The organism is Pseudomonas sp. ABFPK, from assembly GCF_001586765.1.
In the GTDB taxonomy this organism is placed as follows: domain Bacteria; phylum Pseudomonadota; class Gammaproteobacteria; order Pseudomonadales; family Pseudomonadaceae; genus Aquipseudomonas; species Aquipseudomonas asiatica.
Genome location: NZ_LQXW01000045.1, coordinates 112,827 through 170,497, shown reverse-complemented (window position 1 = coordinate 170,497; position 57,671 = coordinate 112,827). Strand labels below are relative to the sequence as shown.

The 57,671-nt window shown below is 57.3% G+C and carries 47 protein-coding genes and 5 pseudogenes (2 of these 52 cut by a window edge); 25 read left to right on the top strand and 27 right to left on the bottom strand.

Going from position 1 to position 57,671, the window contains the following annotated elements:
* The 7 genes from WM94_RS29595 to WM94_RS22770 all read right to left on the bottom strand — a co-directional run.
* Positions 1-573 carry the 5' portion of an ABC transporter ATP-binding protein gene (locus WM94_RS29595; protein WP_080563775.1) on the bottom strand. Its footprint begins 513 nt before the window's first position, so the window shows 573 of its 1,086 coding nt (coding positions 1-573); the start codon lies at positions 571-573; the stop codon falls past the left edge of the window.
* Between the two features lie 95 nt (positions 574-668).
* Positions 669-1,847 carry an acyl-CoA dehydrogenase family protein gene (locus tag WM94_RS22795; RefSeq protein WP_013972341.1) on the bottom strand — a complete coding sequence of 393 codons (1,179 nt, stop codon included), beginning with the start codon at positions 1,845-1,847 and terminating at the stop codon, positions 669-671.
* A 62-nt stretch (positions 1,848-1,909) separates the two neighbouring features.
* The gene (locus WM94_RS22790; protein ID WP_038409449.1) at positions 1,910-3,247 is read right to left on the bottom strand and encodes a phenylacetate--CoA ligase family protein; all 1,338 of its coding nucleotides are present in this window, start codon (positions 3,245-3,247) and stop codon (positions 1,910-1,912) included.
* A 13-nt stretch (positions 3,248-3,260) separates the two neighbouring features.
* Complete coding sequence (locus WM94_RS22785) at positions 3,261-4,253, bottom strand: MDR family oxidoreductase (RefSeq protein WP_013972339.1); 993 nt, start codon at positions 4,251-4,253, stop codon at positions 3,261-3,263.
* Between the two features lie 12 nt (positions 4,254-4,265).
* Entirely contained in the window at positions 4,266-5,051 is a 786-nt protein-coding gene (locus WM94_RS22780; RefSeq protein WP_049798445.1) for an enoyl-CoA hydratase/isomerase family protein, read from the bottom strand.
* A gap of 20 nt (positions 5,052-5,071) precedes the next feature.
* A complete protein-coding gene (locus WM94_RS22775) occupies positions 5,072-5,920 on the bottom strand; it encodes an amidohydrolase family protein (protein ID WP_049798444.1) in 849 nt (282 codons plus the stop codon).
* Between the two features lie 59 nt (positions 5,921-5,979).
* Positions 5,980-6,714: an SDR family NAD(P)-dependent oxidoreductase gene (locus WM94_RS22770; protein ID WP_013972337.1), complete on the bottom strand. Its 735-nt coding sequence runs from the start codon at positions 6,712-6,714 to the stop codon at positions 5,980-5,982.
* A gap of 461 nt (positions 6,715-7,175) precedes the next feature.
* Here WM94_RS22770 and WM94_RS22765 point away from each other — a divergent pair, with 461 nt between their 5' ends.
* Complete coding sequence (locus tag WM94_RS22765; protein WP_013972336.1) at positions 7,176-7,649, top strand: thioesterase family protein; 474 nt, start codon at positions 7,176-7,178, stop codon at positions 7,647-7,649.
* A 403-nt stretch (positions 7,650-8,052) separates the two neighbouring features.
* Here the strand turns inward: WM94_RS22765 and acnB are convergent, their stop codons facing one another.
* From acnB to prpB, 4 genes are all read right to left on the bottom strand, one after another.
* The gene (acnB, locus tag WM94_RS22760) at positions 8,053-10,653 is read right to left on the bottom strand and encodes a bifunctional aconitate hydratase 2/2-methylisocitrate dehydratase (RefSeq protein WP_038410410.1); all 2,601 of its coding nucleotides are present in this window, start codon (positions 10,651-10,653) and stop codon (positions 8,053-8,055) included.
* 133 nt (positions 10,654-10,786) lie between these two features.
* Positions 10,787-13,381: a Fe/S-dependent 2-methylisocitrate dehydratase AcnD gene (acnD, locus tag WM94_RS22755; protein WP_061552158.1), complete on the bottom strand. Its 2,595-nt coding sequence runs from the start codon at positions 13,379-13,381 to the stop codon at positions 10,787-10,789.
* 168 nt (positions 13,382-13,549) lie between these two features.
* The gene (gene prpC, locus WM94_RS22750) at positions 13,550-14,677 is read right to left on the bottom strand and encodes a 2-methylcitrate synthase (protein ID WP_060483892.1); all 1,128 of its coding nucleotides are present in this window, start codon (positions 14,675-14,677) and stop codon (positions 13,550-13,552) included.
* A gap of 56 nt (positions 14,678-14,733) precedes the next feature.
* Entirely contained in the window at positions 14,734-15,621 is an 888-nt protein-coding gene (prpB, locus tag WM94_RS22745) for a methylisocitrate lyase (RefSeq protein WP_044046998.1), read from the bottom strand.
* A 1,097-nt stretch (positions 15,622-16,718) separates the two neighbouring features.
* Here prpB and WM94_RS22740 point away from each other — a divergent pair.
* The 5 genes from WM94_RS22740 to WM94_RS22720 all read left to right on the top strand — a co-directional run bounded on the left by WM94_RS22740 (position 16,719) and on the right by WM94_RS22720 (position 22,994).
* Positions 16,719-18,662, top strand: a complete 1,944-nt coding sequence (locus WM94_RS22740; RefSeq protein ID WP_013972331.1) for a methyl-accepting chemotaxis protein — start codon at positions 16,719-16,721, stop codon at positions 18,660-18,662.
* Between the two features lie 911 nt (positions 18,663-19,573).
* A complete protein-coding gene (locus WM94_RS22735) occupies positions 19,574-20,641 on the top strand; it encodes an LLM class flavin-dependent oxidoreductase (RefSeq protein ID WP_013972330.1) in 1,068 nt (355 codons plus the stop codon).
* Positions 20,638-21,168: a flavin reductase family protein gene (locus WM94_RS22730; protein ID WP_013972329.1), complete on the top strand. Its 531-nt coding sequence runs from the start codon at positions 20,638-20,640 to the stop codon at positions 21,166-21,168. The genes WM94_RS22735 and WM94_RS22730 overlap by 4 nt, the downstream gene beginning before the upstream one ends.
* Positions 21,165-21,467, top strand: a complete 303-nt coding sequence (locus WM94_RS22725; RefSeq protein ID WP_013972328.1) for an EthD family reductase — start codon at positions 21,165-21,167, stop codon at positions 21,465-21,467. Before WM94_RS22730 ends, WM94_RS22725 begins: the two co-directional genes overlap by 4 nt.
* Before the next feature lie 24 nt (positions 21,468-21,491).
* Positions 21,492-22,994 carry an aldehyde dehydrogenase family protein gene (locus tag WM94_RS22720; protein ID WP_013972327.1) on the top strand — a complete coding sequence of 501 codons (1,503 nt, stop codon included), beginning with the start codon at positions 21,492-21,494 and terminating at the stop codon, positions 22,992-22,994.
* Between the two features lie 92 nt (positions 22,995-23,086).
* Here the strand turns inward: WM94_RS22720 and WM94_RS22715 are convergent, their stop codons facing one another.
* The 3 genes from WM94_RS22715 to WM94_RS22705 all read right to left on the bottom strand — a co-directional run bounded on the left by WM94_RS22715 (position 23,087) and on the right by WM94_RS22705 (position 26,270).
* Positions 23,087-24,016, bottom strand: coding sequence for an Lrp/AsnC family transcriptional regulator (locus tag WM94_RS22715; protein ID WP_177342424.1), 930 nt, complete (start codon positions 24,014-24,016; stop codon positions 23,087-23,089).
* Positions 24,017-24,159: 143 nt separating this feature from the next.
* Positions 24,160-25,275, bottom strand: coding sequence for a bifunctional 3,4-dihydroxy-2-butanone-4-phosphate synthase/GTP cyclohydrolase II (gene ribBA / locus WM94_RS22710; RefSeq protein ID WP_013972325.1), 1,116 nt, complete (start codon positions 25,273-25,275; stop codon positions 24,160-24,162).
* A gap of 41 nt (positions 25,276-25,316) precedes the next feature.
* Complete coding sequence (locus WM94_RS22705; protein WP_013972324.1) at positions 25,317-26,270, bottom strand: GTP-binding protein; 954 nt, start codon at positions 26,268-26,270, stop codon at positions 25,317-25,319.
* A gap of 239 nt (positions 26,271-26,509) precedes the next feature.
* On the opposite strand from WM94_RS22705, the gene WM94_RS22700 reads away from it, so the two are divergent.
* From WM94_RS22700 to WM94_RS22690, 5 genes are all read left to right on the top strand, one after another.
* On the top strand, positions 26,510-28,168 hold the full coding sequence (locus tag WM94_RS22700; protein ID WP_013972323.1) for an amidohydrolase: 1,659 nt from the start codon (positions 26,510-26,512) through the stop codon (positions 28,166-28,168).
* A gap of 63 nt (positions 28,169-28,231) precedes the next feature.
* The gene (locus WM94_RS30260) at positions 28,232-28,384 is read left to right on the top strand and encodes a hypothetical protein (protein WP_152953874.1); all 153 of its coding nucleotides are present in this window, start codon (positions 28,232-28,234) and stop codon (positions 28,382-28,384) included.
* Positions 28,381-29,817: a cytosine permease gene (locus tag WM94_RS22695; protein ID WP_013972322.1), complete on the top strand. Its 1,437-nt coding sequence runs from the start codon at positions 28,381-28,383 to the stop codon at positions 29,815-29,817. The genes WM94_RS30260 and WM94_RS22695 overlap by 4 nt, the downstream gene beginning before the upstream one ends.
* Positions 29,818-29,871: 54 nt before the next feature.
* Positions 29,872-30,240, top strand: coding sequence for a nuclear transport factor 2 family protein (locus WM94_RS29590; RefSeq protein ID WP_080708157.1), 369 nt, complete (start codon positions 29,872-29,874; stop codon positions 30,238-30,240).
* Positions 30,241-30,303: 63 nt separating this feature from the next.
* Complete coding sequence (locus WM94_RS22690) at positions 30,304-30,930, top strand: NAD(P)H-dependent oxidoreductase (RefSeq protein ID WP_256207038.1); 627 nt, start codon at positions 30,304-30,306, stop codon at positions 30,928-30,930.
* Between the two features lie 496 nt (positions 30,931-31,426).
* On the opposite strand, the gene WM94_RS29585 is transcribed toward WM94_RS22690, so the two are convergent.
* The 3 genes and pseudogenes from WM94_RS29585 to WM94_RS31220 form a co-directional block, all read right to left on the bottom strand.
* Entirely contained in the window at positions 31,427-32,056 is a 630-nt protein-coding gene (locus WM94_RS29585; RefSeq protein WP_158308188.1) for a TetR/AcrR family transcriptional regulator, read from the bottom strand.
* Between the two features lie 720 nt (positions 32,057-32,776).
* Positions 32,777-33,688: a LysR substrate-binding domain-containing protein gene (locus WM94_RS29580; protein WP_080563770.1), complete on the bottom strand. Its 912-nt coding sequence runs from the start codon at positions 33,686-33,688 to the stop codon at positions 32,777-32,779.
* A gap of 407 nt (positions 33,689-34,095) precedes the next feature.
* A pseudogene (locus WM94_RS31220) lies at positions 34,096-34,230 on the bottom strand (IS5/IS1182 family transposase); the annotation flags it as partial.
* An 836-nt stretch (positions 34,231-35,066) separates the two neighbouring features.
* On the opposite strand from WM94_RS31220, the gene WM94_RS22675 reads away from it, so the two are divergent.
* A complete protein-coding gene (locus tag WM94_RS22675; protein WP_049870809.1) occupies positions 35,067-35,942 on the top strand; it encodes an alpha/beta fold hydrolase in 876 nt (291 codons plus the stop codon).
* Positions 35,943-36,072: 130 nt separating this feature from the next.
* On the opposite strand, the gene WM94_RS22670 is transcribed toward WM94_RS22675, so the two are convergent.
* Positions 36,073-36,450, bottom strand: coding sequence for a hypothetical protein (locus WM94_RS22670; RefSeq protein ID WP_038410406.1), 378 nt, complete (start codon positions 36,448-36,450; stop codon positions 36,073-36,075).
* A 384-nt stretch (positions 36,451-36,834) separates the two neighbouring features.
* Between WM94_RS22670 and WM94_RS22665 the strand changes: the two genes are divergently transcribed.
* The 5 genes and pseudogenes from WM94_RS22665 to WM94_RS31215 all read left to right on the top strand — a co-directional run.
* Positions 36,835-37,572, top strand: coding sequence for a hypothetical protein (locus WM94_RS22665; RefSeq protein WP_038409445.1), 738 nt, complete (start codon positions 36,835-36,837; stop codon positions 37,570-37,572).
* A 113-nt stretch (positions 37,573-37,685) separates the two neighbouring features.
* The gene (locus WM94_RS22660) at positions 37,686-37,901 is read left to right on the top strand and encodes an AlpA family transcriptional regulator (RefSeq protein ID WP_061552156.1); all 216 of its coding nucleotides are present in this window, start codon (positions 37,686-37,688) and stop codon (positions 37,899-37,901) included.
* 4 nt (positions 37,902-37,905) lie between these two features.
* Positions 37,906-38,544 (top strand): annotated as a pseudogene (locus WM94_RS30255) (ParA family protein); the annotation flags it as partial.
* Positions 38,534-39,724 (top strand): annotated as a pseudogene (traD, locus tag WM94_RS22650) (type IV conjugative transfer system coupling protein TraD); the annotation flags it as partial. The pseudogenes WM94_RS30255 and traD, both read left to right, overlap by 11 nt.
* Positions 39,723-40,121: pseudogene (locus WM94_RS31215) on the top strand (DUF4400 domain-containing protein); the annotation flags it as partial. The pseudogenes traD and WM94_RS31215, both read left to right, overlap by 2 nt.
* Here the strand turns inward: WM94_RS31215 and WM94_RS22645 are convergent.
* Positions 40,122-40,937, bottom strand: a pseudogene (locus tag WM94_RS22645) (beta-ketoacyl synthase N-terminal-like domain-containing protein); the annotation flags it as partial.
* An 11-nt stretch (positions 40,938-40,948) separates the two neighbouring features.
* Positions 40,949-41,518, bottom strand: coding sequence for an acyl carrier protein (locus WM94_RS22640; RefSeq protein WP_061552155.1), 570 nt, complete (start codon positions 41,516-41,518; stop codon positions 40,949-40,951).
* 794 nt (positions 41,519-42,312) lie between these two features.
* Here WM94_RS22640 and msuE (WM94_RS22635) point away from each other — a divergent pair.
* The 5 genes from msuE (WM94_RS22635) (at position 42,313) to WM94_RS22615 (ending at position 47,255) form a co-directional block, all read left to right on the top strand.
* Positions 42,313-42,876, top strand: coding sequence for an FMN reductase (msuE, locus tag WM94_RS22635; protein WP_061552154.1), 564 nt, complete (start codon positions 42,313-42,315; stop codon positions 42,874-42,876).
* Positions 42,877-42,889: 13 nt separating this feature from the next.
* The gene (locus tag WM94_RS22630) at positions 42,890-44,077 is read left to right on the top strand and encodes an acyl-CoA dehydrogenase family protein (protein WP_061552153.1); all 1,188 of its coding nucleotides are present in this window, start codon (positions 42,890-42,892) and stop codon (positions 44,075-44,077) included.
* 8 nt (positions 44,078-44,085) lie between these two features.
* A complete protein-coding gene (locus tag WM94_RS22625; RefSeq protein ID WP_061552152.1) occupies positions 44,086-45,189 on the top strand; it encodes a sigma-54-dependent Fis family transcriptional regulator in 1,104 nt (367 codons plus the stop codon).
* A 90-nt stretch (positions 45,190-45,279) separates the two neighbouring features.
* Positions 45,280-46,410 (top strand): FMNH2-dependent alkanesulfonate monooxygenase, encoded by a 1,131-nt coding sequence (gene ssuD / locus WM94_RS22620; protein WP_061552151.1) that lies wholly within the window; start codon positions 45,280-45,282, stop codon positions 46,408-46,410.
* Positions 46,407-47,255: an amidohydrolase family protein gene (locus WM94_RS22615; protein WP_061552150.1), complete on the top strand. Its 849-nt coding sequence runs from the start codon at positions 46,407-46,409 to the stop codon at positions 47,253-47,255. The genes ssuD and WM94_RS22615 overlap by 4 nt, the downstream gene beginning before the upstream one ends.
* Before the next feature lie 67 nt (positions 47,256-47,322).
* Here the strand turns inward: WM94_RS22615 and WM94_RS22610 are convergent, their stop codons facing one another.
* The 7 genes from WM94_RS22610 to msuE (WM94_RS22580) all read right to left on the bottom strand — a co-directional run bounded on the left by WM94_RS22610 (position 47,323) and on the right by msuE (WM94_RS22580) (position 54,310).
* Positions 47,323-48,648 (bottom strand): ABC transporter substrate-binding protein, encoded by a 1,326-nt coding sequence (locus WM94_RS22610; protein WP_061552149.1) that lies wholly within the window; start codon positions 48,646-48,648, stop codon positions 47,323-47,325.
* Between the two features lie 73 nt (positions 48,649-48,721).
* Positions 48,722-49,789, bottom strand: coding sequence for a branched-chain amino acid ABC transporter permease (locus WM94_RS22605; protein ID WP_061552148.1), 1,068 nt, complete (start codon positions 49,787-49,789; stop codon positions 48,722-48,724).
* 12 nt (positions 49,790-49,801) lie between these two features.
* Entirely contained in the window at positions 49,802-50,683 is an 882-nt protein-coding gene (locus tag WM94_RS22600; protein ID WP_061552147.1) for a branched-chain amino acid ABC transporter permease, read from the bottom strand.
* 20 nt (positions 50,684-50,703) lie between these two features.
* On the bottom strand, positions 50,704-51,486 hold the full coding sequence (locus WM94_RS22595) for an ABC transporter ATP-binding protein (RefSeq protein WP_061552146.1): 783 nt from the start codon (positions 51,484-51,486) through the stop codon (positions 50,704-50,706).
* 9 nt (positions 51,487-51,495) lie between these two features.
* Positions 51,496-52,620 (bottom strand): AMP-binding protein, encoded by a 1,125-nt coding sequence (locus WM94_RS22590; RefSeq protein ID WP_061552145.1) that lies wholly within the window; start codon positions 52,618-52,620, stop codon positions 51,496-51,498.
* Positions 52,621-52,631: 11 nt separating this feature from the next.
* Positions 52,632-53,723, bottom strand: coding sequence for a dimethylsulfone monooxygenase SfnG (gene sfnG / locus WM94_RS22585; protein WP_061552144.1), 1,092 nt, complete (start codon positions 53,721-53,723; stop codon positions 52,632-52,634).
* 26 nt (positions 53,724-53,749) lie between these two features.
* Positions 53,750-54,310, bottom strand: coding sequence for an FMN reductase (gene msuE / locus WM94_RS22580; protein ID WP_061552143.1), 561 nt, complete (start codon positions 54,308-54,310; stop codon positions 53,750-53,752).
* Positions 54,311-54,650: 340 nt separating this feature from the next.
* Here msuE (WM94_RS22580) and WM94_RS22575 point away from each other — a divergent pair, with 340 nt between their 5' ends.
* The 3 genes from WM94_RS22575 to WM94_RS22565 form a co-directional block, all read left to right on the top strand.
* Positions 54,651-55,889 (top strand): acyl-CoA dehydrogenase family protein, encoded by a 1,239-nt coding sequence (locus tag WM94_RS22575; RefSeq protein ID WP_061552142.1) that lies wholly within the window; start codon positions 54,651-54,653, stop codon positions 55,887-55,889.
* Between the two features lie 283 nt (positions 55,890-56,172).
* Positions 56,173-56,784, top strand: coding sequence for an OmpW family protein (locus tag WM94_RS22570; protein WP_082810616.1), 612 nt, complete (start codon positions 56,173-56,175; stop codon positions 56,782-56,784).
* 12 nt (positions 56,785-56,796) lie between these two features.
* Positions 56,797-57,671, top strand: the 5' portion of a protein-coding gene (locus WM94_RS22565; RefSeq protein WP_061552141.1) for an SfnB family sulfur acquisition oxidoreductase. The gene runs 364 nt beyond the window's last position; only the first 875 of its 1,239 coding nucleotides appear in the window; the start codon lies at positions 56,797-56,799; the stop codon falls past the right edge of the window.

Below are 57,671 nucleotides of genomic sequence, written 5' to 3'. Positions count from 1 at the left end.
AATCGTTACTCCCAAGCGTGCATGCAATTGCTTGATCTCGACCTGCATGTGCTCACGCAACTGCTTATCCAGCGCCCCCAAGGGCTCGTCCATCAAGACCAATTGTGGTTCGAAAACAAGTGCTCGAGCGAGCGCCACACGCTGTTGCTGGCCACCCGAGAGCTGAGATGGCATACGATCGATCAGGTCGCCCAGGCGAACGTTTTCTAGTGCTTTCTTAGCCGCGCTCAATGCATCACGAGAATTAACACCGCGCATCTTCAAGGGGAAAGCAATATTCTCGCCTATCGACATGTGTGGGAAAAGTGCGTAGTTCTGAAATACCACTCCAATTCCACGACGATGAGGCGACATCTTATCGATGCGTTTTCCATCTAGATAAATAGCCCCACTGGTTGGGTTTTCAAAACCAGCGAGCATCATGAGTGATGTAGTCTTTCCTGAGCCAGAAGGCCCGAGCAAGGTGAGGAATTCACCCTTTTGAACGCTCAAGTTTAGATCACGAACCACGAAATTCTGGCCGTCGTATGTTTTCTTGACCGACTCGAATTCAATAAAGCTTCTACTCTCCATTTCTAACTCCGCATTCTTTTTATAGATGTGTTCTGTGAACACATCAACGAGCTACCACGGTAAGCTTCGCGCAATTTGGATCATGAACACGCTAGTCAGTCGTTGCTAATTGGCGAAGCAAGATTGAGACCGCGCTTCTGCAAATCACGCGCGATCAGCCACTTTTGAATTTCGTTGGTGCCCTCGAAGATCTGAAGTGCCTTGCTATCTCGAATAAGCCGCTCGATCGGATAACTTTTGGTAAGACCGTAGCCACCGAGGACTTGAGCGGCATCAATTGCTGCTCGCATTGAAAGATCAGAACATTTGACCTTTGCAATGGCAGCGTAAACGCTGCACTTTTCGAGATCACCACTTTCGAGCAACTCTACTGACTTGGCCACAACCTCTTGCGCGCAGGCCAGTTCGATCAGCAATTCTGAAAGCAGGAAGCCAAGGCCCTGATGCTCAATGATTGGCTTACCAAACTGAATTCGCTCTCTAGCATAATTTACCGCAATTTCAATCGACTTGTTTGCCGCACCCAAGGCTACAGCTGCGATCTGGATACGGGACTCATCCAGTGTCGACATGGCAAGCTTGAACCCCTCTCCTTCTTGTCCCAGCAGAGCGCTTGCTGGTACACGCACTCCGCTGAAGGAAACCTCGGCAGTTGGGCTGGCCCGGGTACCCAGGAGCTCTTCTGCCTTGCCAACTTCAAGCCCAGGCGTATTGCGAGGCACCAGGAAAGCACTAATCCCTCGATGGCCTGCAGTGAAGTCTGTTTTTGCAAAAACCACAAAGAGATCCGCGACGGTGGCGCTGGTAATCCACATTTTGCGACCGGTGATCACATACTCATCACCATCCCGCACTGCTTTAGTCCGAATGGCGGCAACGTCCGAGCCACCAGAAGGTTCAGAGAGACAGAACGCCGGAACGATTTCCCCAGATATAATCTGGGGAACGTACTCTCTTTTCTGCGCCTCTGACCCTTTGGCCAGAATCGGTGCGGCACAATCGCTGCAGTTAGCAATGCTCACCGCAAACGAAACACTCTCTGCGGCAATCGCTTGAAGCAACTGCACCATCGTTACCGCGCCATCATCGAATCCGCCGTATTCCTCTGGGCAACACAGGCCCAGGGCTCCCAGCTCTGCAATTTCTCGATAGAGCGCTAATGGAAACTCACCCTTCTCATCGATCTCGTCCGCGATAGGCGCGAGTCGATCAGCAATAAAACGAGCTACAGGGCCTTCTAAGAAGGCTTTTCGATCAGCGCTGCTGAGAGCCATGACAAATTCCTTAGATATTTATAATACTTAGTAACCGGCGCGGTAACACTTCAGGGAGCAAACTAATCGCGATTACGCAGGTCTTTCCAGCGGCGAGCCTTGTAATCGCTTACCTCGATAAAGTCTACGAAAGCCACATTAAAGTTTATCCCCAGCCGCTCCTTGAAGAGTGACCTGATGCGGGCTCCGCCATCAGAGGGCATGACAGCAACCGAGTCCCGACATTGAATATTTACAAGCACCTGATCCGTAAAATCTGCGGTCGAACTCAAGATCACTTCATACTGCTCAACTTCAGGAAGCGAGAACAAAATGTCATCTACTGCCTGGGGATACACATTGATCCCTTTGATTTTCTTTACATCGTCAATGCGAGTAATCGATCCCACTTGGATGCCACTGAATTGGCGCTGAACCCCACCCATACCGCCTTTGCGGAAGATGCCGCCATCCTTAAGCCTATTCCGTATGACCGGGTTATCAAAGTGATAGAGGCTCGTAACCACCAGTTCACCAAACTCGCCATCCGCAACGGGCAGGCCGGTGTTGACATCAAGCACTTCCAAATAAACAAACGGATCCGTATTAACCAAAACGCCTGGATCAGACGGAGTGCCTACACCGCGCTCATCGGTGAACATGAAGTCCGCCCGCATCTGAGCGCAACCGAAACGATCTGCCGCTCGGGCGCCCCACTGATCCTGCAGACGTTCAAAGAATGAAGGACCAACACCTTCAAGACCTGTCAGCAGAACCTCAACACCACATTTCTTGGCATCTTCACCCAACTGAGTAGCAAGGTGTGCAAAGTAGGAGGTGCTCCCGAACAGCGACTTAGGCTTGAATCGCTTGATCAGATCGACCTTCTGTTGTGATGCGTAATTGCCGATCGGATAGGTGGTGAGACCATGTGCCACCGCGCCTTGATACTCGGCACGCCCCCCTGCCAGCATCGTGATAGGCAGTGTCAGCATCGTTGAGTCACCAGGTTTCAAGCCTGCCCAGGTCAGATAGTAGCCATACAGCTGCTCCATCACGGCCAATTCACGCATGCTCTGGATATGGACTTCTACGCCTTGGCCGCTAGTGCCACTGGTGGTGTAGATCTCCACACGATCGCCCTCGAAGGACGAGCTGGCCATCCGCTTGCCAAAAGGCGGGAAGCTTAGCTGATCTTCTAGGAAATCGGATTTTTCAACAGTTGGTACATACTTGCGAAAATCCTCAAAACTTTGGATTTTCTGAACATCCACCCCCGCAGCTTCCCACTTTGAACGGTAGAACTCGTTTGTTTCATTCACGTGGATCAACATTGCTTTCAGCTTTTCCAGCTGCAGCTTGTCGAGTTCCGAGCGAGAGAGCGATTCTGTGTTACGGTCGTAAAATCTGGCTGCGCTCATTTCCAATTCACCCTCAGGAGAGATCGTCAGATACAGTCACAACTGACCGACCGCGAACCTTTCCTTCTAGAATGTCTTCACAAACACTGAAAACGTCCGACAGGGAGTAGGTGTTGGTCAGGCTGAGCAGCAGTTCTTTATCCAAAGAACGAAGCAGTTTCCAAGCTTCGATTCGCTTCGCATTGGGAGCATTTACCGAATCAACGCCCAGCAACGCTACACCACGAAGAATAAACGGAGCCACAGTGGCCGGCAGAGGCATACCACCCGCCATGCCGCAAGCAGCGACCGCCCCGCCATACTTGATAGAAGCGAGAACGTTGGCCAGGGTCTGCCCACCAACCACATCAATCGCAGCTGCCCAACGCTCCTTACCGAGAGCCTTGCCAGGGGCTGCGAGTTCGTCGCGGCTAATGATTTCAGCGGCACCCAGTTCGCGCAGATAGCTTTCTTCTTCGGCGCGACCAGTTGATGCGACAACCCGCCAGCCAGCCTTCGCCAGGAGGCTTACAGCAATCGATCCAACTCCGCCGGCAGCGCCAGTAACCAGTACATCACCGGATTCAGGACGAATACCCGCTTGGTTGAGCGCATTTACACAGAGGGCAGCGGTATAACCAGCTGTACCAATCGCCATTGCTTCCCAAGCATTGAAACCTTCAGGCAGTGGAAGTAGCCATTCACCACGAACACGTGCTTTTTCAGCAAACGCACCATGATGAACCTCACCCACACCCCAGCCGTTCAGAATGACTTGCTGCCCCTTGTGCAGGCCTGGGTGAGTGGTCTCCTCGATCACGCCGGCCATGTCGATACCGGGAATGAGAGGGAATCGGCGAACCACAGGGCCCTTACCGGTTACGGCCAAACCATCTTTGTAGTTGATGCTGGAGTGTGACACTCGAATCAGAGTGTCACCTTCCATCAAATCAGCTTCATCAAAGCTGGCGAGACTTGCTTTGTAACCTGCTTCGGATTTATTAACTACTACTGCTTTAAACGCCATGATCAAGTTCCTTTATGCCTTAGGAGATGTCGAGGCTTGAGGCGTTTCGCCAAAACTCGACACGCCTTGTTTGAACGATTCGGAGCGAACTAGTGAAACGTCGGCTAGGTAGGCCATGAGATGGCCGGCTTTCGCGGAAACTCCTGCGCCTCCAACAAGAATGGCCTTCAACAACTTCACGCTGTCTCGGTTGGTTTTACTCGCAAGTTCCTTAGCCCGCTCCAGAGCGATACTCCGGGTCTCACCAGGTGGTGCGAGAGAGCTAATGAGCCCAATCGACTCTGCACGCTCGGCAGGGATTCGATCACCGAACAACATGAGTTCACGAGAGCGGCTCAGACCAATTGCACGAGGAGCCCTGACGGTGCCGCCACCAGTGGGTAGCGCGCCAACGGTGATTTCAGGGAAGCCGAAGGTTGCATTGCTAGCAGCAATTCGATAATCGCACGCAAGTGCGATTTCCAGACCGCCTCCGAGACACGCCCCCTCGATCGCCGCGATTGTTGCACACGGCATCTCATCCAACGTCTCAGCGAGCTTCTGGAACAGGTACGTATGGTATTCCGCATCCGCGGCCGAATAAGAAGCAAGCGCTTTAATATCGGAGCCGGCGCAGAATGCTCGATCACCCTCGCCAGTCACAACTAAGCAAACGGTCTCAGAGCGCCGAACCTCTTCCAAAAGTCGGAGGAACTCGATGATTGTGGCATTATCAAGTGAATTGCGTCGGCTCTCTCTATTGATTCTTATATAGGCAATTGCGCCTTTCCACGTCAATTCTACTTGTGTAGACGACATACGAATTCCTCCAACAAACATCACGAGTACTTAAAGATTTTTTCAGCGTTTTTCCAAAGAAGCTTCTCTTTTGCAGCTTCCTTGAGCCCAAGCTCTTCTACTTGCTGAAGTGCCTCATCATGTTTGACCAGCGGGAAGTCCGAGCCCCACAGGACTTTATCTTGGCCCCACGAGTTGATGAATTTCACCATCTCAGGCTTCCAGTACTTCGGCGCGTAAGCCGAGGTGCCGAGATAGACATTCGGGTGCTTCGAAGCAAGCGCAATTGCCTCTTCCACCCAAGGCCAGCCAGTATGAGTACAAACGATGGTCAGTTCAGGGAAGTAGAGAGCAATCTTATCGAGCCGTGCCGGACGACCATTTTCGATAGGCATGAAGTCAAGTGTATGACCCATCGAGAACACTGCAGGGATCCCCAGTTCCACGCACTTGGCATAGTAGGGGAAATAGAACGCGTGATCAGGGCCGAGATCGAAGCCATGCGGGTGCACATGGATACCGATGAACCCATACTCACGGACTGCCTTCTCCAGGTGACGAACACCGTCCAGCATATCGAAGGGGTTAACACCGAAGAGGCCATATGCAACGCCAGGGAGTTGCTTAGTAACTTCGTATACTTCTTCAGGGGTTACGTGCAAATACGGATGTTGCTTACGGTAGCTCCAACCGTAGAACGATGCGATATGAGTACGACCCAAACCAACCCGCTCCGCGTAGGCTTTGAACTCTTCTACGGTGATCCCCTTCAGAGAAGATGCCCTACCGACGTTCTCAAAGACTGCACGTTCCTCCTCATCCTCCAGAAAGTGCTTCTGGATTGATTCAGGCGTAAACAGATGCCCCAGAATATCAATTGGCTTACTCATTATTTGACTCCTAATTACTAATTCTGAATGTACGACCACTAACCAAGCTTGTTAGGTGCTCAGGACATCGTCAGACCGCCACTCACACTCAGGACCTGGCCAGTGATATAATCCGAGCTATCGGACGCAAAGAAAGAAACTGCAGCTGCTTGTTCTTCTGGCTTGGCCCAGCGACGGAACGGGATAATTTTAATCCTGCGAGCTACTACTTCCGGATCTTGATCATGCTCAAGTGGGGTATCGGTAGGGCCAGGCGCAGTGCAGTTAACATTAATATTGTAGCGGGCAAATTCACGCGCCACGCTTTTCGCAAATGCCACAACACCGCCCTTGAGGCCTGCATATACAGCTTCACCGCCCGAGCCTACTTTTGCCGCATCGGAAGTGACGAAGATGATTTTTCCACCGCCGTTCTCAATCATGATTGGAGCCACGGCATGCGTCATGAACAGCACAGGGAAGAAGTTAATCCCGACAAGCTTCTCCCAGTAGTCCCGCTTCTCTTCGAGGAATTTAGACGTCAACGTCCAGCCAACCAGATTGACCAGCACGTCAATTTTTCCAAAGTCACGAACAACTTGCTCGACGACCTGATTGCAGTTTTCTTGCTTGCTGGCATCGATACGATATGCCTTCCCATCGATACCAGCCTCAGCAATCAGCTCCTCCACTGCGGCAGTATTCAGATCAAGCGCTGCAATCTTGAAGCCGTCAGCCGCCAGTCGCTTTACTGTTGCAAGGCCCATACCGCCTGCCGCTCCAACGAGTACAGCTACTTTTTTTTGTTCGCTCATTTCAAACCCTCACTCGTTTGCTCTTACTTGAATTCACGGTTCGCTACCGCGTCTCTGTGTCAAACGTATCGAGTGGGTGCTGACATGACACACTATATTTTTTGCGCCACCGATTAGATTTTTTGCAGCACCAGACTAATACCCCATGCATCTACCCGTTCAAGCGTGCTACTGCAGCCCGGAAACCGTGGCCTTGAGCCTTCTAACGTGGTGGCCGTGGTGCTCATAAGTTGTCTCGAAAGGCAGGTTTTCGGCCTTGATAAACCCAATAATCCGGCAAGGATTGACTGATTCGTTAACCCCAACATGTCGTTCGAGTGCTAATTCCATGTTCGAACAGAGCGGCAGCATTCGCCCTTAATGAAAACTAATAGGCTCATTAGTTATATTCGCTTGTGCCTTTTCCTTTGTACCCACATCGTGACACGATCCGCATAGTAACCGATCGAGGACGGATCAATATGAGCAACCTTTTAGAGTTTCGTTTTTTTGTCGAACCCAGCTGGATGGATAATTACGGCCACATGACTGCCACACGTTATGTGACAGTGTTTGATGACTGCTCAATTAAACTACTTAAGTTTTACGGCCTAGGCAAAGACTACCAACAAAAGTCCAACTGTGGTTTTTTCACGGTAGACCTCAGAACTCAATTTCTTCGAGAACTTAAAGAAGGTGAACCGCTGGTCGTGACCGCAAGGATAGTCGAGGTGGGACATAAAAAAGTGATCACATACTACGAAATGATCCGCCAGAGCGACAATACCCTAGCGGCTACCCATGCCCAAATTACGGTTCACGTTGACCTTCAAACACGAAGATCGATCCCAATGCCAGAAACAGCGCGAGTAACACTCGAGGAGGCGCTCCAGGAGCATTCTGAGTCACCATTGCCCGGCGATATTTTCTCATCAATGCTTTCAGAAAAATCCTGATACTTCCTACATCCCACCTTATAAGGGGCTTAACTAGATCTCAGTTTGATTTTTATAATCAAGGCTATTTAACCCCTGTTTCATACCTGCTTTAGCTTTCAACGCGGATCATCCCCGAGGCGCAGATGAGATGGCGCTTAGTGACCGCGACCAAAACCTCGCATGCATTCACTGATTTCTGATGCTCATTACGACTATCCTGCCGTGCGCTACAGAACAATCCCCTCCACGACTGCAGTTCTATTTCATTGCGCCGGGACACAGCACGTAGCCCCGGAGTCGCTGTCAGTTCATCCATCTGCACCAACGCAAAGGACGTCGCCCCTATCACCACGTAGCGCGTAATAAAGCGGCACTGCTTCAGGCCCCCCTTCTGCGGTGCCGCTTGCGTCCTTTTCCAGAGCTAGACCGAAACGGCTGCGATACGCGCCCTTTCAGCGGCGATTTTAAAGCTCGCTATCTGATCGAAGCTGAGATATTTGTAGATGTCACCAGACATTTTTTCGATCATTTCTGCGTAATGCATGTATTCATCCAAGCTGGGTAGCTTGCCAAGAATAGCGGCAACGGAGGCTAACTCCGCTGAAGCCAGATATACGTTTGCCCCATCGCCGAGGCGGTTCGGGAAGTTGCGCGTTGAGGTCGACACCACAGTGGAGTTCGACGCAACTCGAGCCTGGTTCCCCATGCAAAGCGAGCAGCCAGGGATCTCAGTGCGCGCGCCGACACGCTTGAACACCCCATAAAAACCCTCTTGAATCAGTTGATGCTGATCCATTTTGGTCGGCGGCGACAGCCAAAGTCGAGTCGGAATTGAGCCAACCACCCTATCCAATAGACGACCTGCGGCACGGAAGTGACCGATATTAGTCATACACGAACCAATAAACACTTCATCAACTCTGCCACCAAATACATCTGACAGCAGCCTGGCATCGTCTGGGTCGTTTGGGGCACAAAGGATGGGTTCTCGAATAGCGTTCAGATCGATCTCGAGGACAGCTGCGTATTCGGCATCGGCGTCAGCTGACATCAGAGCAGGCGCACGCAACCACTCCTCCATAGCTTTTGCCCGGCGCTCCAGTGAACGGGCATCACCGTAACCTTCAGTGATCATCCACCGCAGCAGGGTGATGTTTGAGCTCAGGTATTCCGAAATAGCCTTCTCGGGGAGCTTGATCGTACAGCCGGCAGCAGAGCGCTCCGCGGAGGCATCAGACAACTCGAATGCCTGCTCGACGGTCAGGTGGTCTAGCCCTTCGATCTCTAGAATGCGTCCCGAGAAGACGTTCTTCTTGCCTTTCTTCTCGACGGTCAACAGCCCTTCCTTGATTGCGTAGTACGGAATGGCATGGACGAGGTCACGCAAGGTGATCCCGGGCTGAAGCTTACCGGAGAAACGCACCAGGACGGACTCAGGCATGTCCAGTGGCATCACTCCGGTAGCCGCTGCAAACGCTACAAGGCCGGAACCTGCTGGGAATGAAATGCCCAGGGGGAAGCGGGTATGCGAGTCACCGCCCGTGCCCACAGTGTCGGGCAGGAGCATCCGGTTCAACCAGCTATGGATGATGCCGTCACCAGGCTGCAATGATACGCCGCCTCGGTTCTTCATGAAGTCCGGGAGCGTGTGGTGAGTCACCACATCCACAGGCTTGGGGTACGCTGCGGTATGGCAAAAGGACTGCATCACGAGATCTGCTGAGAAGCCTAGGCAGGCTAGATCTTTCAGCTCGTCACGCGTCATCGGGCCAGTGGTATCCTGCGACCCAACCGTCGTCATCTTAGGTTCACAATACGTGCCTGGCCGTATGCCTACAACACCACAAGCACGTCCCACCATTTTCTGTGCGAGAGTGAAACCCCTCCCCGTATCAGCAGGGTGCTCTGGCATATGAAACAGCGTCGATGGATCCAGACCCAACTCCACGCGCGCTTTCTCAGTCAATCCTCGACCAATGATCAACGGAATGCGGCCTCCAGCGCGCACCTCATCCAGCAGAACTGGGGTCTTCAGGCTAAACTTTGCCAATACTTCATCGGAACCATGCTGGCAGACTTTGCCCGCCAGCGGGTACACGTCGATGATATCTCCCATGTTGAGACCCGATACATCAAACTCGATCGGCAACGCCCCAGCATCCTCCATGGTGTTGTAGAAAATTGGAGCGATCTTGTTGCCGAAGCAGAACCCACCTGCCCGCTTGTTAGGCACGTACGGAATGTCATCGCCGAAGAACCAAAGAACAGAGTTTGTGGCGGACTTACGAGAGGACCCCGTACCTACTACATCCCCCACGTAAGCAACCGGATATCCTTTGGCTCGAATTCTCTCAATTTGCTGCAGAGGGCCGACTTCGCCGGGTAGTTCAGGCTCAATACCGTCTCTACTCATCTTGAGCATTGCCCGGGCATGCAACGGGATGTCAGGACGCGACCAAGCATCAGGGGCCGGAGACAAATCATCGGTGTTAGTTTCACCAGGTACCTTGAACACCGTCAGCGTGTACTTTTCCGCGATAGAAGGACGTTTGGTAAACCACTCGCCATCGGCCCAAGATTGAAGCACCTCCTGCGCAGCACGGTTGCCTGCCTTCGCGCGTTCGGCGACATCATGAAATGCGTCAAACATGAGCAAGGTGTGCTTCAGCTGCCCAGCAGCGGTCTCTGCCAGGTCTCCATCATCTAGAAGCTCAACGAGCGTTTCGATGTTGTAGCCACCTTGCATGGTACCCAAGAGCTCTACTGCTCGCTTTGGCTCAATGAGCGGCGAGTTCGCTTTGCCTTTCGCAATGGCCGAGAGGAAGCCAGCTTTTACATAGGCGGCCTCATCGACTCCTGGTGGCACTCGATGAGTGATCAGATCCAGTAGCTGTTGCTCCAGACCTTTAGGGGGTGATTTCAACAACTCTACCAGGTCTGAGGTTTGCATCGGGTTCAGCGCCAATGGAGGCAAACCGTCTACAGCTCGTTCACGCACATGATTCAGGTATTGTTCTAACACGGTCAGTTTCCTGATGAGGATCGCTGGGTCATCAAACGCCAAAGGTCAAGTCAAGACTGCCGAGGCGTTCAGTACGGGCATCAACAATTTTTAAGCAGCATTTCACGAGCTCTCATGACGCTACTCACTCAATTTACGAGGCCGTCGCGGCCTCAAGGAAATCCTGGGCAAAGCGCTGCAGCACCCCACCCGCCTCATAGATCGACACTTCTTCGGCAGTGTCCAGGCGGCAGGTCACTGGCACTTCGACACGCTCGCCATTACGCCGCGTGACCACCAGGGTCAGCGTCGCCCGCGGCTTGCGCTCGCCGAGCACGTCGTAGGTCTCGCTGCCATCCAGGCCCAGGGTCTTGCGGTCGGTGCCCGGCTTGAACTCCAGCGGCAACACGCCCATGCCCACCAGGTTGGTGCGGTGAATGCGCTCAAAGCCCTCGGCGACGATCGCTTCGACACCGGCCAGGCGCACGCCCTTGGCCGCCCAGTCGCGGGACGAGCCCTGGCCATAATCGCCACCGGCAATGATGATCAGCGGCTGCTTGCGCTCCATGTAGGTCTCGATGGCCTCCCACATGCGCGTCACCTTGCCTTCCGGCTCGATGCGCGCCAGCGAACCCTGCTTCACGCTACCGTCTTCCTTGCGCACCATTTCGTTGAAGAGCTTGGGGTTGGCGAAGGTGGCGCGCTGGGCGGTGAGGTGGTCACCGCGGTGGGTGGCATAGGAGTTGAAGTCCTCTTCCGGCAGGCCCATCTTGGCCAGGTATTCGCCGGCGGCGCTGTCGAGCAGGATGGCGTTGGACGGCGACAGGTGGTCGGTGGTGATGTTGTCCGGCAGCACCGCCAGCGGGCGCATGCCACGCAGGGTGCGTTCGCCGGCCAGGGCACCTTCCCAGTAAGGCGGGCGGCGGATATAGGTACTCATCGGGCGCCAGTCGTACAGCGGCGCGACTTTCGGCCCGCGGTCTTCCTCGATGGCGAACATCGGGATATAGACCTTGCGGAACTGCTCCGGCTTGACCGCCGCACGCACCACCGCGTCGATTTCCTCATCGCTCGGCCAGATGTCCTTGAGGCGGATTTCCTTGCCATCGACCACGCCCAGCACATCTTTTTCGATGTCGAAGCGAATGGTGCCGGCAATCGCGTAGGCCACCACCAGCGGCGGCGACGCGAGGAACGCCTGCTTGGCGTACGGGTGGATACGCCCGTCGAAGTTGCGGTTACCCGACAGCACGGCGGTGGCGTACAGGTCGCGGTCGATGATTTCCTGCTGGATCACCGGGTCCAGTGCACCGGACATGCCGTTGCAGGTGGTGCAGGCGAAGGCGACGATGCCGAAGCCCAGCTGCTCCAGTTCCTTTTCCAGCCCCGCCTCTTCCAGGTACAGCTGCACGGCCTTGGAGCCTGGTGCCAGCGACGACTTGACCCACGGCTTGCGGCTGAGGCCGAGCTTGTTGGCATTGCGCGCCAGGAGGCCGGCGGCAATCACGTTACGCGGGTTGCTGGTGTTGGTGCAGCTGGTGATGGCAGCGATGATCACCGCGCCGTCGGGCATCTGCCCCGGCACTTCCTCCCAGGCACCGGCAATGCCCTTGGCCGCCAGGTCGCTGGTGGCGACGCGGGCGTGGGGGTTGGACGGGCCGGCCATGTTGCGCACCACGCTCGACAGGTCGAAGCTCAGGGTACGCTCGTATTCGGCCTTGGCCAGGCTGTCGACCCACAGGCCGGCGACCTTGGCGTAGGTCTCCACCAACTGCACCTGCTGGTCATCGCGGCCGGTCAGCTTGAGGTAGTCGATGGTCTGCTGGTCGATGGCGAACATCGCGGCGGTGGCGCCGTATTCCGGGGCCATGTTGGAGATCGTGGCACGGTCGCCCAAGGTCAGCGCACGCGCACCTTCGCCGTGGAACTCGAGGTAGGCGCCGACCACTTTCTGCTTGCGCAGGAACTCGGTGAGGGCCAGTACCAGGTCGGTGGCGGTGATGTTCGGCGCCAGCTTGCCGGTCAGCTCGACGCCGACGATTTCCGGCAGGCGCATCCACGAGGCGCGGCCAAGCATGACGTTTTCGGCTTCCAGGCCGCCGACACCAATGGCGATCACGCCCAGGGCGTCGACATGCGGAGTGTGGCTGTCGGTGCCGACACAGGTGTCCGGGTAGGCCACGCCGCGGTCGCTGTGGATGACCGGCGACATCTTCTCCAGGTTGATCTGGTGCATGATGCCGTTGCCGGGCTGGATCACGTCGACGTTCTTGAACGCCTTCTTGGTCCAGTTGATGAAATGGAAGCGGTCTTCGTTACGGCGGTCTTCGATGGCGCGGTTCTTCTCGAACGCCTGCGGGTCGAAACCACCGCACTCCACGGCCAGGGAGTGGTCGACGATCAGCTGCACCGGCACCACCGGGTTGACCTGGGCCGGGTCGCCGCCCTTGTCGGCGATGGCATCGCGCAGGCCGGCAAGGTCGACCAGCGCGGTCTGGCCGAGGATGTCGTGGCACACCACGCGGGCCGGGAACCAGGGGAAATCGAGGTCGCGCTTGCGTTCGATGAGCTGCTCGAGGGACGCGTCGAGGGTGGCTGGGTCGCAACGGCGTACCAGGTTTTCGGCCAGCACGCGGGAAGTGTATGGCAGGCCGTCGTATGCGCCGGGCTTGATCGCCTCGACCGCCGCGCGGGCGTCGTAGTAGTCCAGGTCGGTGCCTGGCAGGTGCTTGCGGAATGCGGTATTCATATCGTTATCAGGCTCGGTCACGGTACGGTCAACAGCCCTGCGCTGCCTGTTCTGGCCTCATCGTCGGCAAGCCGGCTCCCACAGGAACTGCACAATGCTCAGCGGCGGCGATGAACCTGCGGGAGCCGGCTTGCCGGCGATGGGCCCACAGGTGCATGGCCTGCTGTATCAGCGCTGCTCGATCGGCACGAACTGGCGCTGCTCGACACCGACATACTCGGCGCTCGGGCGGATGATGCGGTTGTTGGCGCGCTGCTCGAACACGTGTGCGGCCCAGCCGGTCAGGCGCGAGCAGACGAAGATCGGGGTGAACAGCTTGGTCGGGATGCCCATGAAGTGGTACGCCGAGGCATGGTAGAAGTCGGCGTTGGGGAACAGGCGCTTCTGCTCCCACATGGTCTTGTCGATGGCTTCGGAAACCGGGTACAGGACCGTGTCACCGACCTGGTCGGCAAGCTGCTTCGACCAGCCCTTGATCACCTCGTTACGCGGGTCGGACTCTTTGTAGATCGCGTGGCCGAAGCCCATGATCTTGTCCTTGCGCTCGAGCATGCGCAGCAGCTCGGCGGTGGCCTCCTGCGGGCTCTGGAAGCGCTCGATCAGTTCCATCGCCGCTTCGTTGGCACCGCCGTGCAGCGGGCCGCGCAGCGAGCCGATGGCGGCGGTGACGCAGGAGTACAGGTCGGACAGGGTCGAGGCGCAGACCCGCGCAGTGAAGGTCGAGGCGTTGAACTCGTGCTCGGCGTAGAGGATCAGCGACACGTTCATCACCTTGACGTGCAGCTCGCTCGGTTTCTTGCCGTGCAGCAGGTGCAGGAAGTGGCCGCCGAGGGTGTCTTCGTCGCTGGTGCAGTCGATGCGCACGCCGTGGTGGGTGAAGCGGTACCAGTAGCACATCACCGCCGGGAACAGCGCCAGCAGGCGGTCGGTCTTCTCGCGCTGGGCGTCGAAGGTCAGCTCGGGTTCCAGGGTACCCAGCACCGAGCAACCGGTGCGCATCACGTCCATCGGGTGGGCATCGCGCGGGATGCGCTCGAGCACTTCCTTCAGTGCCTGCGGCAGGTCACGCAGGCCCTTGAGCTTGCGCTTGTAGTCGGCCAGTTCCGCCTTGCTCGGCAGCTCGCCGTACAGCAACAGGTAGGCGACTTCTTCGAATTCGGCACCGGCGGCCAGGTCACGGACGTCGTAGCCACGGTAGGTCAGGCCGGCACCGGCCTGGCCCACGGTCGACAGTGCGGTCTGCCCAGCCACCTGACCACGCAAGCCTGCGCCACTGAGTACTTTTGCTTCGGCCATGAGTTACTCCACCCTTGAATTTCCTGTTGAAGGCTAATCATTAGTCCTGAAGCCACTCAGCCCTTTTTCTGGGCAAACAACGCATCGAGGCTCTGCTCGAAGGCGTGGTAACCAATGGCATCGTAGAGCTCCATGCGGGTCTGCATGGTGTCGATCACGTACTTCTGCGTGCCGTCGCGTCGCAGTGCGGTATAGACGTTCTCGGCAGCCTTGTTCATGGCACGGAACGCCGACAGCGGGTACAACACCAGCGACACGTCGACCGAGGCCAATTCTTCGGTGGTGTACAGCGGCGTGGCGCCGAATTCGGTGATGTTGGCCAGGATCGGTGCCTGCACCCGGTCGGCGAAGGTCTTGTACATCGAAAGCTCGGTGATGGCTTCCGGGAAGATCATGTCGGCGCCAGCCTCGATACAGGCGGCAGCGCGGTCTAGGGCCGCGTTCAGGCCTTCCACCGCCAGAGCGTCGGTACGCGCCATGATCACGAAGCTGTCATCGATGCGGGCATCCACCGCTGCCTTGATACGGTCGACCATCTCCTGCTGGGTGACGATCTCCTTGTTCGGGCGATGGCCGCAGCGCTTGGCGCCGACCTGGTCCTCGATGTGGATCGCCGCGGCACCGAACTTGCACATCGAACGCACGGTGCGGGCGACGTTGAAGGCCGAAGCGCCGAAACCGGTGTCGACATCCACCAGCAAGGGCACGTCGCAGACGTCGGTGATGCGGCGCACATCGGTCAGCACGTCATCCAGGCCACTGATGCCCAGGTCTGGCAGGCCCAGGGAGCCTGCGGCCACACCGCCACCGGACAGGTAGATGGCCTTGAAACCGGCACGCTTGGCCAGCAACGCATGGTTGGCGTTGATAGCGCCGACCACTTGCAGGGGATGTTCGGCGGCTACGGCATCGCGGAAACGCTTACCAGCAGTAAGTAAAGTCATTCGTACCTCCATCGTTGTTGAAAATAGCGGTCAGCGAACAACATTCGGCAACACTGAGCGAACATCGATGTAGCGCCGCACCGGTAAAGCAGCCCGCAGACCGTTAAACCTCGTCTTGAGGGGCTGAAGTATCGTTTGCAGAGCTCAACAAAGGGGCCGGGGTAATAACACCTGCCACTACAAACTCATAGTTATCTCGCAATGCGCACCTCTAAAAATCATGACGACAAACAAGCTCATTGCTGGCACATAACAGAGTGAGCCCAATGCATTAATGAAACCGCCCATTATTTATGGCTACTGCAGCGCTTGAGCACTTCACCTTCACTGTCGAAATCTTGCATCAGAAGGCTCCGCCTGCTGACCGCCACTCCCGCACACTACCACATTGTCGACACATTATTGCAAGCAAAAAAAACTCCGAACAACGCATAAATACGATAGACGAATTCAGAAGCAGTTAAATTCTGATATAAATCAATGAATTACGTGAATAAATGAAAATTTCACGCATGCCAAGCGTGAGCCTCCCAGCTAAAAAATCTACAAGCTGATGAGAAAAATCACAGATTGTCGACAATCAGCCCGAAACCCTGGCCCTGACACGCAGCCAAAGAAGCCCCCCCCTTCCATTCGACGTTGTCTTCAAGCACAAGCCGACGCGCACGCCAATAAATCTAATGCGCGCATAAATTCTATTGACTTGCACACCATAATCGCACCGCTGCATCATTCATGAACATATCATTAGTTAAAATCAAAAAAACAGAAAACAAAAACCATCACCCTACACCCACCCAACAAAACTAGCACCTCTAAAACCTGAAGAGCCAAAGCCAACAAATTTAAAACCATTGAGACCATGAAAACATACAGCCTTAATCGATAACACCCCAAAGGCATAATTAGGGCTCATAGGCACGCACTCTAAAATTAAAAACAGTAGAAGACCGCACACGGCTCGCCAAATTAGACAATCGTCAAAAAGCACGCACTCCTTGTTATAATCAAGTTTACTTTTAAAAACAAAAATTGAACACTATCGATACCATCGACATCTGCCGCACGTATGGAAAATAACAATTTGGGGAGCATCAATGAACATCAAACAGAAACTAACCTGGGCATTTGCGGTTATTGCATGCCTGCCCGTCGTCCTTGTAGCCACCCTAGTAGTTCTCAACCTACGCGGCGAAGCCCGTGAAGAGTTCATTGATGGCAGCAGTCGCGAAATGCGCCAGGTCAGCAACGCGATGAGCATCTTCTTCCAGAGCATCCAGCAGAACGTCGACTACCTAGCGGCACAACCCTTAGTCGGCGTCACTGGTAGCGATTTGAACAAGTTCATGAACGCTAACCCGTCGTACGAATTGGGCGAGCAGGACAAAAAATTACTTACCGTTTTCACTCGCCTAGCAGAAACACACCCTAATTATGCCTATATATCCTATGGAACTAGCGACGGTGGTTACGTTGGCTGGCCAGCCGGCCAGAAGGTAAGCAACTACGATCCTCGCGTACGCCCATGGTATCAGCTGGCTATGTCAAACCCTGGCAAAACCCTTCGTACGGGAGCTTATTATTTTGCCGTAGATGATGCGGTGTTAGTCAGTACCGTACGAACTGTAGCCAACCAGCTTGGTAACCCCGGGGGCGTAATCAACATTGATGTATCTCTCAAAGGGCTTACCAAAATCGTCAAAGAGATAAAATTGGGCGAGAAGGGCTATTTGATGCTGATGGAAGGGAACGGCAATGTGTTGGTTGATCCACGTGACGCCAACCACAACTTCAAGCAACTGGCCAGCTTCGGTGACGGCTACGCCGAACTGGCCAAGGCCGGCAAAGGCTTGGTGGAGATCGAACTCAATGGCGTACGTTACATGGCCAACGTCTACCCCGACGAACAACTGGGTTGGACCTTCATCGGCCTGATCGAACAAAGCGAAGTGATGCAGACCACCACACGACTGACTTGGCTGATCGGCGCCATCGCCGTGGTGCTGGCCGTGCTGTTCGCCGTGGTCGGTGCGGCCTTCGCCAAGCTCATCGTGCGCCCGATCAACAGCGTCACCAACGGCCTGGAAGACATTGCCCAAGGCGAGGGTGATCTGACCCGCAACCTGGAAATCCGTGGCCGCGACGAAACCGCGCAACTGGCCAGTTGGTTCAACCAGTTCCTGGGGTCCATCCGCACCCTGATTCAGCACATCGGTGCCGCCGCCGGCAAAATCCTCAGCACCTCCAACAGCTCCACCCGCGTCTCCAGCGACATGGCTGAAGCCGCCGGTCGCCAGCGTGAAGCCGTAGACATGGTGTCCACCGCCTTCCACGAAATGGTTGCCACCGCCAACGAAGTGGCACGCTCTTGCAGCCAGGCAGCACAGTCGGCCGACAGCGGCCAACAACAGGCCCGCGAAGGCCAGCAACAGATCGATGCGGCGGTAAACAGCGTGGACCGCTTGAGCCAAGAGATCGAGCAGTCGGCGCAGTCGATCCAGCAACTGGAACGTGACAGCAACGCTATCCAATCAATCCTCGGCACCATCCGCTCGATTGCCGAACAGACCAACCTGCTGGCGCTCAACGCCGCCATCGAAGCCGCCCGTGCCGGTGAGCAAGGCCGTGGCTTTGCCGTGGTCGCCGACGAAGTGCGGGCCTTGGCCAAGCGCACTGCCGACTCCACCGCCGAAATCGACGGCCTGCTCGGCAACTTGGCCAGCCGCACGGCCGAAGTGGCCGATCAGATGCATGCCAGCCTGGAAGTGTCGCAGCAGTCGGTAAGCCGAATCGGCCTGGCCCGCGACAGCTTCGGGCAAATCCGTGAGTCGGTGGATGTGATCCGCGACATGAACACGCAGATCGCCACGGCCGCCGAGGAACAGCACCAAGTGGCCGAGGACATCAACCGGCACATCAGCCAGATTCACGGGGACGCCCAACTGGTGGCCGAACTGGCCCAGGCCGCACGGGTGGATTCGGAGAGCCTGGCCGGATTGTCCAATGAGTTGGATGCGCTCGTGCGCAGGTTCCGAACATGATAGCACCGTGCATGTAACTTCCTGGTAACAGTTGCCCTCTCAGAGGGATCGCTTCTTTAGGGACGAGGCAGGTCGAAGGAATCGACTAATTTGGGATGCCATTCCTTGCCGAGGTCTCAGAAAACTTAACCCTAGTATGTTCAGCCCATTTAATGAATGCACCGCGTAGAGCCTTACTGACCTCGGACACCTTTAGGGGGAAATGACCGCCACCCAAGGGTGCTTGATAAGCAGGCAACGACGCACCTCCACACCCGAGCTTAAGCGCAAAACTACCAAGCTAGTTCTCGATCAGGGCTACAGCCACTTAAAAGCCGCACGGTCACAGGGCCTGATCGAGTCGGTGCAATGCCGCCGGATGAGTCAACCCCTATCAGAGCGCGGCTTTACTTAGCCAACGAGCAAAGTGCTGACACCCAAGCAGCAGAGGACTTACGGGCTGAAGGCTCGGATCAACAGCTTGCCATGGGAAAATCTAGTTAAAAAGCCACTGCGCACTTGATGACCAAGGAGCATGAGCGCTTGCGCTGATTGATCAGCTCCGCCGTGAGGAGTCGATCGAGTTACAAGCTTGACGTTTGACGTGTACCCAGGAAAAGCCTGGCACTTTCCGCCCAAAATCCGCAGGGGATGAACTGGACAGGTAAACGCTGAGTCGATCTCCCGCAATTCCCCACCTCCTCAGGCCAAGAGTATGGGGTTGTCGAACGCCCATCCGAATCCAGCCTCCCCTCCCCCCCATTCCCCCTCTCTCATCCTGCACCCCGCACTGCACTGGGCGGCAGCCAGGCAGCGAAAACAGAAAACAGAAAACAGAAAACGCCAAAAAAAACACAAAAAACTTGAAACAGGACATATTTCAAGACTAATCTGCGGAAACCGGAAAACAAAAACCAAACTGGAGACGAAAAATGAAGATCAGCCTGTTGCAAGAAGGCGAAACCATCCAAGGCGTCAGTGTTGCACAGCGTTATCAGGAAATGATCGCTGAGGCATGCCTAGCCGATAAGCTTGGCTTCTACGCTTGGGGCACATCTGAGCAACACTTCAACCCTCCAAAATTCACGGTTTCCGCACCTGAAGTGCTCTATGCAGCCATCGCCGCGCAAACCAAGGACATCAAACTGCGCACCATGTGCGCGGTCATGCTGCAGTGGAACCATCCAATCCTGGTGGCCGAGCGCACTTCGACACTGGATATTGTCTCCAACGGCCGCGCCGAAATTGCAACTGCTCGCTCCAACAACCTGGTTACCCTTGAAGCCTTTGGCGTCGATCCAAGCACCACCCGCGCGCAGTGGGAAGATGGCATGGAAGTGCTGGTCAAGGCCTTTGCCGACGAAACACTGCAACATGAAGGGCCGATCTGGAACATTCCTCCTCGCACCATCGTTCCACGCCCACTGCAAACTCCACACCCGCCGATCTATGTCTCGGCTTCCAGCGTCCAGACCCACAGCAACGCGGGTGAGCGCGGTATCGGCGTACTGAGCTTCGAGAACTACTTCGGCTTCGACTACCTCCAGGAATGTATCGATGCCTATCGTGCCGGCCTGGCCACCAACAAAAGCACCATTCCACGCCGCACGGAGCAAGCCGGGCTGTATGTTGCCACCGCCTTCTGCGACACCACGCGTGCTCGTGCGGTAGACATCGCCCGCAATGTCACCACCAGCTACTTCAAGTTCATCATCGACCTGTATGCCCCGCTCGGTAAGAAGGGCTCTTACGAGTACCTGGATGGCCGCATGCTGCGCTTGCTCGAACACGAAGGCGACATGGACTTCCTGATTTCGGAAACGCCTTCGGTAATGGTTGGCGACCCGGATGACTTCATCAAGCGCATCCGCCAACTCGAACAAATGGGCATTGACGAAATTCTGCTGCGCATCGATGGCATTCCACACGAAGACATCATGCGTTCCATCGAACTGATCGGTCGCGAGGTCATGCCTGTCATCAATGGGGGTGGCAAATGAGCCAAGTCCAACTGAAAGCGCCAATCGAGGCGGCAGGTATCGACCTTCAGGTATTCAAGGATGCCATGGCCGACTTTCCGGCAGCGGTCACGATCATCACCACTTGGGACGATAATGGCCAACCGGTCGGTGCGACGCTCTCCGCCGTCTCGTCGCTGTCTGCCTCCCCACCAATGATGCTGGCGTGCTTCGATCGCAAGTCGAAGACCCTTGAATACCTGAAAGCAGGCAAGCCCTTTTTGATTCACGTGCTGGGCGAAGGCCAGGAAGAACTGGCCATGCTGTTTGCGGGTAAGTCCACAGATAAATTCGCTGCTGTCAGCTGGCACCGAGGTGAACTTGGCCTGCCAACACTGAGCGACGCCAATTGCGCGCTGGCGTGCGAGGTCGCAGATGTTTTGCCAGGCGGTGATCACCTGATAGTGACCGGACACATCCGCCATATCGACCATAACCGCGAGCAGCTACCGCTTCTGTATCACCGCCGCAAAATGTTCGGCGTGCCACAACAGGCAGCGCAAGCATGAAGCGGGTGGTGGTGGTTTATGGCATTCCCCAAGACACGTGCGCATTCGAGCGCCACTACCGCGACGTGCACGTGCCGCTGGTAAAGCAAATGCCTCTGCTGGCCGGCTTCGAAGCCAGCCTCAGTGATGCAGGCGCCGATGCCGAGAACTGGCATGCCATCGCGATCTTGACCTACCGCAACCAGGCCGATCTGGACACTTCACTGGCATCCCCCGAAGGCGTTGCCGCCGTTCAGGACGTTGGCAATTTTGCTAGCGGCGGCTGCCAGATCTACACCTGCGAATTTGAAAGCTTCTAAAAACAATCAGAGTGAGGCCTTGCCATGAATCTACCACTGGACCCTTTGAAACACCTGAGCGTCAACGCTCGGGCCTTTTTGAAGCAGCCAATGAAGCTGATGATTGACAATCAGTTCGTAGACGCTTGCGAAGGTAAAGTATTTCCTACCTATGACCCTGCGACCAGCCAGCTGATCGCTAATGTTTCCGAAGCAGGGATCGCCGATGTAGAAGTAGCGGTTGCGTCCGCCAACCGTGCACTGGTTGGGCCTTGGGCGAAAATGCTGCCAAACGAGCGAGAAGCGATTATCCGCCGGCTGGCCGACCTTATCGAAAAACACGCCGATGACCTCGCCCAGATCGAGAGCCTGGACAGCGGCAAACCTGCCGCCCAAATCCGCGCAGTAGACATTGAACTTTCGATTGGCGCACTGCGCTACAACGCTGGCTGGCCAACCAAACTGCACGGTCAGACAATTCCGGTCAGCGCTCCGGAAATGCACGTCTATACACGTCGCGAACCGCTGGGGGTAATTGCGGCCATCGTGCCGTGGAACTTCCCACTCTGCCAAGCCTGCTTCAAGCTGGCTCCTGCATTGGCAGCCGGCTGCACTGTCGTACTCAAGCCTGCCGAGCAGACTCCTCTGTCCGCTCTGTTCCTGGCTAATCTGGCAATCGAGGCGGGCCTTCCACCTGGTGTACTGAACGTGCTGCCTGGCTTCGGAAAAGTGGCAGGACAAGCACTTGTGGAACACCCTGGCGTAGCAAAGATTGCCTTCACCGGCTCCGAAGCCGTGGGCAAGCACATCGTGCGCACTGCCGCCAGCGATCTCAAGCACGTGTCCATGGAACTGGGCGGCAAGAACCCCAACGTCATCTTTGCCGATGCTGATCTGGACAAGGCTGCAGCAAGCGCTGCGATGGCGATTTTCTTCTACTCCGGCCAAGTTTGCGCCGCCGGCTCACGGCTGATGGTTGAGCGCAAGGTCTACGAGCGGGTGCTGGAAATCGTCATGGCTGAAACAGCGAAGCTCAAAGTTGGGCATGGCCTTTCTCCAGATACGTTCCTTGGCCCACTTATTTCGGCAGATCAGTTCTCCAGGGTCAGCGGCTTTGTCGAGCGCGCAAAAGCACAAGGCATTGAGTGCGTGATGGGCGGCAACAAAGCAGGTGGTGCACTGTCCGACGGACACTTCCTGGAGCCAACCATCCTGCTGAATGCTTCCGATAACCAGGAGGTCGTGGCCGACGAAATTTTTGGCCCGGTATTAGTGGTCCAGACATTCGACTCGATCGACGAACTCACCACCCGCGCCAACAACACCGGCTTTGGCCTTTCGGCCGGTGTCTGGACGCGCGACGTCGGCAAAGCACATAAGGTGGCTGCCGCGCTGCAGGCTGGTACGGTCTGGATCAATACCTACGGCAACTTCGACTGTGCTGCGCCGTGGGGGGGCTACAAGCAGTCTGGTTATGGCCGTGACAACGGAGCGGAAGGCATCGAGAAATTCCTTCAGACCAAGACTGTATGGACCAACTGTAATTGATACCGTGCTGGAGCCATTCCCACGAATGGCTCCGATACGTCTTCGCAGGAGCTTGAATCACCCTTTTAGCCGACCACCTGGTCGGCTTTTTTTCAGACTCGATCAGACCCTAGCCGCTTGTACAGAAGATCGATGTACGGGAAGCTTTCGATTCGTTCGATACCCTCCACCATCCGTAAGGAGTCGTCAATCAACTCGAACAGGGACGCCCGCGACGCACACACCACTTCAACAAATAGGTCGAATCTGCCGGCACAAATCGTGATGTAGGAAACATTATCGAGCGCCCGCAGACGCTCAGCCACATCCTTGACACGCACCCCGGGGCGTACGGTAATCGCCACCCAAGCCAGCGCTCTCTGCTCAAGGTTCATTGGGCTGGTGATCGCCATGATATTGAGCAACCCCGATTCGAGAAGCGCATTCAGCCGCCCCCGAACCTGGGATTCAGAGATGTCCAGCGCGATCGCGATGTTCTTCAGGGGGGCTCGACCATCGAAACTGAGCTCTCGCACAATCTTGCGGTCAACCTCATCCATCTCCCTGCTCAAGACGCCCGGCGTCTGCGAAGTCGGCGCACGGCCGAAGAACTGCGCCCTCTGGTAAAAAACGCTGTAATAGGGAAAGACCTCAATGCCCTTAACGCCTTGTAATACGGCGACCTGGCTATCCAGAATCCGCTGCATCCGCCCCATGTCTGAACAGATGATTTCCACGAAAAGCGGAAAACGACCAGTGGTGGTAACAACGTAATCGACCTCGGCAATTCCTATCAGCGCCTCCGCCACGGCGGAGACCGGTGCTGTCAGGTCCAAGCTAATACCCATCAGCGCACCTGCCTGGAACCCCAGCGAAGCGGGATCCGTCAGTGCCACGATCTGAATGACGTTCTGCTCCAGCAATTGGTGCACTCGATTGCGGACTGTCCGCTCGGAAATGTTCAGTTCACGTGCGATGGCGACAAAGGGGCGGCGTCCATCTTCTTGCAGATGTGCAATGATTTCTCGATCGGTCGCGGACAAGGGCTGCTCTGAAAGCGGCCCATGCCCCGTCGGCTGAAGTCGTGTAACGGAAGGTGCTTCTCGCAGATCGGCTATGTTCATGTCGTTGACGGTCTAGAAGGCAGATGGCGGTATTATCCACCGCCACCTCTATCGGGCAAGTGTTAACACTCGGCCTCTACAGCCAATACCTCGACCACTTCAAGGTCGTAACCCGCCAACCCCAGGAATTTGGCAGGAGACCCCATGTTTCGCAACTTCCTTACCCCCAGATCCTGAAGGATCTGGGCTCCAGTGCCCAGTTCCGCATAGGTGCGCGAATGACTGCGCTGGCACGATCGGTTAGGTTTGGTCAGTTGTGGAACGCGCTCGAGCAGCGCTTGCGAAGATTCGTGCGTTGCCAGAATCACGACGACCCCATGCCCCACGGATGCCACCTTTTCCAGCGCACCCCAAAGCGTCCAACTGCTGGGCGTCACGCAATCAGCACCAACGAGGTCACACAGTGGGTCAATCGCGTGCACCCTTACCAACGTCGCCTCGTCACCACAAACATCGCCCATGACCATCGCCATATGAACGCCGCCTTCAATCACATCTTCATACGTCACAAGGCGGAAGGTGCCGTGAACCGTGGGCAACTCCCTCTCGCCGATCCGCACAACGGTGTGCTCGGTCGCAAGCCGGTGGTGAATCAGGTCAGCAATGGTACCCATCTTGATGCCATGCTTTTCGGCAAATCGTTCCAGGTCATTGCGTCGAGCCATGGTTCCGTCATCATTCATGACCTCGACGATCACGGAGGCCGGCGTGAGTCCAGCCATGCGGGCGAGGTCGCATCCCGCCTCGGTGTGACCTGCCCTGGTCAGAACCCCACCTTCACGTGCTCTCAGCGGAAAGATATGACCAGGCTGCACCAGGTCATCAGAGGTAGCACCAGGACGAACCGCAGTGAGCACCGTATGAGCCCTGTCAGCCGCGGAAATCCCCGTGGTTACTCCGTGAGCCGCCTCAATCGAGACCGTGAACGCGGTTGAAAATGCAGCACCGTTACTCGGCACCATTTGCTCGAGCCCAAGGCGCAGGCAATGCTCGTCAGTCAGGGTAAGACAGATCAACCCACGCGCCTCACGGGCCATGAAATTGATGACCTCAGGGGTGCATTTCTCTGCGGCGATCAGTAGATCGCCCTCATTTTCGCGATCCTCGTCATCGACCAACAGGACCAGCTTACCTTGGCGATAGTCCTCGAGGATCGATTCGATTGTATTAAAAGGCATATTGTTGTCTTCTTTGGCCTGTACGTGTATGCCTGCCTGCGCTAGCGCAGGCAGGCTTCGAAGGAAGTGCGCAGTGCCTGGGCGTCGAGATTGCGCCCTATGAACACAAGCTTGCTGGCGCGCGGTTCGTCATCCGCCCAACGGCGCTGAACATCGCCATCGGCCATGGCCTGGACGCCTTGGAAAACGAACCGGCGAGGTTCGTTGGTAAGAGACAGTACGCCTTTGTAGCGCAGGAGATCTTCACCGTAGGCTTGTTGCAGCGTCTGTATGAACTTCATGAAGCGATCTGGGACTACATCTCTGTCTGTAGCCAACGAGACACTCACGACTTCATCATCATGCCGATGCAAGAGAACAGGCGTCTGCGGCAATGCGGCGTCGAACCGAGTATCGTCCAAGCTGTAGGCAGCGCGCCCTGCCAGAGCGAGCACATCAAGATCACAGTGACTTGTGCGGATAAGCTCAGCCCTGGGGCTTAAGCGGCGCAACAAGTCTTCTACCAGCTGGGCCTTGCTGCCAGACAGCAGTTCTGCCTTGTTCAGCACCACCGTGTCTGCAAATGCCAGTTGGTGAACGATTTCCGGGTGGCGTTTCCAATACCCCTGGATATGCGCACCGTCCACGACGCACACGACGGAATCAAGGATCAGCTCATCATTCAGGTCGTCATCCAGCATGAACGTCTGGGCAATTGGCGCAGGGTTAGCCAACCCGGTGGTCTCGATAATCAACGCATCGAAGCCCCCTTTTTGCACCAAGAGCTCCAAGCTTCTCAGTAGGTCTCCTCGTACGGAGCAGCACAAACATCCGTTGCTGAGCTGGATGACCTGTTCATCGCTGCTCTCGATCAGCTCCGAATCAATCCCCAGCTCGGCAAATTCATTGACGATGACTGCAAATTGCTTCCCGCCTGGATTTGCAAGCATGCGCCTGAGCAGCGTCGTCTTCCCTGCCCCCAGATAGCCCGTCAATACAGTGACTGGAATTTTCATCGTGTTTGCTCCATCGGCAGATTACAGCAACGGTGTCGCCCGGCGGAAACCAGGCATGACCGGGGAAAAAGACGTTGACATCTACTTTCGTTGCTGATTATGTATCATCTCGCTAAGAAAAAAAACAAAAGCGGAAATTTTCAAGACGGAAAGCACGTTTTCCGAACCTGATAGACGGCTGCTGCAGCGCGACGTCTGTAGCGTTAGTTTCTTGAGAACTCCGCAATGGAGAAGCAACGATGATCGAAAGAGAAGCACCGGCCGAGAGAATTCTTTTGGGCGGGAAGGTGATTGCCATGAGCCCCGATGCAGATCCGCAAGCGCAAGGCGTGATCATTCGCGGCGACAGGATCGTAAGGTTGATCCGTCGCGACGAAGTCGAGCAGTTCCGTACGGCATCGACAGTCGTAACCGACCTGGGCAACCGCACGCTGATGCCAGGCTTCGTTGATGTGCATGCCCATGCGGAAGTGGTTTGCCGCACCACCTTCAACACCATCGATTGCCGAGCACCTGAGTGCTCTTCGATTGAAGAGGTGTGCGCGCTTTTGGCAAAAGCCCGTGATGAGCGAGCACCCGGCGAATGGATCGTCGGCCAAGGCAATCTGTTCTTTGACCGCAAGCTCAAGGAAGGCCGCCTTCCCAGCAAGGCCGAGCTGGATGCCGTCAGTACAGATTCACCGATTGCCGTGCGCGCCGGTGGACACATTACCGTGCTGAACAGCAAGGCGCTCGAAGTGGCCGGCATCGACCGCAATTATGTCGCCCCCGAATTCAGTGTGACCGGCCTGCCGATCGTCGAACGAGATGAACACGGTGACCCCACCGGCGTGGTGAAGGAAATGGACACCTTGCTGCCCTTTCCGGGCTGCGACCGCTCGACCCTGAAAAGCGCGCTAAAGGAAGGTTTGTTCGAATACTTCACCCGCTTTGGGGTAACGACAATCGGAGAAATCTCCGAGACCGTCGAGGGTATTCAATGCATGGATGAAATGGCATGTGAAGGTGAATTGCCAGTTGCCATGCGTGTGTACATTTGGGCGCCAGGCACGATGGAGCTCGACGACGCCTGCAATTGGCAAGACAAATTCCAACTCAATGCATCGGAACACATGATCCGCATGCAGGGCATCAAGCTGTTCGCCGACGGTGGTTTCTCAGCCAAAAGCGCCGCCGTGAGCTGCCCTTACCTTGGCATGAATGGCCAATGTGGTGAAATCGCCTTCCCCAAGTACTTCTTCCGCAGGGCGTACGAGCAATCGCAAAAAAGCGGCCTGCAGTTGGCGGTTCACGCAAACGGCGATCGTGCCCAAGAATGGCTATGCGAACTGGTGCAATCCATGGGCGGCGCGAGCAGTGGTCGCACTCGTATGCGCATCGAGCATGCTGGCAACTTCATGCCTCGCCAGAAAACCATGGAAGCGTGGGCAACCGCCGGCATCATTCCCGTCCCGCAGCCAGTTTTCATCTACACCTTCGGGGAGTACTTCCCCGATTATCTGGGTGAAACTGGCCGAATCGGACGCTTCCCGTTCAAAGATCTGCTTGCCCAAGGCTGGCGCCTGTCCGGCAGTTCGGATGTCTGGATTGGCTCAGAACGCGAGGCCACCAACCCGCTGTTCAGTGTCTGGTGCTGTGTCAAGCGCGAAACCTACTCCGGCAATTTCATTGACCCTGAGCAAGCCGTCACCTTGGAGCAAGCTTTGCGCATGCACACACTGGATGCCGCAGCGACCATGGGAGAAGAAGACATCCGAGGCAGCATTACGCCTGGCAAGTTGGCCGACATTATTGCCTTGGATCGCGACCCCTTTGCAGTACCCGTTGATGACCTTAGAAAACTAAAAGTGGAATACGTGCTCACGCAAGGACGCACGGCTCTTAACCTTACCTGTTAACTGCCAATTCAGCCGGCTAGCAATAGCCGGTCCTCACAAGAAAAGGTTGCAGGAGATACAAAAATGCGTGCATTACCGCTGGAACTTGAAAGAAGAATAAGTTTGCTGGAACAAGAACACAACCAGGGTGCCGACTTTGACGCCACGGCCTGGTTCTGGCTCATCGTCCTGGGCGTCATCCTTCCGGTTGCCGTCGCAGTCTGGGGGTGGGCATGAGCAAAGATACGCTGGACGTCGCGGCTGATACATCCGCATGGCCGCTCCTCCCGGCCGAACGCGTCTGGGGGAGCTGGCAGTTGCTGATCGCCCTGACCACTGCGGGTGCAGCAACATGGTGCTATATCATTGGTGAGTACGTTGGCTACTACCTGAACTTTAAACAGGGCTTTGCCGCTCTGACGGCGGGCTGCATGTTCGGCATGTTGCTGACCGTACTCGCAGCACTGCCAATCTGTTGCCGTTTCGGGGTTGACTCGATTGCGTCAAGCAAACCCGCGTTCGGCTCCAGAGGCTGGGTAATACCGGCAACCTTGCAGTTTCTTTCCATTCTCGGTTGGAACTGCCTTTTGCTGATTTTCTTTGGTAAATCCGCTGCACAGTTTCTTGTCGCGGTCGGCTTGGCCACACCTGAACAAAGTGGAATCATCGAGCCTTGCGCGACACTGTTTGCCTGCATCCTTGTAATGCTGCTGCTGCTCAAGGGGTCCGGGGGTGTTGATAGGGTAGCGAAAATTCTGGTCGCTCACGTGTTCGTAGGCCTTTGGATGCTCTACATCATCGTCAATGAGCGTTGGGAGGATCTCGCGATGGCCAAACCAGCCTCCGCATCGCCCGATCCTCTGTGGAATTTCGTCACAGGTCTTGAGTTGGGAATCGCCTCCTCGCTGTCTTGGTGGCCTTACGTGGGCGCTATGTCTCGAATGGTACCAAATGGTCGCAAAGCAGCAGTGCCTGCACTAATTGGACTAGGCGGCTCAGTCGCAGCGTTGAGCCTGATCGGCGTGGCGGGCGTGCTGGTATTGAAAGTTTCCGACCCCTCCGAATGGCTACGAACTGTTGGCGGCCCCACGTATGCAATCATCTCACTTGCGTTCGTGACTGCAGCCAATCTGGGTACCGCGGTCGCAGGCATCTACTGCTCCGCATTGGGTCTTCGCCATTACAAGGCGCTTGAACAGATATCGTGGAAAGTGCTGTTGGTGTTGATAGTGACCCCGATTGCGATTGTTGGCCTGGCGATTCCGAACTTATTCTTCAACAATTTCTCGACTTTCCTGGCCTTCATCGGGGTGGGCTTTGCTCCATTGTGCGGCATACAGATCATCGACTATTACCTGCTAAGGCGCGGAAAAATCAACGTCCGTGGACTATTTGACGAAAATGAACCTAGCTATAGATACTGGAAAGGCGTAAACCCGGCTGCAGTCTTGGGAATGGTGGCGGGAATTGGCACTTATATCTACGCACTCAACCCCTTGACTTACGTATCAAACTTCCCTTACCCACTGGTTCCAGCCTCAATTCTTTCCGCCGGAACTGCGAGCTTGGTGTTTTTACTAGTAACACGTTTGTTTGTAATACCGGCTAAAAAGGGGGGCTACGACAACATAGCCCGCCCCGTCAGCACCAAGAGCCTATCTCCCTTCTGAGTCTCAACCGGCCCGCTCATCCAGCGGGCCACAATTCAAAACAAGGTAACACTTATGCCCGCACTCACATCAACAATCATTGATGACATCATTCATGCCTTCAATCAACATGATGTTGAAAAAGTACTCAGCTACTTCAGCAATAACGGCATCATGATTAGTTCCGGCGGCGACAATTGTCGCGGAACGTATATACAGGGCAAAGAAGCGATCGGCATGGCGTTGCGCTCTAGATTTTCATCATGTCCAGACATCAACTGGAGTGAATGTAAAACCTGGATATCAGGACACAAAGCGGTATCTGAGTTCCGAGTCAAAGCCACCCTTCCAACTGGAAAAAAATTAGATGCCATTGGCTGTGACATCTGGGAATTCTCGGAGGGAAAAATCATGCGAAAAGATACATATTACAAACACACCTAGGACCATACACACCACACCCGAAGTCGAACCAACCTTAAAGTCCAGCAATTCAAAAGTCAGCCATTGCAAAACAAAAAACAGGGAAAGTCATGTAACCAACAAGACTCACACCTAACACAAACCCATCAGCTTAATGAAAAAATGAATAAAACACTAATCGTCGTAGCACACCCAAATCTTGATCAGGGCATCGCAAACAGCGCCTGGACAACCGAACTTGAAACCTACCAAAACGAGTTCACAACCCACCACTTATATAAAGAATATCCCGACGGCATAATAGACGTCCTCAGAGAGCAGGAATTAATTGAGTCGCACTCCGAGTTAGTCTTACAGTTCCCTCTATATTGGTTTAACTGCCCACCACTGCTAAAGAAATGGCTTGACGATGTGTTTACATATGGGTGGGCCTATGGCAAAAAAGGTGAAAGCATGAAAGGACGGACAACAGCAATCGCGGTCTCAGCTGGTATATCCGAGAGTGACTTTCAAAAAAATGGGCGCTACAAGTATAGTCTGAGTGAAATACTCACCCCTTTCAAGGTTTCCTTTGACTATGTTGGAGCTCGCTACAAAGGAGTTTTCGCACTTTACGGGATCACAGAGGATACCAACCCTGAAATAACAAAAGCCAGCTCCCGAGATTACATTCAATTTTTAAGAAAGCTAAAGGACCCTGAAAACAAATAAAAATACAGACTCAAAAATTTTAATTAAAACAAATACATTGGAGGTCCATCTCACAACCGCGCTGCTAGAGATATTGTCCTTTTCCAGATCTAAGACGCTGACTATAAACCATCGCTATTTTAACCGCACAAAGGGATACGGACCATACCGTCCAATTGATCCACAGCGTCGTCATATCGTTTTTTCACGATTGGCAGTGATAATAACTGATCATTGATGCATCCGTGCGGTGTTCAATATGGACAAAATCCTGACACCTTGGGCCAGGAGAGTACCAAGCAGGTTGATTCTTTGTAATTAATGAATCACTAGATCATTATCAACCCACTCAGTAATTGGGCCTGCAAATCGCGTTTTTCAGGGGTCAAGCACGACCACTCTAGTCTGTTGGCTTATTTTATTAGAGGCAATAGATCATGAATCAGAAAGAAAACTTGCAACAACCTAAACATTGGCGCCTATTAAAAATACACTCACCACCCCATACCTAAGCAACTCAGCGATAAACGCGACCCACTTCAACTGGCAACTTTTTATCCGATATCTCTTGCTGAAAGGCAGCAGCCAGTGCTGCCTTCACGAAATTATCAACTACTTCACACCTTTCACAAGGCTCCAACTCATCTAAATTCATCCAGGCCGAAATGTTATTCAACCAAGCAACAATGCCACGCACAGTTGCACGCAACACAGGAGTAACGGGCTGCGCTCTTTTGTCGATTAATCGGTGCAACAAGATATCCTCATAGCGGCGACGCATCAGCAATATCAATTGCCGATGCTTGGGTGCGAGATAACGAAACTCTTGTTCACTCAGCAAGAAACAAATACGTCGATGCTCGTGCAAATCTACATGCGCATAGAGCAATGCCTGGAAACCGTCACCGGCGACATACTTTGTTATAGCCGCCGCCTCCAATATGTCTTCGTAAAGTTCTTCAATTGCCTCAAAGAGCAACTGCTCCTTACTCGCAAAATGGTGATAGATTGATCCCGGCCCCATCCCCAAATGCTGTGCAAGTTCGCGCATACCGACTTTTGCAAATCCTCTCTCGGCAAATAACTCTAGTGCCTTATTGCGAATCTCCTCAAATCGCGAACCAGCGGTTTCTACGGAAGCAATCAAGCATTCCTCTTCCGACAACGCAGCGGGGTGAATCGCTCTGTTCATTTTTTATGCAGACCTAAGTTTGTGACTACGCAGATTTCGCGCAAGAAATTTCTGACAAAAAACTCACCAGATGCTCTAAAAACACCATAAAATCATTGACTTAAGAATCTAGTGCATTACCCACCTTAACCAACCACTCACTGGCCTGTGGGCAGGATTCTAGCAAGTATTGCATTTTGCTTTTCTCAGGTCGCACCGATAAAACCTCGACTCTCGATCATAAAACGAATCCCGCACCGAGCACAGTTGCTAAACCCCGCTAACACGATGCTCTCAGAGCATGACGATCGCAAGAAAAAAGAAATAATAGGCCTATTATTTTTTATAACATCTGAAACCGGCATAACAATTACAACTTAATCTAGAATAGATACTTATCCACTATGTAAGATACACGACCTTTATCTTAGACAATACGAGCCAAGACAACGCAAACGCAAACGCAAACGCAAACGCAAACCATAGGGCTACATCGATAAAAAGACAGCAGGGCAAGCCTCTGAAAACAATTAAGCAGAAACCACAACTCAGTCCACCCTAGGAATGAAAGCTACTCTTTCACCCCCTTCAGTTCATCCCCCACAGAACACAACAACCTTCAATCAACTGAGACAAGATTAAGCAATTTTTTGTTTTAGCCCACAACCCCGCAAGTTCAGCATCAGCACTAAAAACTCAGTCACCCCCAACTTTTTGCACTCTTCTTGCATGACAGAACTCAGAAACCAGCCAATTACGAAACTGGTTTGCCCCCTCCCCTCTGACCGTCGGACTTTGACACAAATAATAATAGACCTTTAATGACAGTGCATTTCCAAATGGCGTTATAAGCTCACCAGATTTAACCTTATCCCTCATAAACAAAGAAGACCCAAGAATTAGGCCACTTCCAATTAATGCAGCCTTTTCCAAAAGAGCAGGATCCTTTACAACCATACCTCGCCGAGCTAGACTTGGGTCAATTCCTGCCAACTCGCACCAAGCTGCCCACCACTCTCTGTCAAATTCGTGAATCAAGCTAAAATTTGAAAGCTCCTGAAGCGGAAGTGACGCGAGGCCTTTAGTTAATGACGGACTACAGATCGGTAATAGTTCGTCGACGAGCAAAAGCTCATGATCAGCATCTTCCATTTCCTCTCTTGAGTAAAAAATCTTATAATCAAATTTCTCCCTATCTTCCACTGGCAAACTCAAAGAGCTATGCAGTACAACGTCGACATTAGGGCGATTAGAAACGAAACCGTTCAGCCGAGGAAGCAACCAATTTGCGGACAACAACGGTGTAACACTTAGAACCAATCTATTATTCGCGCTTGATAAATTGGCAATCACCTCAAATGTGTCGGCAAGCTTATCAAGACACTCAACACTTGACCTCAGTAAAATTTCACCCTCGAGTGTTAACTCAACCCCCTGGTGCTTTCGAGTCAATAGCCGAATGTTGATTTTCTCTTCCAGCTTCCTAATTTGATGACTAACCGCCGCCTGTGTCACATTTAGTTCTTTAGCCGCCATGGTAAAACTCAGATTGCGACCAACTGCCTCAAAATAACGGATCGCTAATAGCGATGGAAGTCTTCTACTCATGGGAACCTATACCTCGCCAAAAACTGTCAGCCGTCCAACTCTACGCATCTATGCTAGACCTTATAGGATATTTTATTCAATAGCGCGAACTGATCAGATTTTTCGCGCACAGGGCAACGATCATAAAATAATTGAGCGCCTTTTCCGCATTCAAGGCGAACTCTGATCAAGTTTCTCAGCGATCGGTAATGACCGGCTTTCTGTCCAAACACAGCTCGACTTTCAGACGAAAATATGTGTATCTCCCGGCACAGAGCCTTGCTTGGTAAGCCTTTCAGGCGTGCTGCTCCTCAGTACTTAATAAGTACCAGCGATCCATCCATAGTTTCGGCAGCGCAAACGGGGTGCTCAGCGGGGCTGGCGACCATGCCATAGAGGCAAGTCTTCCATAAACGGTACTGCCACAGCCCCACAGAAGGGATGTTCGACCTTCGCCCGTCACAGCTTTGTCCTTCTCGATCCTTCGTCTGGCCTTGTAAAGCGCACTGCATTTGCTCAGGTGTTTGTAGGTACCGCGCCGGGCTGCGATCTGCTAGGTCACTTACCCCCTCCACGCCCGGGTCGCTTTTCAACATCAGCATCCCCCCCCCCGCTTGTGCACGGACGATATGTTCTTGACCATGCAGCAAGCACTGCGACTTCTACCACGTCGGCGTTATTCGTAGTAGTGCCATGACCGTGAAGGACCAGTTACGCCATTATGGCCCTCATGCTGAATAGCACTGGCTGCCCTTCATCATCTGATGCGCTTGCCTTCCTTATTCTTGGTCGAGCTGGGCAGCATACACCACTGCCTTAACCTCAAACTGCCAAGCTTATGCCAGCTTCTCCGACCCCTTGACTGAAATTCCCTGCCTAAAAAAACTAATGGGCCAATTAGTTTTTTTAGGTTGCATCCAGTTTCTGGCAGTCACATAGTTTCACCATATTACTGTGAATCGTAGCAAACGAGCACTCAAACCCAAGAACCACATCAGCCCGGCCGCTCGGTGCAAAATTCAAACACTAGAATATAACACCGCCAACCGCTAAGGTCAGCTTTTCGCAGACGTCGCCAGGATACAGAAACACTGCCTGGACCTATCACTCCAGCGAGCAATACGTGTACTTGACACACCCCAGCGGAGATTACTGAAACACACTAAAATCCAGAATAAAACCAAAAAAGCAATGCAAAAATTTCAGATCTCGCTAGAGTCCAACAGTAAATTTTCAGCCATAGGCATTACAGAACTAATCACCTAATATCACCTGCCCCACACTCATAACACAGTACAGACGATAGATACTCTAAGCGACTTCGAGACCGTTTGCCCAATAGGCACCGTGCGGCTCAAGTCAGTTTAAAAATATAAAAAACAACCATAAGGAGTACTAAGTGGGAAAATATCGCAAATGGCTCCTCGCTTCTGCACTGTGGGCGTCCATGGCCAACGCTGAATACGTTAAGGTTTCCGATGACCTCAACATCCACTACCTCACGTCTGGAGAGGGCCCAAGAGTTGTTTTGCTCGTCCCTGGCTGGATTATGAGCGCAGACGTCTTCGAAAAGCAACTTTCCTATTTTAAAGACTCAAAGAAGTACAAGTTGATTGCTATTGACCCTCGCAGCCAAGGCCTCTCAACACATACTAATGAAGGCAATTATTACGAGCAGCATGGGCGTGATCTTAACGCCCTGATCGTAAAGCTCAATCTGAATAAATTTGTGTTAGTCGGCTGGTCAAACGGTGGATTTGACGCGCTCTCCTACGTGCACCAATTTGGCGCCGACAGGCTGGCTGGCTTTGTAATGCTAGATGCAGCGCCGACAGGAAACGCAACAAGTAATGCAAGTGAGTGGGCTTGGTATTCCCGAGACGATAACGATCACTTCTGTGAACAGCTCACGCAAGGTTCTTTAAATGATCGGCAGAAGATGAACACCGAATTTGCTCACTGGATGGTGACTAACCCTACTCCAGAGTACATGAACTGGATTACCAAAATTTCCAACATGACTAGCGACGGCGTGGCTGCACTGACCAATGCGAACAGTTTTTATCAAGATTACCGAGCGGATCTTCGCGACTTGGAAAATAAAGTACCACTGCTTTACGTAGTACGCCAAGATTGGAAGCATTCCGTACCTAAGTGGAGCAAAGAAAACACACCGACTGCGTCAATAGCGCTTATGGACAAACACATTTCTTTCTGGGAGCATCCGGAGCAATTTAATATTCCGCTGGAGAAATTCCTGGGTAATTTAAACTAAATCTTCAGAATGCATTAGCTCTCCAGCACCGCATCTATTAGCACACCCCTCTAGCCGCAAAACTCCTCCTCAACAAAAATAGCCCAGCCGAAAGTCTGGGCTTCCAACGCAAAATCAGCAGGATTAACGCCTAGTCACACGAAGCCCACAATCGCAGCACCGGCTGCCCACTCTGCAGGTCACCACCTAGTCCTTCGATGGCGGCCTGGAGGACTTGCAGTTGCAAGGCCGGCGCCTGCTTGAAAGGTTGTGGGTGCAGCACTTGGATTTCGCGCAGGGTATCGCGCACCTGCGCCGCCTTGGTCGGGTCGACAAAGCCGCGCTGCGGGTGCCAGTGGGCGAGCGCCCCCAGGTGTATGCGCAACGTGCCGGCAGACAGCCGTGCACCGTAGGCCGCTAGGAGCGCAGCACACTGACGCCGGCAGCAGTTCCACCCTTCAAGGTGCTCGATGGTCTGGGCGTAGCCAGCCCGGCATGCCGCCAGCCGATACCGATCTGCGTCGCTCACGTAACCTCCCGCATGCAGCACTCAAGCGCGCAATCCATCAAAAACGTCCGTCAGCTTCCGGAAATCTGTACTCTCGAACGTAAGCTTCTCGCATGGACTTTTCAAGCCTCGTCGCACAACTTGACTAGACCTTCGGACTGCCTATCCAGGACAAAATCAAATCGAAAAAAGTGTGTATATAAGTAGAGTTTTGAGAGAAGATTCTGGCAAAAATGAATAGCGTCGAAACCTGTCGCGATCGGCTCTCTTCAGCCGAACCAAAAGACCATTTCACAGTCACTGCCTTTGGATCCGAAAATCCATTTGGATCCTCCGCTCGACAGAGGGCCCGAATCAGCAGCCCCCGCCAGCGATTAGGATGACCATAGCAGGAGGCTGATTGACATGGACTCGATCAAGAGCTGCTACCACCCCATTGATGCCGCGATCCTTTGGTGCAACCTCACCGATCACTCTACAGAGATCCTGCAAGTAGAGATCTCTCACTCAGGTGAACTGCTCAAACATTTTCCACAATGGCCCAACCTTCAGTTCCATGTAGAGCGAATTTACGACGCCATCGCCTCTGGGGAGTTGGCTGCAACTTTCCTCGGCGGACCCATCACGCCTAATGACCACGTCGAACGCGTGTATTGGTCCATCCGCCGTACAGATCTGAGAGTATGGTCCGCTCTAAACCACCCAGAGGATAAGCCCGAGTTTCTATTTCCAAAGAACACTGACCACCTCGAGTGCGTGAATCTCAACGTTTTCATGGCAGTGCAAGCTGAGCGAGACTTCTACGCGCGCGAATACGAAAAAATGCATCAGGCTTTTGATTCCCTCGCCAAAGAGATGGCTGCGTATAAAGAGCAAGAGCACGAATTGGCAGCACAGCTCGAGGGAGTTGGGCCTGCATCCGAGACATCCACCAAGGTGCACCACACGATTATCGGAGCCCTGCTAGCGGTAATGCTTGAAAAGTCAAAGAGCGGCCAACCGCGGTCAATCTACAAGACCCAGTCTGCGGTAGTCGATGCCATCACTACGCTGTTCCCAGGTGTTGCTGGGTTGAGCAAACGCACCCTTGATCGGAAATTTGCGCAGGCGCGCCGTCGGATTGCCCAGGCGGTAGATGCCTAGCGCCGAATAGCCAGGCAATGACGGCCATTGCCTGGCAATGATTTTTCACCCCCACGGACCTTCAATGACTGTCACATCCCACTGCGCGCCACATGGCGCTAAGGAGTGACACCATGCAACCTGCCAGCCCTGCCCCAGCTTCCGCCGATCGCCACATCATGCGCCGCGATGAGGTGGAACAAAAAACCGGCTTCAAACGCTCACACATCTACAACCTGATGAAGGCCGGACTATTCCCGCAATGCCGACGCATCGGCACCCGCGCGGTGGGTTGGGACTCACTGGAAATCGAACAGTGGATTCAGGATCGCCTGTCGGTTCAGGAGTAGTGTCATGAAAGTCCTTTCGCTGATCTCGACCAAGGGCGGCGCCGGCAAGACCACGGTTGCCGCCAACCTTGGCGGCCTGCTTGCCGACGCCGGCTTGAAGGTGCTGCTGCTCGACCTCGACAGTCAACCGACGTTGTCCAGCTACTACGCCCTGTACGAGTCACGTGAAGCAGGCAGCTACGAACTGATCTCGCAGCGGCTCACGGTTGCCGAGCAGATCATTTCCGTCACCACCATCCCGCGGCTTGAACTGATCGTCTCCAACGACCGCGCCGGACACCTGGGGACCGTGCTGTTGCATGCACCCGATGGCCGGCTGCGCCTGCGCAACCTGCTGCCGGCCTTTGCCGATCGTTACGATGTGCTGATTGTCGACACCCAGGGTGCACGCAGTGTGGTGGTGGAGATGGCCATCCTCGCCTCCGATTGCGCCTTGTGCCCATTGCCACCGGAAATGCTCGCGGCACGCGAACTGCGCCGCGGCACGCTCGGCCTGTTCGAGGAGCTGGAACCCTACCGTTACCTCGGCGTGGACTTGCCCCCGGTGAAACTGCTGCTCAATCAGGTGAACGCCAATCGGCGCGACACCCGCCTGATCATGCAGAGCCTGCGCAACACCTTTGCCGCCGACCCGCATGGAGCACGTTCTGGAAAAAGCGCCGCCAGGGCTCTCCCTCCTGCCTCGCGTGACCGCCTGGGATAGTCCCCTCAATCCGGTACGACCGCTGCCGCCCGTGGGCGGCTCACCGCTGCTGCATGGCGTTGAGCCCAACGAGCAGGAAGCCTCCTTGCCACTGGGCGAACGCGTGGGTCATACCCTGGTGCTGGGCACCACCCGGGTCGGCAAGACGCGCCTGGCCGAGGTCTACATCACCCAGGACATTCACCGACCAAGCCAAGAAGTGGTGATTGTCTTCGACCCCAAAGGCGATGCCGACCTGCTCAAGCGCATGTACGTGGAAGCACGACGTGCCGGCCGTGAGCACGAGTTCTATGTCTTCCACCTGGGCTGGCCGGAGATTTCCGCACGCTACAACGCCATCGGCCGCTTCGGTCGCATTTCGGAAGTGGCCACCCGTATCGCTGGCCAACTGAGCGGCGAAGGCAACTCGGCGGCGTTTCGTGAGTTCGCCTGGCGTTTCGTCAACATCATCGCCCGAGCCCTGATCGAGCTCGGCCGGCGCCCCGACTACCTGCAGATCCAGCGCCATGTGGTGAACATCGACGCGCTGTTCATCGAATACGCCCAGCACTTCTTCGCCTGTCATGATCCGCAGGCATGGGAGACCATTGTGGATCTCGAAGCGCGGCTCAACGAGAAGAACGTGCCGCGGCACATGATCGGCCGCGAAAAACGCGTGGTCGCCATCGAGCAGTACCTGACCGCCAAGCGCCTCTTCGACCCGGTCATGGATGGCCTGCGCTCGGCGGTGCGCTACGACCGCACCTACTTCGACAAGATCGTCGCCTCGCTGCTGCCGCTGCTGGAAAAGCTCACCAGTGGCAAGACGGCACAGTTGCTGGCCCCAAACTACGCTGACCTCGACGATCCGCGACCGATCTTTGACTGGCTGCAGGTGATCCGCAAACGCGGCATCGTCTACGTCGGCCTGGATGCGCTGTCCGATGCCGAAGTCGCCTCAGCGGTCGGCAACTCGATGTTTGCCGACCTGGTCTCTGTCGCAGGGCACATCTACAAGCACGGTATCGATCACGGTCTCCCGAACTCCTACAGCGCGACCGACAAGGTGCCCATCAACCTGCACGCCGACGAGTTCAACGAGCTGATGGGCGATGAGTTCATTCCGTTGATCAACAAGGGTGATCTTCGGCACGCTTGAGCTGTGCCTGCGATTGCTCGGCCTCCTGTTTGCTTCCCTGCTGCTCTCCATCCTGTTGGAGTTTGTGGGCATGCTGTGGTTCTGGCCTGACCAAGGCTGGCATCACAGCCATGCCATGTGGCTGACTGAACTTGGCTGGCTCAGCAGCCACTTTAAGAGTTCGCTGCTGGTGCAGGAGCCGGCACAAGCCACCGCGAAAATCCTTGAACACCTCAACGACTGGGTCGTGTTGCGCTCAGGATGGGCGCAATCGGACGCACACCTGAAACTGCTCAGTCGCGAGGCGTCGCTGCAAGGACAGCTTGCTCAAGCGTACGTCGCTGGCCAGGACTACCTCCTGGCTACCCTGTTCACGGTCTTCACGTTCGTGGTGCGCTTAACCCAGCACCCGGCCCAGCGAGCGGGCCTGACGACGCTCGGCATGCTCGCGGGATTCCAGCACCAACAGCGCCGCCCCTTCACTCAGCACAAAACCGCAGCGGTCTGGCATGAACGGCCGGCTCTGTTCTTGTGGGGAAAAGTCCACTCGCTGGCAGAGTGCGCCCAGCCCATCAAAGCTGTAGTAGGACAATTCATGGGCCATCAACTCCACCGCGCCACACAACGCCAGGTCGATCTCGCCACGGGCGATCGCTCGATAGGCGCTGCCGATGGCCATGGTGCCAGCGGCACAGGCATCGGAATGTGTGGAGATATGGTCACGTACACCCAGCCATTCGGCGAGATGGCGGGTTTGCTGATCAACCCGCCGGGCGAACGCCCCACCGCTGAGGGTGTGGTTATCCAGGTACTGGTCAAGATCGACCCGCCCCTGATCGTCCATGTAACGGCTGGCGTCCCGCAAATCACCGCTCATGCAGTATTTATTGGCCCCGACGAAAATACCGCTGGCGACCCGGGCAAATGCGCCGTCGGCCAACCCGGCATGGGCCAACGCCTGACGGGCCACGTAATGCGCCAGCCATTCCTGACGGGAGGTGGTCTGCAGATCGCCCGGAAAGGCCGCAGCGATCACCTGCCATTGTTGCTCATCGATAAACCCGGCCGCCGGGTTCGCAAAACCCAATTCGACAAACGCCGGGTGCTGGCGAATGCAGGAACGGTTTTCGCTGATCGTCGTGAACAGCGAGGCTGCATCCAGTGCCGTGGGAGCCACCAGGCCATAGCCGGTGACCAGAACCTCTCGGGCCTGCATCAAGGCAACCCCTACGCCGAAGCCTTCAATTGGGTGGCCGCGTACTGCTCAACCAACAGACGCGAGATCGAGTCACCGTCCAGAGGGGTCAGACGAGCACTGCAACCGCCACACACCACTTGTTTGCGTTCGTTGAGTTGGGCATGCACCGCGCCACACTCAGGGCAGGTCTCGGGGAGGTAGTTGAAAACGTTATGGCATTGCTGCGCCCAGTTACGCACGGTGGTGGCCGAGAAGACATCGCCCGGCTGCATGCCCGCGTGCAACTGGCCCGGCGCATAAGCGCTGAGGCTCTGCTCCAGCAAGGCCACGCCGTCCTGCGTGATTCGGCCTTTTTCGACAAACCGGGTGGCGTCGCCGAACACCGCTACCGCGTGATCCAGCACGCTGGTTTTCGGCAAGGTGCAACCGTACTGACGGCCCAGCTGGAAGCTCAAGTCGACGATGTCCAGCGAGTCGGCGCCGAGGTCGTCAACGATACTGCTGTGCTCTGCCACGTCGGCCCGGTCCAACACCAGCAACTGCGCAAGAATCTCCTGTGTACTGCTGATAACGCTGTCCAATTCCAAGGGATTGTTCATTGATTGTTTCCCTACAAAAGCCGCATTGAATGAATAAATTCATCGGGCCAAAAAATGCTGTTTTCAGGCCAGATCTATCGAGGGCCGGGAGTCTAAAGTCTCCCCCTAAGGGGAGAGTCAACGTGCCATCATCGCTTTTTGTGAGAATTCCCGACGCGCCCGGAAACCGTTGATTTATGCAGCTCAATGGTGCTTGGAGAGGGATCGTAAAATGACAAAATCGGCTGTTTGAAACAGCACGATAGTTCCAGAAGTGGGATATAACCGTGCCCGCTGGCAAGCACCAGCCATTTCCCGATTTAGGGAAACAAGTCGAATGGCCGGGCAGGGACAAGCCCACTGTTCACCCATTAACAGTATCGCCCCCACTTCTCAGCCCCCCGTATATTTCATCTGGCCACTGCCTGACGAGGTCAAGTTCAGACAGCGTTACAAGCCACTATATAACCTAATCAGATATAAATATTTATTATTATTCTTTCTAGAAATAGCGAAATATCTCTATAAGAGAGCTTTCCGGGACGCATCCAGCGCCTCGATCCCGCTTCAGGTGTCGACATGCCTATTCCCACACCCGTCAACCCTCGACCCGCTGCTGCTGCCGCCACTGTTGCCAGAGCAACAGGCGACCATCTGTTCGTCCGGCAACAGCAATTCAACAAACCTTCCGCCAGGGCAACAGGCCTGTTTGTGTCATCAGGCCTGTGGCCCAGTTTTTACGTGGGTTCTGCTCTTGGTACAGGGCTTGCTCAAGGGCTTGTGTCCACACCAACAGCCCTACAGGAACTTACCGGATGAGCACCCCACTGAAAGTCGTTGCCGTCTCTGGCGGCACCGCCCGCCCCTCGCGCACCCTGGCCTTGACCGAAGCCATCGTCAGTGAGATAGGCCAGCATCTGAACATCGATACGCACCTGATCGAGTTGGGCAACATTGCCCGCCCGCTAGGCAGCGCGTTGTGGCGTAAGGAGTTGCCGGAAACCGTCGAACACGAGCTGCAACAGATCGAATCCGCCGACCTGTTGATCGTCGCCACGCCGGTCTATCGCGGCACCTACCCGGGGCTGTTCAAGCACCTGTTCGACCTGATCGGCCAGGACGCACTGATAGACACCCCAGTGCTGCTCGCCGCCACCGGTGGCAGCGAACGCCATGCTCTGGTGCTCGATCACCAGTTGCGCCCGCTGCTGAGCTTCTTCCAGTCGCTGACCCTGCCCATCGGCGTCTACGCCAGCGAAGCCGATTTCGCCGACTACCGCATCGTCAGCCCGGCGTTACAGGCACGTGTCGAGCTGGCGGCCGAGCGCGCCGCTGGCGTGTTCAGCAATCGGGCGCATGCCCTGCGCAAAATTGCCTGAGGAGCGCAGACGCATGAGAACCCATCAGCAACACACCGTGCTCAGCCCTCTGCAGTCCGCCCGCCGGCTGGCAGCAGAGTTCGCCGAGACTGCCGTCGAGCGCGACGAGGCCGGTGGCACGCCCAAGCAACAGCGCGATGCCATCCGTCAGAGCGGTCTGCTGGCCCTGAGTATCCCGACTGAGTTCGGCGGCCTCGGTGCCAGCTGGAGCGAAACCTTCGGCGTGGTACGCGAGTTCGCCAAGGTCGACAGCTCCATCGCCCACGTCTTCGGCTTCCAGCACCTGATGCTGGCGACCGTACGCCTGTTTTCCCGACCGGATCAGTGGCAACCCTGGTTCGAGCAGACCGCGCGCAAGAACTGGTTCTGGGGCAATGCCCTCAACCCGCTGGACACCCGTACCGTGCTCAAGCGCTACGATGGCTGGTTCGAGTTCTCCGGTAAGAAGAGCTTCTGCTCCGGTGCCAGCGATTCAGAAATGCTGATCGCGTCGGCGATCGACGAGGGTGTCGGGGGCAAGCTGCTGATTGCCGCGATTCCCAGCGCACGCACCGGCATCACCCTGCACAGCGACTGGAACAACATGGGCCAACGCCAGACCGACAGCGGCAGCGCCACCTTCGAACGCGTACGCGTGGAGGCGAACGAACTGCTGCTCGATCCTGGCCCGCTGAGCACGCCATTCGCCTGCCTGCGCCCGCTGATCGCCCAACTGCATTTTGCCTACATCTTCCTTGGCATCACCGAAGGCGCCCTGGAAGAAGCACGCCAGTACACCCTCAAGGAGGGGCGCCCGTGGTTCCGCTCCAAGGCCCAGCACGTCAGTGAAGACCCTTACATCCTGCGCCATTACGGCGAATTCTGGGTCGGTTTGGAAGGCGTGCGCCTGCTGGTGGAGCGTGCTGCCGAGCAGCTCGATGCCGCCTGGCACAAGGAACACGCCCTGGGTGCCGAAGAGCGCGCACAACTGGCGCTGGCCATAGCCACCGCCAAGGTAGCGGCGGTGCGCACCGGCCTGGACATCTGCAACCGGCTGTTCGAAGTGATCGGCGCGCGCGCCACCCACGCCTCGCTCCGCTTCGACCGTTACTGGCGCAATCTGCGCACCCAGAGCCTGCACGACCCACTGGACTACAAGCTCCATGAGCTGGGTGAGTGGGCGCTGAACCAGACGCGACCTACGCCCACCTTCTATTCATAGGGATTCCCATGCAACTGCTGACTCTCCCCCCTTCGCCGACACTGGCTACCTCGATCCGGGCGACCGCACAGGTCTTCGAAGACCCTAGATCGCAGGCGCTGCTCGCCCACTTGCAACAGGTCGCCCCCAGCGAGGCCAGCGTCCTGATCATCGGTGAGACCGGCACAGGCAAGGAGTTGGTTGCACGCCATATCCACAACCTCAGTGGCCGGCGCAACGGCCCCTTCGTCGCGGTCAACTGCGGAGCCTTCTCCGAATCGCTGGTGGAGGCAGAACTGTTCGGCCACGAGAAAGGCGCCTTCACCGGCGCCCTGGCGGCCAAGGCCGGCTGGTTCGAGGAGGCCAATGGCGGCACGCTGTTCCTCGACGAAATAGGCGACCTGCCCATGGCCATTCAGGTCAAGCTGCTGCGCGTGTTGCAGGAGCGCGAGGTGGTACGCCTGGGCTCGCGCAAGAGCATCCCGATCAACGTGCGCGTGGTCGCCGCCACCAACGTGCAACTGGACAAGGCCATCGGCGCCGGCAATTTCCGCGAGGACCTCTACTACCGACTCAACGTCGTCAGTCTGCAGCTCTACCCGCTGCGCGAACGTCCAGGCGACATCCTGCCGCTGACCCGCCACTTCATCAAAACCTACTGCAACCGCCTGGGTTACGGCGAAGTGCGCCTGTCCCCCGAGGCCGAGCGCAAGCTGGTGAGCTACGACTGGCCGGGCAACATCCGCGAGCTGGAGAACGTCATCCACCACACCCTGCTGGTGTGCCGCAACGGCCTGGTGCAGGACGACGACCTGCGCCTGTCGCACCTGCGCATCGAGCGCCAGGAACAGCCACAGGTCTTGCCCGTGGAGAACGCCGACGAGCAATTGCTGCGTGCCTTCCACCGCTTGTTCGAGGAGCAAGCCGGTGGCTTGCACGAGAAGGTCGAGGACAGCCTGCTGCGCGCGGCCTATCGCTTCTGCCACTACAACCAGGTGCACACGGCCAGCCTGCTGGGCCTGAGCCGCAACATCACCCGCGCGCGGCTGATCGCCATCGGTGAGCTGGTGGTCAATCGACGCCGGCCGCAGACGCAGGTCCATCCCGATCGGGCCGTGCAATTGTCAATCTGATAACGAACACGCAAGGCCTGCCCGCACGTGCGCTTCCGAGCGGGAACCTCAGGCCCTTCCAGACGCCCAACCGCACAAGGATTGATTCCCATGAGCCTGGATATCTTCTGGTTCTTGCCCACATCGGGCGACACCCGCTACATCGGTCACTCCGCCAGTGGCCGCCCCGCCACCAACGCCTACATGCGGCAGATCGCCGTGGCAGCCGACCAGCTCGGCTACGACGGTTTGCTGATTCCCACCGGTGCGAGTTGCCTGGATCCCTGGGTCACCGCTGCCAGCCTGGTGCCAGTCACCCAGCGCATCAAGCTGCTGGTGGCCCTGCGCACCTCGCTGGGCAATCCCACCGCTTCCGCACGCCAGGCCGCCAGCCTGGATCAAGCCAGCGGTGGGCGCCTGCTGCTCAACGTGGTGCCAGGCGGCGACGCCACCGAGCTGGAGGCCGATGGTGTCTTCCTCGCCCACGACGAGCGGTACGCCGCCTCTGACGAATTTCTCAGCATCTGGCGCCGCCTGTTGCAGGGCGAGAAGGTCGATTTCGACGGCACACACCTCAAGGTGCGCGGCGCGCAGAACTTCTTCGAATCGGTGCAGAAGCCCTACCCGCCGCTGTATTTCGGAGGCTCCTCCGCTGCCGCCCACGAACTGGCGGCCAAGCACGTCGATGCCTACCTGACCTGGGGCGAGCCACCCACCGCCGTGGCCGAAAAGATCGCCGACGTGCGCGCTCGCGCCGCCAAGCTCGGGCGCACGGTGCGCTTCGGTGTGCGCCTGCATGTGATCGTGCGCGAAACCAGCGAGAAGGCCTGGGCCGCCGCCGACGAGCTGATCAGTCATCTGGACGATGCCACCATCGCCGCCGCCCAGGCCAACTACGCCAAGATGGACTCCGAGGGCCAGCGCCGCATGGCCGCGCTGCACGGTGGCGAGCGCAATAAACTGGAGGTCGCGCCCAACCTCTGGGCCGGTGTCGGCCTGGTACGCGGCGGCGCCGGCACCGCGCTGGTGGGCGATGCGGAAACGGTCGCCGCACGCCTGCTGGAATACGCCGACCTTGGTGTCGACAGTTTCGTGCTATCCGGTTACCCCCACCTGGAAGAAGCCTATCGCTTTGCCGAACTGGTGTTCCCGCTGCTGCCCGGCAAGGTCAAGGTCACCGTCGAAGGTGCCTTCACCGGTGGTGCGTTCGACGTGCGTGCCGGCAAGGAGAAAGTCGCATGAAGGTCATCGACCTGCGCTGCCGTCCGGCCTATTTGCATCCGTTCTTCGGTGGCGTGCCGGGCTCGCCTGAGCACGCTGTCGCCCGCTGGCTCAATCGCCGCGTCGGCACCCGTGGTGCAGATAACCACTTCGAGCGCTCGCTGACGCCCGAAGGCTTCCTGGCCGAAGTACGTGAAGCGGGCCTGCACAAGGCCGTGGTAGTCGGCCGCCATACGCCGAGCCAGCACCTGCCTAACGATACGATCCACGGCATCGTCGATGGCCACGACGAACTGCTCGGCATCGGCTCGGTGGAGCCGACAGTGCAAGGTATCGACGGCGCACTCAAGGAAATCGACCGCGCCATCGACCTGCTCGGCCTGGCCGGCATCGACCTGGAACCCGGCTTCGCCGAGCCGGCGCGACACCCGGACGATCCGCTCTACTGGCCGATCTACGAGCACCTGCAACAGCGCGGTATCCCACTGTTCTTGATGAGCGGGCCGACCACACCGAACCCGAGCCACAACGACCCCGCGCGCCTGGCAGCCGTGGCTCGTGCCTTTCCGGCCCTGCAGATCGTGGTCTACCACGGCTACTGGCCCAACGTGCAACAGGCAATCGGCCTGGCCTTCCGCTACGAGAACATCCACCTGGTGCCGGATATGTACCTGTTCCTGCCCGGCAGCGAGGGCTACGTACAGGCGGCGAACGGTTTCCTCGCCGAGCAATTGCTGTTCGGATCGTCCTACACGTTCCGCCCGATCCGCCAGAGCATCGAGGACGCCCAGCGCCTGGGGCTCAATGACGAGGTGGTGGAGAAGTTCTTCAGTAGTAATGCCCAACGCTTGTTCAAGCTTGGCTAGGCGCTCTACGACAAGTGCTTGAGGGAACGAACTGGCCGAGGTATCCGCCTCGGCCAGCCCTGCTCCATCAGCCTTCCTGGCTGCAATCGCGCGGGGTGATGCCCTTCTCCTTTGCGTAAGTGTGCGATGACGCCTCAATGATCGGCCGCAGCAGCGCGCGGTCGGCCTGCACCCAGTCGCTGATAAGGTTCCACTTCTGCCCGTCCCACTGCTGGAAACGCACCGCACCGCCACCTTCGTGGTCGGAGCACGACAGTTTCAGCGGCTGCACCAGGCCCTGGGCGCCGAGGGCCTGCAGGCGTGCGTCGTCCAGGTTGAGGTGCTCGAAGCCCCAGCGCACCTGCTCGCCAGTCAGAGGCTGCTGACCGAACTTTTCCTGCGCCAGGCGCAGCGCCTCGACGTTGAGGATGCCGTTGACCACCCCGAGGTTGTAGTACACCGTGCCGAAGCGCTTGGGATCGGCCAGGTCACCCTGCCCCTTGTCCACCACCTGCTGCTTGATGCCCTGCAGCACCGGGAAGCCGGTGCCGGACGGGTGCGTGGTGATGGAGATGAAACCCTTGGCGGCGGCGCCGGCCGGTGTTGCATCCTCTTCCGAGTTGCTCCAGATGTTGCCGATGATGTGATCAGCGGGGAAACCGACCTTCTGCGCGGTCTTCAGCGCCACAGGGTTCATCACGCCCCAACCACGCAGGATCACCCAGTCCGGCTTGAGCCGGCGAATATTCAGCCACTGCGACTGCTGTTCGTTGCCCGGGTGCGGCACTTCCAGCAGGGTAAGCTCGAAGCCGTACTTGTCGGCCAGAGTCTGCAGCACCTCGTTGGTTTCCTTGCCGTAGGGCGAGCCATGGTACAAGGTGGCGATCTTCTTGCCCTTCAGGCCCTGCTCGCCGCCGGCTTGCTGGGCGATCCAGTTGACGATGGCCGACACCTCCGAATAGGGGTTCAGTTGCAGCGGGAAAACATAGGGAAACACGCTGCCATCGGTGGAATCGGTGCGCCCGTGGTTGATGGTGATCAGCGGCAGCTTGTCAGCCGTCGAGCGATCCAGGGTGGCGTAAGCAATGCCCACCGACAGCGGGTTGGTGGCGGCAGCCGGCGCGCCGTTGAGGCCACCCTTGAGGCGCTCATAGCACTCCACGCCCTTCTCCACCACGTATTCGGTTTCGCACTCGCTCCAGGTCAGCTTGACGCCATTCACGCCGCCGTTGGCGTTGACGTACTTGAGGTAATCGATGAAGCCGCCAAAGAAGCCGGTACCCCCGGCGGCATAGGGGCCGACGCGGTAGCTCTGCAGAGGAAAGTATTGTTCGTTAGCCGCGTGCACGTTGAGTGCACCCGCAGCGAGACTCACGGCCAGCGCCAGGCGGCCGAGGACGGATCGGGTCGACATCGTGTTTATCCTTTGCAAATCAGTGGGCAATGTTTGGGGCGCGGGCGGCTGCCCGCCCGCTTCTAGGGTTCGCTCAGTAGCGCAATGGCCAACGCCGTGCGCGCTCGCGAAAACGTTGCCAGAGGCGCGCCAGGCCCTCCGGTTCCTTGATCAGGAAAACGATGATCAACGTGCCGAAGACGATCTTCTGCAGGTTCTCTACCTGCCCGGCGTCGATCAGCCCGGCCGGCAACAGCGCAGCCAGGTTCGACAGCAGGATGGGGAACAGCACGATGAAGGCGGCGCCGAGGAAGTTGCCGAGGATGCTGCCCAGGCCGCCGATGATGATGATGAACAGGATCTGAAACGAACGATTCAGGTCGAAGCCATGCGGCTCCACCGTACCCAGGTAGGTGAAAGCCCAGAGCGAACCGGCGATGCCGAGCAAGAAGCCGCTGATGGCGAACGCCAGCAGCTTGGTCTTGAGCAAGGGAATGCCGATCACCGCAGCAGCGGTATCCATGTCGCGCACCGCCATCCAGTTGCGCCCCAGCTCGCTGCGTGCCAGGTTGGCGCCCAGCCAGAACAGCGCACTGACCACTGCAAGCGTCAGCAGGTAGCGCCCTGCCGGCGACGACAGATCATGGCCGGCCACCATCAGTGGCGGTGCGCTGATCACCCCGGAGGCGCTGTCATTGCTGAACCAGCTGAAACGCGTCAGCGCCCATTGCACGAAGAACTGCGCCGCCAGGGTCGATACCAACAGGTAGAAGCCCTTGATGCGCAGGCTCGGCAGGCCGAAGATGATCGCCACCAGCGCCGCCACCAGGCCGCCGAGCAGCAGGCTGGCGAGCAGTGGCAGGCCCGCCACGCGCAACTCGAAGTTGTAGGCGGCGAAGGCGCCCACTGCCATGAAGGCCGCCGAACCCAGTGACAATTGCCCAGCATAGCCGGTCAGCAGGTTCAACCCGAGCCCTGCCAGCGATAGCACCAGAAAAGGAATCAGGATGGCGCTGAACCAGTAGTCATTGCCCAACAGTGGCATGCCGACGAAGGCGAATACCAGCAAGGCTGCCAGCCCCAGGCGAGCCTGGCGCAGGCGGAAAAACCGACGGTCATCGGCATAACGCAGGCTGAACTGGCCAGCTTCTCGATACAACATGCCCGACTCTCCTCAAACCCGTTCGATGGCGCGCTCGCCGAACAGCCCGGCCGGACGCACCAGCAGGAACAGCAGGGCCAGCACATAGGGAAACCAGTTTTCCAGGCCGCCACCGATGATCGGCCCGAGGTAGACCTCGGCGAGCTTTTCTGAGGCCCCGATGATCAGGCCGCCGACGATGGCGCCCGCGATCGAGGTGAAACCGCCGATGATCAGCACCGGCAAAGCCTTGAGTACCACCAGCGAGAGCGAGAACTGCACCCCCAGGCGCGCGCCCCAGAGCAGCCCGGCGACCAGCCCGACGAAACCGGCGACGGCCCATACCACTGCCCACACTTTGGGCAGGCGGATGCCGATGGCCATGGCCGCACGTGGATCGTCCGCCACCGCACGCAATGAAAGGCCAATGCGGGTACGGTTGAACAGCAGCGACAACAGCAGCACCAGGGTCGCCGCCGTGGCGGCGGCGAACAGGTCGAACTGCGACAGCAGCAGGCCGCCCAGCTCCAGCGGCTCGTCGCTGATGCCCAGCTCAAGGCCATGCACCTGGCTCCCCCACAACGCCTGAGCGGCGCCTTCGATGATGTAGGCAAGGCCGAGGGTGGCCATGAACAGGGTGATAGGCGAGCGGCCGACCAAGGGGCGCAGCACGGCGCGCTCGATCAGCAGGGCCAACAGCACCATCGCCGCCAGGGTGAGGAGAAATGCCAGCCAGAACGGCACACCGCGTTCCAGCAGGCTGACGAAGGTCAGCGCGGCGAACAACACCATCGCCCCTTGGGCGAAATTGAACACACCGCTGGCCTTGTAGATCAGCACGAAACCGATGGCCACCAGGGAATACATCACCCCGGCCAACAGGCCACCAATCAACACTTCGAGAAAGAACTCCATGGAACGCTCCTGTACTCGGGCTAGGCCGCGGCCGGGCGCACGCCCAGGTAGGCGGCGATCACGTCGGGGTCATTGCGAACCTGATCGGGCGTGCCGTCGCCGATCTTGCGCCCATAGTCGAGCACCACCACGTGGTGGGAAATATCCATGACCACGCCGATGTCGTGCTCGATCAACACCACGGTGGTGCCGAACTCGCGATTGATCTCGACGATGAAGCGGCTCATCTCGCGCTTCTCCTGTGCATTCATGCCAGCCATCGGCTCGTCGAGCAGCAACAGGCGTGGCTCGGCGGCCAGCGCACGGGCCAGCTCGACGCGCTTCTGCAGGCCGTATGGCAAGGTACCGACGACCTCGTCGCGCCATGGCTGAATGCGCAGGAACTCAATCACCCGCTCGGCGGCGGCACGCTGGCGGTCGTCTTCGGCGGGTGCGCGGCCGAAACGCAACGCCTGCTCCAGCCAGGAGCTGCGACGCTTGAGGTTGCGCCCGGTGAGCACGTTGTCGAGCACGCTCATGCCCTTGAACAGCGCGATGTTCTGGAAGGTACGCGCGATGCCGCCAAGGGCCGCCGCGTGCGGCTGCATCGCCCGCCGCTCCTGGCCAGCGAAAAGAATGCGCCCCTGCTGCGCCTGGTAGACACCATTGATGATGTTCAGCAGCGAACTCTTGCCGGCACCATTGGGGCCGATCAGCGCGCAGATCTCCCCTTCGGCGACGCTGAAACCGATATCGGTGATGGCCTTGACGCCCTGGAACGACAGGTTGATGCCTTCCAGCTCGAGCAATGGAGGTTTCGACATGGGTAGCACTCACGCAGGCTGAACCTGGCCCAGCGGCCAGGCGGTGGATGGGCGCAGGCGCTGCGCGGCCTGCCACAGCGGGGCTTCCGGCCAGGCCCGTGGTGCAACGCCAAGGGCGGCGAAGAACGCTTGGGCCTCAGCTGGCAAGGCCTCGCCGACCAGCAACGGCACTCGAGTGCGGCTCAGCCCCAGTACGTCGCGCAGCGGCCGGCGCAGCAGCCAATGGCCAAAGCTGTTGCGCAGCACCCCGCCGCGACCGTCCAGGGCCCAATCGAGCCAGCGCCGGAGCAGGCTGCCGGGCAGCGGCAGGCGCTGCTGCGCCACTCCAAACAGCCTGCCGTAGCTGTCGTGGGTACCGAGCACCAGGGTTGGGCCCAGCTCGCGGCGGTCGTTGTCACGGGTCGCCAGGCTTTCCGGGAAATTCAGGCGAAACCCGGCCAGCAGCCAGGGCGCCAGCAGGTAGCGCGCCTGCCCGCTGGCGGCGAAGCTACGCGCCGCAAGAGCTTCCTCGGCCGAACTCAGGCGTTCCTGTTCGATCAGGCGCAACCCTTCATCGAGCAGTTGCGCGTGCAAGAGCCAATGCTGCTGGGCCTGCCCGGCTTCCAGGCGATGGAAGCTGAACGCAGGGAGCTCGCCATGGGCCAGGATCGGCAAGTCACCTTGCAGCGGCTGCGCGACCAGGCTGGCGTAGCTATCCACGCCGGATGCCGACAGGCCACGCGCATCGGCGTAGAACAGCAGGCGGGGGCTCAGGCCCGCCTGGCGCACCCGCTCGACCTCCTCCTGGCCCTCGGCGAAGACGAAAGCGCTCCCCATTTCACGCAGCAAGGTCACCTGCTCATCACCTGCGGCCAACGGGTCGAGCAGTGCCGCGACACCACCCAGCCACTGCGCCGCCAGGCTCGCCAGCAACGCCTCGGGGCGTGGACGGCTGAGGATAACCAGGCTGTCACCAACCGCAAAACCGGCTGCGCGCAGGCTCGTGGCCAGCCCCTGGACCTCGGCCAGCAGTTGCCTCCAACTCCGTTGCTGCCACAAACCCAGGTGCTTGTGGCGCAGCGCTACATCTCCTGCGCGCTGGCGCGCGCGGGCCAGCAGGCTGGCCGGCAGGTTGTCCGCGAGTTCCTCGTGCATGGTGCGGCGCCTCAGGCCAAGGCCAATGATGCGGCCTTCGCCTGCTCCAGTTCGCGCACCAGCGGCAGTACATGCTTGCCGAAGTACTCGACCTCTTCCTGAAAGTGCAGGAAACCGGAGAGGATCAGATCAACGCCAATTGCCTTGAGCTCGACGATGCGCTCGGCGATTTGCCGTGGCGTGCCGATCAGGTTGGTCTTGAAGCCGTCGTTGTACTGCACCAGATCCTCGAAGGTGGATTTGGCCCAGTTGCCCTCGCCTTCGGGGCTGGCCGAGCCAGCATTCTTCACTTCGCTGCCGAAGCCGTTGACCGCTTCCGGGTCGGCTTTGGCGATGATCTCCGCCAGCACAGCGCGGGCTTCTTCCTCGGTGTCGCGGGCAATGATGAAAGCGTTCACCCCGATCTTTACCGAATGGCCGTTGGCGGCCGCCTTGTTGCGGATATCTTCGACTTGAGCCTTGATCCCCTCGGCTGTGTTGCCGTTGGTGAAATACCAGTCCGATACCCGTGAAGCCATGTCACGCGCGGCTCGCGAGCTGCCGCCCTGGAAGATTTCCGGATGCGGGCGCTGCAGCGGCTTGGGCTTGAGGCTGTAGTCGTGGAAGCGGTAGAAGTCGCCGTGGAAGCTGAAGTTGTCCTGGGTCCAGATACCCTTGAGGGCACGGATGAATTCCTCGGAGCGGCGGTAGCGCTCGTCATGGTCCAGCCAGGGCTCGCCGATGGCACGGAACTCTCCTTTGAACCAGCCGGACACCACGTTGATGGCGACACGACCACCGGTGAACTGGTCGATGGTCGCCAGTTGCTTGGCTGCCAGTACCGGCGTCCACGGCCCCGGCAGAATCGCGGCGATCACCTTGAGCTTTTCGGTGGCGGCCAGCAGGGCGTGGCTGATAGTCACCGACTCATGCTGATTGTCAGCGCCATAGCCAGCCGTGAAGCGGATCTGCGACAACGCGTACTCGAACCCGGAACGTTCGGCGATTTGCGCTAGTTTGCGGTTGTAGTCGATGTCCCAATGGGTACGTTGCTCGATCTTGCTGACGACGAGGCCGCCGCTGACATTGGGTACCCAGTAGGCAAATTTGATCGGTTGGCTCATGACGATATCTCCTGTAGCACGGAAAGTCAGGCCGCCGTGGCGACCGGGATCTGGAAGAAGGTGTTGACGGTATCGATTACCCGCTCAATGCGTTCGAACTGCGCGGGCTCGACCAGGCGATGCTGGTCGAAGGCCTCGACGCTGGCGTACAGGCCATACGGCAGGGTGTGGGCCTGGAAGAAGGCGAACAGTGGGCGTAGCTGGTGATCGATCATCAGCGCATGGCGCTCGCTACCACCGGTGGCGGCCAGCACGACCGGCACACCCTTGAGTGACTGATGGTCGACCAGGTCGAACAGATGCTTGAACAGGCCGGTGTAGGACGCCCGGTAGACTGGGCTGCCGACCAGCAGCAGATCAGCCTGCTCGATCGCCTGCAGATGCGGTTGCAACGCGATAGAGGCGCTGTCGCGCTCGAGCGAGCCCGACATTACGTCGGCCAGCGCGGCGATACGCACCCAATGCACGTCCAGGTTCGGCAACCTTGCCTGCAACCTTTCCACCAGGGCCTGCAGCAGCCCATGAGTTCGTGATGGCGCACGCAGGCTGCCAGAGACCACCACGACTTTGATAACGCTTGCGCTCATGTACATCCCTCCTGCCCGTATGGGCTACGTTCGGGAGTACTTGAGCAGCAACCGTGCCACCCAATGAAAATGTTTTAAATCAATAGGTTGAACGATTTATCAAACAGCTCTTGCTGCACCTGCGCAAGCAAGCTGTTGGATGAATGACCGCCAGGCAACAATGACGCCAAAAGGCCCAGCTGACCGCCTGGCAACAACCGATCAACAGGCTGTTGCCAACGGTACAGTCTGAGTGTCGGCGATAAAACATATGCATCTGATTTAAAAGGTTTTATTTGGAAAGGCACAGAGTTTGCGAGGGCCCCACGGTCCGTAATCGCACCAATCGAGGAGAACCGCGATGACCGCTCAAGCCCATGTGCCACATCGATCTACCGGCACCGACTACCCATCCCTTGCCGCCCGCTTCCGCCCGGTCTTCGCGCGTATCGCCGAAGGCAGCGTGGAGCGCGAACGCACCCGCAGTCTGCCCTTCGAGCCCATTCGCTGGCTCAAGGAAGCCGGCTTCGGCGCCGTGCGCGTACCCGTCGAGCACGGCGGTGCGGGGGCCTCACTGCCGCAATTGTTCCAGCTGCTGATCGAACTGGCCGAAGCCGACTCCAACGTGCCGCAGGCGCTGCGTGGGCACTTCGCCTTTGTCGAGGATCGTCTCAATGCCCATGCCAGCGCACCGCAGCACGTCTGGTTCAAACGCTTCGTCGAAGGCGATCTGGTGGGCTGCGCCTGGACGGAGGTAGGTGCGGTGAAAATTGGCGACGTCATCACCCGTGTCTCGCGCCAGGGTGACCAGTGGGTGGTCAACGGTACCAAGTACTACAGCACCGGCAGCCTCTTCTCCGACTGGATCGACCTGTTCGCCCGCCGCGACGACACCGGCGCCGACGTGATCGCGGCAATCCGTACCCAGCAGCCCGGCATCACCCAGAGCGACGACTGGGATGGCTTCGGCCAGCGCACCACCGGCAGTGGCACCTCGGTGTTCGAGAACGCGGTGGTCGAGGAAGAGAACATCTTAGACTTCGCCACCCGTTTCAAATACCAGACGGCCTTCTACCAACTGGTGCTGCTCGCCGTCATCGTCGGCTCAGGCCGAGCAGCTGTGCGCGATTTCAGCCAGGAAACCGGCAAGCGTTCGCGTGTGTTCAGCCATGGCAATGGTGCAGCAGTAAGTGAGGATCCACAGGTGTTGCAGGTTATCGGCAGGGCTTCGGGGCTGATCTATGCCGCCGAGGCCGGCACCCTACGCGCCAGCGAGGCCACGCAGCAGGCTTACCTGGCGCGCTTCGACAATGACGAAACCGCCGAGCGCCAAGCCAACATCGCCGCCGAACTGGAATCGGCCCAGGCCCAGGTGGCCGCCGTGGAACTGGTGCTGCGCGCCACCAGCGACCTGTTCAACACCCTGGGCGCGTCTGGCACAAGTACCAGCAGGCAACTTGACCGCCACTGGCGTAACGCCCGTACCGCCGCCTCGCACAACCCGGTGATCTACAAGGAACGCATCATCGGTGACTGGCACGTCAATGGCAGCGAACCGCCCTATGTCTGGCAGATCGGCGGTGGCGCCAAGCAGCGCTGAAAACACCTCTCCACGCCCGCTGCAATCACGCCCACCCCGAGCCTGGCTCGCGGGTGGGCGTATTTTTTCAGTGCGCCACTACGGCCAAAGGCCGTGCCTGATGACCTGTTCGTGCAGCAGCAGTACTTACGAAATCTGCCTCCCACCAAACACTCCACAAAAGACACATTTCCTTTAATTTCAGCAACTTATAGCGTGGCACGAAAAATGAAAAGAGGACTGTGCCACGCCAACCGAACGCACGGAGGCGGCATCGACCTCACACTTCGAAAGGAAGCCTTGCATGCGTCTCTCCGCACCCTGGTCCCGCCCTGCTCTGCTCGGCGGTCTGCTCCTGGGGCTTAGTACCCCGATACTCGCTGCCGAGAGCCCCTGGCTGATTCGCGCCGGCATCAGCAAGATCGTCCCGACCCCCCACCCCGGCAACATCACCCCCGGCAAGATCGACATCGACAACGATACCGGCCCGAGTTTCAACGTCGCCTATTTCTTTACCCCCAACCTGGCGCTGGACGTCCTGGGCGGTTTGCCGTTCAAGCACAACATCCAGCTCAACGGCGGCAAGGTCGGCAGCACCAAGCACCTGCCGCCGATCGTATCCCTGCAATGGCACTTCGCACCGGGTGCCAAGGTGCGCCCCTTCGTCGGCGTGGGGCTGAATTACACCTACTTCTACGACGAGCACCTGGACAACGGCGCCAAACTTGAACTCTCCGACTCTTGGGGCGCCGCGCTCCAGGCCGGCCTCGACTTTGCCCTCGACAAGCAGTGGAGCCTGGGCGGCGATGTGCGTTACGCCCGGATCGACAGCAGCGTGAAGATCGACGGGCAGAAGGTCGGCTGCGTCGACGTCGACCCTTTCATCTACAGCCTCAACCTCGCCTACCGTTTCTGAAGGAGCCCATCAATGAGCGAAAACCACCTGCAGCAGCGTGATGAAACCATCGTGCTGCGCCAATCCAGCATCCCAGCCCACCGTCTTGGCAGCGAGCGCGAAGCCATCGAGGCAGCGCACGCCCTGGCTCAAGACTTCCGCCGCGAAGCCGCCGCCCGTGATCGCGAACGCCGCCTGCCCCTGGCGGAGCTGGAGGCCTACTCGCAAAGCGGCCTCTGGAGCATCATCGTGCCCCAAGCCTATGGCGGCCTGGGCGCCAGTTACCGCACCGTCGGCGAGGTGTTCAAGATCATCTCGGCAGCCGACGGTTCACTCGGCCAGTTGCCGCAGAACCACTTCGTCATCCTCGCCCACATCGGTTTCGACGCCAGCGAGGAGCAGAAGCGTTTCTTCTTCGATCTCGCCCTGTCCGGCACACGTTTCGGCAATGCCTTCTCCGAGCGCAATGGCAAGCACGTCGCGGACTTCCAGACCCGGATCACTCACGCTGGCGACGACTACCTGGTCAACGGGCAGAAATTCTTCTCCACCGGTGCCCTGCTGGCGCACTGGATTCCCATCGTCAGCGTGGACGATCAGGGGCGCCCGCACCTGGCCGTCGTGCCACGGGAAACCGAAGGGCTCAAGGTGATCAATGACTGGTCCAGCTTCGGCCAGCGCACCACGGCGAGCGGCACGGTGCTGATCGAGCAGGTCCGCGTGCCGGCCAGCCAGGTAGTGCCGATCTGGCAAGCCTTCGACCGCCCCACGGCTGGCGGGGCGATCTCGCAGTTCATCCAGGCGGCCATCGATGCAGGGTTGGCCCGAGGAGCGTTGGCCGACACCCTGGACTACGTGCGCCGGCATACCCGCCCCTGGATTGACTCGGGGCTGGAGAAGGCCACCGA

Excerpts from the sequence above, each read along its gene's own strand:
- WM94_RS22795 (WP_013972341.1), bottom strand. The coding sequence starts at position 1,847 with ATGGCTCTCAGCAGCGCTGATCGAAAAGCCTTCTTAGAAGGCCCTGTA.
- WM94_RS22790 (WP_038409449.1), bottom strand. The coding sequence starts at position 3,247 with ATGAGCGCAGCCAGATTTTACGACCGTAACACAGAATCGCTCTCTCGC.
- WM94_RS22785 (WP_013972339.1), bottom strand. The coding sequence starts at position 4,253 with ATGGCGTTTAAAGCAGTAGTAGTTAATAAATCCGAAGCAGGTTACAAA.
- WM94_RS22780 (WP_049798445.1), bottom strand. The coding sequence starts at position 5,051 with ATGTCGTCTACACAAGTAGAATTGACGTGGAAAGGCGCAATTGCCTAT.
- WM94_RS22775 (WP_049798444.1), bottom strand. The coding sequence starts at position 5,920 with ATGAGTAAGCCAATTGATATTCTGGGGCATCTGTTTACGCCTGAATCA.
- WM94_RS22770 (WP_013972337.1), bottom strand. The coding sequence starts at position 6,714 with ATGAGCGAACAAAAAAAAGTAGCTGTACTCGTTGGAGCGGCAGGCGGT.
- WM94_RS22765 (WP_013972336.1), top strand. The coding sequence starts at position 7,176 with ATGAGCAACCTTTTAGAGTTTCGTTTTTTTGTCGAACCCAGCTGGATG.
- acnD (WP_061552158.1), bottom strand. The coding sequence starts at position 13,381 with ATGAATACCGCATTCCGCAAGCACCTGCCAGGCACCGACCTGGACTAC.
- prpC (WP_060483892.1), bottom strand. The coding sequence starts at position 14,677 with ATGGCCGAAGCAAAAGTACTCAGTGGCGCAGGCTTGCGTGGTCAGGTG.
- prpB (WP_044046998.1), bottom strand. The coding sequence starts at position 15,621 with ATGACTTTACTTACTGCTGGTAAGCGTTTCCGCGATGCCGTAGCCGCC.
- WM94_RS22740 (WP_013972331.1), top strand. The coding sequence starts at position 16,719 with ATGAACATCAAACAGAAACTAACCTGGGCATTTGCGGTTATTGCATGC.
- WM94_RS22735 (WP_013972330.1), top strand. The coding sequence starts at position 19,574 with ATGAAGATCAGCCTGTTGCAAGAAGGCGAAACCATCCAAGGCGTCAGT.
- WM94_RS22730 (WP_013972329.1), top strand. The coding sequence starts at position 20,638 with ATGAGCCAAGTCCAACTGAAAGCGCCAATCGAGGCGGCAGGTATCGAC.
- WM94_RS22725 (WP_013972328.1), top strand. The coding sequence starts at position 21,165 with ATGAAGCGGGTGGTGGTGGTTTATGGCATTCCCCAAGACACGTGCGCA.
- WM94_RS22720 (WP_013972327.1), top strand. The coding sequence starts at position 21,492 with ATGAATCTACCACTGGACCCTTTGAAACACCTGAGCGTCAACGCTCGG.
- ribBA (WP_013972325.1), bottom strand. The coding sequence starts at position 25,275 with ATGCCTTTTAATACAATCGAATCGATCCTCGAGGACTATCGCCAAGGT.
- WM94_RS22705 (WP_013972324.1), bottom strand. The coding sequence starts at position 26,270 with ATGAAAATTCCAGTCACTGTATTGACGGGCTATCTGGGGGCAGGGAAG.
- WM94_RS22700 (WP_013972323.1), top strand. The coding sequence starts at position 26,510 with ATGATCGAAAGAGAAGCACCGGCCGAGAGAATTCTTTTGGGCGGGAAG.
- WM94_RS30260 (WP_152953874.1), top strand. The coding sequence starts at position 28,232 with ATGCGTGCATTACCGCTGGAACTTGAAAGAAGAATAAGTTTGCTGGAA.
- WM94_RS22695 (WP_013972322.1), top strand. The coding sequence starts at position 28,381 with ATGAGCAAAGATACGCTGGACGTCGCGGCTGATACATCCGCATGGCCG.
- WM94_RS29590 (WP_080708157.1), top strand. The coding sequence starts at position 29,872 with ATGCCCGCACTCACATCAACAATCATTGATGACATCATTCATGCCTTC.
- WM94_RS29580 (WP_080563770.1), bottom strand. The coding sequence starts at position 33,688 with ATGAGTAGAAGACTTCCATCGCTATTAGCGATCCGTTATTTTGAGGCA.
- WM94_RS22665 (WP_038409445.1), top strand. The coding sequence starts at position 36,835 with ATGGACTCGATCAAGAGCTGCTACCACCCCATTGATGCCGCGATCCTT.
- WM94_RS22660 (WP_061552156.1), top strand. The coding sequence starts at position 37,686 with ATGCAACCTGCCAGCCCTGCCCCAGCTTCCGCCGATCGCCACATCATG.
- WM94_RS22640 (WP_061552155.1), bottom strand. The coding sequence starts at position 41,518 with ATGAACAATCCCTTGGAATTGGACAGCGTTATCAGCAGTACACAGGAG.
- msuE (WP_061552154.1), top strand. The coding sequence starts at position 42,313 with ATGAGCACCCCACTGAAAGTCGTTGCCGTCTCTGGCGGCACCGCCCGC.
- WM94_RS22630 (WP_061552153.1), top strand. The coding sequence starts at position 42,890 with ATGAGAACCCATCAGCAACACACCGTGCTCAGCCCTCTGCAGTCCGCC.
- WM94_RS22625 (WP_061552152.1), top strand. The coding sequence starts at position 44,086 with ATGCAACTGCTGACTCTCCCCCCTTCGCCGACACTGGCTACCTCGATC.
- ssuD (WP_061552151.1), top strand. The coding sequence starts at position 45,280 with ATGAGCCTGGATATCTTCTGGTTCTTGCCCACATCGGGCGACACCCGC.
- WM94_RS22615 (WP_061552150.1), top strand. The coding sequence starts at position 46,407 with ATGAAGGTCATCGACCTGCGCTGCCGTCCGGCCTATTTGCATCCGTTC.
- WM94_RS22610 (WP_061552149.1), bottom strand. The coding sequence starts at position 48,648 with ATGTCGACCCGATCCGTCCTCGGCCGCCTGGCGCTGGCCGTGAGTCTC.
- WM94_RS22605 (WP_061552148.1), bottom strand. The coding sequence starts at position 49,789 with ATGTTGTATCGAGAAGCTGGCCAGTTCAGCCTGCGTTATGCCGATGAC.
- WM94_RS22600 (WP_061552147.1), bottom strand. The coding sequence starts at position 50,683 with ATGGAGTTCTTTCTCGAAGTGTTGATTGGTGGCCTGTTGGCCGGGGTG.
- WM94_RS22595 (WP_061552146.1), bottom strand. The coding sequence starts at position 51,486 with ATGTCGAAACCTCCATTGCTCGAGCTGGAAGGCATCAACCTGTCGTTC.
- WM94_RS22590 (WP_061552145.1), bottom strand. The coding sequence starts at position 52,620 with ATGCACGAGGAACTCGCGGACAACCTGCCGGCCAGCCTGCTGGCCCGC.
- sfnG (WP_061552144.1), bottom strand. The coding sequence starts at position 53,723 with ATGAGCCAACCGATCAAATTTGCCTACTGGGTACCCAATGTCAGCGGC.
- msuE (WP_061552143.1), bottom strand. The coding sequence starts at position 54,310 with ATGAGCGCAAGCGTTATCAAAGTCGTGGTGGTCTCTGGCAGCCTGCGT.
- WM94_RS22575 (WP_061552142.1), top strand. The coding sequence starts at position 54,651 with ATGACCGCTCAAGCCCATGTGCCACATCGATCTACCGGCACCGACTAC.
- WM94_RS22570 (WP_082810616.1), top strand. The coding sequence starts at position 56,173 with ATGCGTCTCTCCGCACCCTGGTCCCGCCCTGCTCTGCTCGGCGGTCTG.